Here is a 41724-nt window from a genome sequence, read left to right as displayed (position 1 = left end):
GCCCCCGCCGCGGACCAGCCCGGTGCCCGCACGCGCGGCTGCGCCGTCGCGGCCGGCCGCCAGCGCGCCTGCGGCGACCGTCGCCGCCGACGGCAGCATCACCGTGCAGCGTGGCCAGACCCTCTCGCAGATTGCCGGCAGCCTGGCCCGCGAGCAGGGCATCAGCCGCGACCAGGCGATGATCGCCCTGTTGCGTGCCAATCCCGACGCCTTCATCCGTGGCAACGTGAACCTGCTCAAGCAGGGCGCGGTGCTGCGCAGCGCAGGTGCCGATGCTCCGGTCGATGCCGCCCAGGCCGCCGCCATGGTGCGCGAGCACGCCGCGCAGTGGCGCCAGTCGCGCTCGGCCATTCCGCAGCCGGTCGCCAGTGGCGTTGCCGCCGCGCCGGCCGCCACGGCCGCGCCTGCAGCGGCGGCCCCCGCAGCCGCTGCGGGTGGACGCCTGGAGATCGCCCCGGCGGTCGCCGCTACCGACAACAACGCAGGTACAACCACCGGCACCGCTGCCGGCAGCGAGGGTGACATGCTGGGCAACGAACAACTGCGGCAGGCCAAGGAAGACGTGGCTACCCGCGATGCCGAGATCCAGGAGCTGCGCAACCGCGTGGCCGAACTGGAGAAGCTCAAGCAGCAGCAGGCCTCGCTGATTGCCATGAAAGGCACCGACCTGGCTGCCGCGCAGCAGCGCCTGGGCGAAGCCCCGGCCACGCGCGAAGCGGGCAGTGGCGGCTGGGCCTGGCTCGGCTTGGCGGTGCTGCTGCTGATCGTGGCCGGCTGGGCCGTGGCCCGTCGGCGCAAGCCGTCGCCGCTGCCGCCGCTGCGCCGCGAGGGACTGGATGCCGCCAGCCTGGCCGCTGCGGTTCCCGCCGCCGATTACGTGGACGAACTGGCGGCCCAGCAGGACGTGGACGCTGACGAGCCCGACCTGCGCGACGCGCCGGATTACGTGCTGGCCGAGACCGAAGTACCGGATGAAGGGCGGCGCGAGCCGGTGTTCACCCTGGAGCCGCAGCCGGGCCGCCCGGTGCAGGACGTCGAGGAGGCCGTTGCCACCCCGGTGGTGGTGCCGGTCGCGCCGGTTGCAGCCGAAGATGTCGTGCCGCCGCACGCGCTCGAAGCGGCGGCCCAGCCGTCCTATCGTGGCGTGTTTGAATTCCCCGAGGACACCGCTGCTGCGGCGGCGGAAGCTCCCGTGGCCGTCCACCACGACCCGGCCCCGCTGGGTGCACCGGGTCGCGACCGCCTTGAACTGGCGATCGCCTACCTCGACCTGGGCGATGCCGAAACCGCCCGCATCCTGCTGCTCGAGGTCGCCCAGGCCGGCGACCCGCACAGCCAGCAGCAGGCCCACGAGCTGCTCTCGCGGCTCGGATGATCCGCGTCGGCCGCCCTCCTGCATTTGAAGCGAAGTTCTGAACATGCGTTACGCATTGGGCGTCGAGTACGACGGCAGCGAGTACAAGGGCTGGCAGCAGCTCGGTGAGAGCGGCTGCCCCAGCGTGCAGGCCAGCCTGCAGGACGCCCTGTCATCGGTGGCCGCCGCGCCGATCCAGGTGGTCTGTGCCGGGCGCACCGATGCCGGCGTGCACGGCGAATGCCAGGTGGTGCACTTCGATACCGATGTGGCGCGTGACCCGCGCGGCTGGACCTTGGGCACCACCACCCGGCTGCCGCGTTCGATCGCGGTGCGCTGGTGCGTGCCGGTGGCCGATGACTTCCACGCACGCTTCTCCGCCCGCGCCCGGCGTTACCGCTACCGGCTGCTCAACCGGCAGATCCGCCCGGCGCTGCACCGGCAGACCCTGAGCTGGGAGCGCCGGCCGCTCGATGCCGCGCTGATGCACCAGGCCGGGCAGGCCCTGCTGGGCGAGAACGACTTCAGCGCTTTCCGCAGCGCCCAGTGCGAGGCCCTTCACGCCCGCCGCGAGCTGCAGGCCATCAGCGTGACCCGCCAGGGCGAGATCGTGGAGGTCTGCGTTCAGGCCAATGCATTCCTTCATCACATGGTGCGCAATATCGTCGGCTCATTGATCCTGATTGGCTGTGGGGAAAAGCCGGTGTCGTGGATGGCCGAGCTGCTTGCCGGCCAGGACCGCACCGTGGCCGGCCCGACCGCACCGCCCCAGGGCCTTGTATTCGTTGGCCCGTTGTACCCCGACAACTGGCACCTGCCCGCCGAGGTCACTCTATGAGCCGCTCCTTCTACCGCACCCGCATCAAGTTCTGCGGCATGACCCGCGCCGGCGACGTGCGCCTGGCCGGCGAACTGGGCGTGGATGCGGTCGGCTTCATCTTCGCCCGTGAAAGCAAGCGCCGGGTGGCCCCGGCCGAAGCCCGCGCCATGCGCCAGGCGATCGCGCCGATGGTGGACGTGGTCGCGCTGTTCCGCGACAACAGCAAGGAAGAGGTGCGCGAAGTGCTGCGCACCGTGCGGCCGACCCTGCTGCAGTTCCATGGCGACGAAGATGAATCCTTCTGCCGCAGCTTCAACATGCCGTACCTGAAGGCGGTGGCCATGGGCGGCCGTGAAGAGGTCAACGCCCGCCAGCTGCAGCTGCGCTACCCCAGCGCGGCCGGTTTCCTGTTCGACAGCCACGCCCCGGGCGGCGGTGGCGGCACCGGCGTGGCCTTCGACTGGACTCGCCTGCCGACCGGCCTGCACCGCCCGTTCCTGCTGGCCGGCGGCATCACCCCGGACAACGTGTTCGACGCCATCGTGGCGACCCTGCCGTGGGGTGTGGACGTCTCCAGCGGCATCGAAACCGAGCCGGGCATCAAGGACGGCTACAAGATGCGCAAGTTCGTCGAAGAAGTCCGCCGCGCGGACTGTCACGAAGCGGATTAGCGCCGGTAGCTCCCGACCGTTGGTCGGGAGACGTTCTACGTCGGAAACGCCTATGTGCGTATCCGCCGATTTCACGTAGCATCGACAGGACAGGACGCGGCCGGCTCGGCGCGTAGTCGCGGGAGGCCGGAGTGCCTCCTGCAGGACGCCGCGGGGGCGGCATCGATGCAGGGAAGTACTGGAATGGCGGAATTTCTGACTGTCGCGCTTACGTTCCCCACGCTGCCTTACAGCATCGTGCTGGCATTCGCCATGGTCTATTGGCTGCTGGCGGCCTGTGGCGTGGTCGACGACGGCATCGGCGGCGACGGCTTGGACCTCGAACTGGGCGACGACGGCCTGCATGGGCTCTCCGGCATGTTCGCCCGGCTCGGCTTGGGCGGCGCCCCGGTGATGCTGGTGATCGCGCTGCTTGCCTTCTTCGGCTGGACCGCCACCTATTTCGTCCACCTTTTCCTGCTGCAGCCGCTGCCGGTGCCGATGCGCTGGCTGGCCGGCAGCGCCACTGCCGTGCTGGCGCTGGTGCCGGCGGTGCCGGTCACCGCCTGGCTGCTGCGTCCGATCCGCCGGCTGCTGCTGCGGCTGCGCCCGGTGTCGCAGCGCTCTCTGCTCGGCCGGGTCGGGGTGGTCGCGTCACCGCAGGTGACCGCCGAGGCCGGCCATGCCAACGTCGACGACGGCGGTGCCGGCCTGATCCTGCAGGTGCGCGTGCGTGACGGCGGGCCGCTGGCGCGCGGCGAGCGTATCGTGCTGCTCGACTACCTGCCCGAACACAATCATTACCTGGTGGCCCGTGAACACGGGCACCCCGCGCTTTCGTTCCAAGACAGCCTGATTCCGGGCGATAAGGAGATCCACCGATGAGTTTTGCGACCATGGCCCCCTTCCTGATCGGGGTGGGCGCCCTGCTGGTGCTGATGTTCGGCCTGGCCGGCCTGTTCAAGGCGTTCTACCGCAAGGTGGACCAGGGCGTGGCCCTGATCGTCAACGACATGAGCGCCCAGCCCAAGGTGCATTTCACCGGCGCCCTGATCATTCCGGTGCTGTACCGCGCCGAGCTGATGCGGATCAGCCTGATCACCCTGCAGATCGACCGCCGTGGCAAGGAAGGCCTTATCTGCCGCGACAACATGCGCGCCGACATCGCGGTGGCGTTCTACCTGCGGGTCAATGAAACCCAGGCCGATGTGCTGCGCGTGGCCAAGGCCATCGGCGCCGACCGTGCCTCGGACAAGCACGCGGTCGATGAACTGTTCAACGCCAAGTTCTCCGAAGCGCTGAAGACGGTGGGCAAGAAGTTCGAGTTCACCGAACTGTTCGAGAAGCGCCAGGAATTCCGCGACGAGATCATCGCGGTGATCGGCAACGACCTCAACGGCTATGCGCTGGAAGACGTCGCCATCGACTACCTGGAGCAGACCCCCAAGCTGCTGCTGGACCAGAACAACATCCTCGATGCGCAGGGCATCCGCAAGATCACCGAACTCACCGCCGCGCAGAACGTGGTGACCAACGAGCTGGAACAGAACGAAAAGCTCGCCATCACCAAGAAGAACGTGGAAGCGCGCGAAGCGCTGCTGGCGCTGGAACGCCAGCAGGCCGAGGCCGAAGCCCGCCAGAAGCGCGAGATTGAAACCATCCAGGCCCGCGAACAGGCCGAAACCGCGAAGGTGCAGGAAGAGCAGCGCCAGCTGTCCGAGCAGGCCCGCATCGAAGCGCAGGAAGTCATCGAAATCCGCGAGCAGAACCGCATGCGCGAGGTGGAGGTGGCCGAACAGAACCGCCAGCGCGCCGTGGCCATCGAAGCCGAACGGGTCGAGCGCGCGCGCCAGCTGGAGCAGGTCACCACCCAGCGCGAAGTGCAGCTGCAGGGCGTGGAGCGCGACAAGGTGGTCGAGTCCGGCAAGATGGACGTGGCCAACATCACCCGTGAGCGGATCGCCATCGACAAGACCGTGGCGCAGGAAGAAGAACGCATCAAGGAAGTGCGTGAAGTCTCCGAAGCCGATCGCCAGAAGCAGGTGCTGATCCTGGAAGCCGAAGCCAAGGCGCAGGAACTGATGGTGCGCCAGGTCAAGGAAGCCCAGGCGGCCGAGACCTCGGCCAAGCACCGCGCGGTGGAAATCACCACGCTGGCCCAGGCCGAACACGAAGCGGCCGGCAAGCAGGCCGAAGCCAAGCGCCTGCTCGCCGACGGTACCCGCGCCGAACAGGCTGCGCCCGGCCTGGCCGAAGCGCAGGTGCGCGAAGCGTCCGCGCTGGCCATCGAAAAGGTCGGTATCGCCGAGGCCCGCGTGATCGAGGCCAAGGCCGAAGCCAGCCTCAAGCAGGGCACCAACGACGCCCGCGTGCTGGCCGAGACCCTGCAGGCCCAGGCCCAGGGTGAAGAGCAGATGGGCCGCGCCCGTGCCAGCGCCACCGAATCGGTGGGAGGCGCCGAAGCCGGCGTGGTGCAGAAGAAGCTGCTGGCCGAGGCCGAGGGCCTGGTCCGCAAGTTCGAAGCCATTGCCTCGCTGAGCGATACCGCGCGCGGCCACGAAGAGTTCCGCATGATGCTCGACAACAGCCTCAAGCAGGCCCTCGCCTCGATCGAAGCGGGCAAGGAAGTCTCGCGCGAGAACGCCGGCGTCATCGCCAGCGCGCTGCGCAATGCCGACATCGACCTGGTGGGTGGCGACGGCGGCATGTTCGAGAACCTGATCAAGGCGGTCTCGCTGGGCAAGTCGATCGAAGGCCTGGCCGGCAAGAGCCCGATCGTGCAGGACCTCATGCAGCGCTACCTGGGGGTCGCGCCGCGCGAGGAAGCCCCGCGCAAGATCGAAGACCAGCACCTGGCCGAGGTCGAAACCGTGTCGGCCACCGTGGTCGACGCCCGCTGAGCCCCCTCGATGGCGCGCCGCGTGCGCGCCGTCGTCGCCCCCTCACTGGCCGGCTTGTCCGGCCGGTTGTCCGTGAGCCGGAAGGAAGCCGATGTCTGATACCGCCAACCGTCCCGAGCCGTCGCCGCCGGAAGCCACCACCACCGTCGACCAGGCCGTTGCCCAGGGCGGTGCCTATGAAGTGCTGCGCCGCCGGCTGGGTGACCAGGGGGGGCGCCTGCGCGGGCTGGCCGATACGCTCAACCAGCAGCGCCTGGCCGAATTCGGCGACAGCCGCCTGGAAGTCACCGGCCGCTTCCGCATCCGCAGCGAGAACAACTGCGTGGGTCGCGACATCGTGCAGGTCGGTCCGGACCTGCTGCTGTTCGGTTACAACGTTTTCCTGGGGCTGAAGACCCAGACCCGCGTGGAGGATGTGTTCGGGCTGTACCGGCTGGTGCAGGCCGGCGAGGGCTACGACGTGGTGCCGGTGGAAGCCAAGGGCAGCTTCCTGGCGCAGGCCGCGTTCGTGCACGACTTCGGCGAACTGTACGCGTACTACAAGCACGCACGCCTGCTGCAGCTGATCAAGGTCGGCGACAAGCTGCTGGCCTCGTTCCAGATCGGCGAGCGCAGCACCGACGTGCGCGTGTTCCGCTGGGCGGTCGCCCGCGATGGCGCGCTGACCTACCTGGACGCGCGCGGCGAACGCGATATCGCGCTGCCGCCACCGTTCGATTTCGAATGGACACGGGCCACCCGCGACATGGCGGTCAGCGGCCGCCATTCGCACCTGAACATCCTCGATACCCTGTTCGTCGAGACCACCGGGGGCGACCTCACCATCAAGGTGGAGAACAACACCGAAAGCGGGCAGGGCATCTACAGCGAGCCGGTCGACGACAGTACCCAGTCGCTGGATGACGCGCAGTTCGATTTCGCCCGGGTCGGTTCACTGGTGCTGCTGAAGGTACTGCCGTACCGCGAAACCACCTGGCGTGGGCTGATCTACAACACGCTCACCGGCACCATCACCCGCAACGATGCGATCGTGCAGGCCTGCGTGCAGCTGCCCGAAGACCACGGCATCATCTTCCCCGGTGGTTACTACCTGCAGAGCGGCGAACACAAGGCGTTCGACGCGTCCATGCAGGGCATGCAGTTCAAGCGTGCCATCCGTTCGCCGAACGGCGAAGACGTGCTGTACATCTTCTACGAGCGCGAAGGCGGGCGCTCGGCGCTGTTCGTGTACAACACCATCCAGCGCGTGCTGCAGACGCCGGTGTTCGGCCACGGCTACGCCTTCCTGCACGACGGGCGCATGGTGCTGTTCCATGCCGAAGGCACCGAACCCACCCGCATCCACCCCATGCAGGTGTGGCAGACCCCGTTCAGCAGCGACGAGTTCGCCGCCAGCCGGCCGCCGGGCAATACCTTCATGGGCCGGATCGGCAATGCCGAACTGGTGCGCGGCATTTCCAACCTGTTCGACCTGGCCCGCACCATCGAAGGCCAGGATGTGTCGGTGCAGCGCTACCAGCGCCTGGTGCAGGACACCCGGCGGCTGTTCGACGCCCACCACTGGCTGGACGACGCGCAGTGCGACGGCGCCGCGGGCCTGCTCCGCGAGATCAGCGCCACCGGCGAGTCGGTGCTGGACGAGTACGAGAAAGTACAGTCGATCCGGCAGCAGTCGGCGCAGGCCATGGCCCAGGCGCAGGCCAGCCAGAAGGCGTTGCTGGCGCGCCTGCAGCCGGAGAACTGGACGGAGGTGCAGGCCTTCGTGGAGGCGCTGAACGCGATCTCCACCCAGCGTGGCCACCTGCTGACCATCCGCGATTACCGTTACATCGACACCGATGTGATCGATGCGATGACCGCCGCCCTGCAGGAGGCGCACGACCGTATCGGCGCGGCCACCGGCCAGTTCCTGGGCGGCGAGCAGGCACTGGCCCCGCTGGGCGCCCGGCTGCAGGTACTCGACGAGGCGGCCCAGCAGGCCGAAAGCGCCCGGGTGCTGGATGAGCAGCTGGCCGGCATGCGTGCGATGGCGGCCGACCTGGACATGCTGTCGACCCTGATGGCCGGGCTGAAGGTGGATGACGCCACCGCGCGCACCCGCGTGGTGGAATCCATTTCCGCGGTGTACGCCCGGCTCAACCAGAGCCGGGTGCGCGCCGAGCAGCGGCGACGCACCCTGGGCTCGGCCGAGGCGGTGGCGCAGTTCGCCGCGCAGTTCGCGCTGTTCTCCCAGGCCATCACCAGCGCGCTGGCCATGGCCACCGACCCGGAGCGGGCCGATGAGCAGATGTCGCGCCTGCTGGTGCAGCTGGAAGAACTGGAAAGCCAGTTCGGCGAGCACGAGCAGTTCCTGGGCGACATCCTGGCCAAGCGCGAAGAACTGATCGAAGCCTTTGAAACGCACAAGCAGGCGCTGCAGGACGAGCGCCAGCGCAAGGCGCGTTCGGTGCTGGACGCCGCCACCCGCATCCTGGATGGCCTGGCCAAGCGTACCGAGCGCTTTGCCAGCGCCGACGAGCTCAATGCCTTCTTCGCCGGCGATGCGCTGGTGCTCAAGCTGCGTGAGCTGGCCGGGCGCCTGCGCGAGCTGCGCGACAGCGTCAAGGCCGACGACGTCGAAGCGCGCCTGAAGGGCGTGCGCGACCAGGCCGTGCGCGCGCTGCGCGACCGCAGCGAGTTGTTCGAAGACGGGGGCAACGTGGTCCGGCTGGGCCCGCGCCACCGCTTCAGCGTCAACACCCAGGCGCTGGACCTGACCCTGCTGCCGCGCGGGGAGGAGCTGGCCATCCACCTGACCGGTACTGATTTCCTGGAGACGCTGCACGACCCGGAACTGGCCGGGCTGAAGGCGTACTGGCAGGTCGGGCTGGATTCCGAATCGGCGCAGCTGTACCGGGGCGAATACCTGGCCGGCAGCCTGCTGCAGGCGGCGATGGAAGGCCGCGACGGGCTGGACCTGGCCACCCTGCAGCGCAGCGCGGCCGAGCCCGACGCGCTGGAACGGATCGTGCGCGACTTCGCCGCCCCGCGTTACCGCGAAGGATATGAGCGCGGCATCCACGACCACGACGCCAGCCTGATCCTGCACGCGCTGCTGCCGCTGCAGCAGGCGGCGGGCACCCTGCAGCACGCCCCCCGCGCCCGTGCGTTGGCGATGCTGTTCTGGTCCGCGCAGCACCGCCGCGACGATGTCCTGCAGTGGGCTGCGCGACAGGCCGGTGCCGATGCGATCGCGCGCCTGTTCGGCTCACGCGAAGGCCAGCAGGCGCTGCTGGCCGACATCGGTGCCGCGCTGTCCAGCTTCGTGGACGAACACCAGCTCCCGTTCGACCCGGTCCAGGCGCAGGCCGCAGCGGCGTATCTCGCCGCGGAACTGGGCGCTGGCGAGCCGGTGTTCAGCACCAGCCGCTATGCGCAGGCGCTGCTGGATGCACTCGGCCAGCACCTGCAGGCCGCCGGCCAGCGCGAGGCATTCGACCGTGCGCTGCAGCGCGAACAGGACGGCCTGGCGGCGCGCTGGGCGCTGGCCGGACAGTGGCTGCGTGCGTTGTGCCAGCTGCCTGCGTTCACCGATCACAGCGCCTATGTCGATGAAGCAGCGGCGCTGCTGCTGGTGGCGCGCACGTTGCGCACCCGACCCAGCGACGTGGCGCTGCTGGTGCAGGTCGACGGCCTGCTGGGCGAGCACGCGCGCGTGCAGAAGGGGCGCCTGCTGCTGTCGCTGGATGATTTCCTGGCCCGCCTGCGCGAGCACCTGCAGGCGTTCGTGCCGGCGTTCCATGCCTACCAGGGCGTGCGCCAGCGCATCATCGGCCGCGAGCGCGATGCCCTGCGCCTGTCCGAATTCAAGGCACGGCCGCTGTCGTCGTTCGTGCGCAACAAGCTGATCAACGATGTGTACCTGGGCGTCATCGGCGACAACCTCGCCAAGCAGATGGGTACCGTGGGCGAGAACAAGCGCAGCGACCTGATGGGCCTGCTGATGATGATCTCGCCGCCCGGCTACGGCAAAACCACCCTGATGGAATACGTGGCGCACCGGTTGGGCCTGGTCTTCATGAAGATCAACGGCCCCGCGCTCGGCCATGAGGTGCGTTCGCTGGATCCAGCCCAGGCCCCGGATGCGACCTCACGGCAGGAACTGGAGAAACTCAACCTGGCGCTGGAGATGGGCAACAACACCATGCTGTATGTCGATGACATCCAGCACACCCATCCGGAGTTCCTGCAGAAGTTCATTTCGCTGTGCGACGGCACCCGCCGCATCGAAGGCGTGTGGCGCGGGCGTACCCGCACCTACGACATGCGCGGCAAGAAGTTCTGCGTGGTGATGGCCGGCAACCCGTATACCGAGTCCGGCGAAGTGTTCAAGATCCCGGACATGCTGGCCAACCGTGCCGACATCTACAACCTGGGCGACGTGCTGGGCGGCATGGAAGATGCCTTCACCTTGAGCTACATCGAGAACAGCCTGACCTCCAACCCGGTGCTGGCGCCGCTGGCCACCCGTGACTTGGCCGACCTGTACCTGCTGGCCGAGCGGGCCGCCGGCAAGGAGGTCTCGACCAACGCGCTGAGCCATGCCTACAGCGGTGCGGAGATCAACGAAATCGTCGCTACCCTGCAGCGCATGCTGCGCGTGCGCGACGTGGTCTATCGGGTCAACCAGCAGTACATCGCCAGCGCGGCGCAGGACGACCGCTACCGTACCGAACCGCCGTTCCGCCTGCAGGGCAGCTACCGCAACATGAACAAGCTGGCCGAGAAGATCTCGCCGGTGATGAACGATGCCGAGCTGCAGCAGCTGGTCTCCGACCACTACCTGGGCGAGGCGCAGCTGCTCACCACCGGCGCGGAGGAGAACCTGCTCAAGCTGGCCGAGCTGCGCGGGGTGCAGGGCGAGGAGGAACAGCAGCGCTGGGCCCAGATCAAGCGCGATTTCCTGCGCAACAAGGCCATGGGCGCCGGTGACGCCGATGTTGGCGGCCGGGTGGTGGCGCAGCTGGCCGATATCGCCAGCGCGCTGCAGCCCAGCGCGCCACCGGCAGCGGTGGCGGTGGAAGAACCCGCGCCTTGGCCCGCGCTGCTGGCCGCGCTGGAACGGCTGGCCCAGGCCCACGCGGCGAGTGCCGCCCCTGCGGCCGTGGCTGTCGAAGCGCCCCTCGCCGAACCCTTGTCGCAGGGGCTGCAGCAGGGTCTGGCGCCGTTGCTGCAGCTGCTGGGCCAGTCCAATGCGCAGCAGGCCCGCACCGGTGAGACGCTGGCGTTGCTGGCCGGCTGGGTGCGCCAGCAGGCCGAGCGCGAGCCGGCCCCGGCTGCACGGCCGCGCGTGCGCCGCGCCAGCACCCCCGAAGAACGCGCGCTGGATGAGGCGCTGATGCGCCATTTCTACGGCGAATCGGCGCGGCCACCACGGGACGCGGCCGCGGCGGACGACGCGCACGCATGAGTGCGCGCTGGCCCGTGCCGACAGCACCGGCTCCCGATGCGGCCGACCTGGCGCGTTGGGGAGATGCGGTGGTGGCCGTGTTGGGGCAGGTAGATGACGCGGCCGCGACCGCCGACCGGGCAGGGCAACCGTTGCTGGACCTGTTGGCGCAACTGGCATTGGTGCTGCAATCGGCCGCGCCCGGCGGCGTGCGCCGGCAGACCGGCTGGTGGGGGCGCCTGTTGGGCCGTGACGTTGAACGCGAGCTGGATGCACAGGACTGGCAACCGCGCCTTGGCCTGCTGTTGACGCAGGTCGAGCTGGCCGCGCAGGCGCTGCGCGAACAGGGCAGCCGATACCTCGCTGCGCAGGCGGCCGCGCTCGATGCGGCAGGGGCCACCCAGCGGTGGGTGGACGCCGGCGCCGCGCAACTTCCCACCCTGCCCGCACCGCTGCAGCCTGTGCTTGCCCAGCGCCTGGATCACCTGCGCCGGCTGGCCGCCGTGCGGCAGCTCGAAGCCGGGCAGTGGCAGCTGTTGTACGAACAGGACAGCGACCTGCTGGCACGCGGCCAGCGCATCACCGAAACGCTGCTGCCGGCCTGGCGGCAGGCGGTACTGGCGCGCCGTGCCGATGACCAGCAGCAGCGCAATGCGCAGGCCGCGCAGCTGCAGGCGCAGATCGCCGCCGAGCTGGCCTCGGCGCAGGCTAGACTCGACTGACCCCGATACCCGATTGACCCCCTTCAAGGAGATCACGCCATGACCCAGGATCCGCAGGACAACACGGCGCTTGCCGTGGCACCGGCCGCCGTCGACGACGCCACCCTGCAGGCGCTGGGGCTGGTCGCTGACGACCTGCCGCGCATCGCGGAAATCGGCCGCAGCCTGGAGGACATCCGTCCGGGCAACCTGCAGGTATTCGGGCGCGAAGCGGCGGCCAAGACCGCCGCGTTCTCCAGCCAGCTGCTCGACCAGGTACGCAACCGCGACCTGGATGCCAGTGGCGACAAGCTGGGCGAAGTGGTGCGCATCGCGCGCACGCTCAACCTGGATGGGCTCACCCAGCGTTCGAAGGTGCCGGTGATTGGTGGCCTGATCGACAAGCTGCGTGCCTCCAAGGGCGAGCTGGTGCAGAAGTTCAGCGACACCAACCGCCAGATCGAACAGCTGCTCGGCGATGTCGGCAGCCAGCAGGCGCTGATGGGCCAGCGCGTGGGCGAGTTCGACCGCATGCACGAGATCGTGCGCGACGAACGCCATGCGCTGGGCCTGCACATCGCCGCCGGCAAGCAGCGGCTGGCCAGCCTGCGCAGCGAGCAGCTGGCCGGTGCAGGCAGTGAAGACCCGCAGGTGCGGATCCGCCAGGGCGAGCTGGACAATGCGATCCGGCTGCTCGACAAGCGGGTGGGCGACCTGGTGGTGATGCAGCATGCGGCCGACCAGTCGCTGCCGATGATCCGCCTGATCCAGGCCAATGCGATCCAGCTGATCGAGAAATTCAATACCGTCCGCGACATCACCATCCCGTCGTGGAAGCGCCAGTTCGCCATCCAGCTGTCGTTGAGCGAGCAGAAGAGCGCGGCCGAGCTGTCCAACACGATCGACGATGCGACCAACGAACTGATGCGGCGCAATGCCGACCTGATGCGGCAGACCTCGGTGGACACCGCCAAGGCGAACCAGCGCGCGGTGATCGACGTGGCGACCCTGCGCCACACCCACGAACAGCTCATCGCCACCGTGGAAGAAGTCCGCACCATCCACCGCGAAGGCATGCAGCAGCGCCAGCAGGCCGAGGTGGAACTGGCCAAGATGCGTGATGACGTCCAACAACGCCTGGCGGCTCCGACAGCGGCATAAGTCTGGTAGGGCGTTAACGCAGCTTTTCGGTCAGCCATTCCGCAAGGGATTCGACCCGGGCATCCTGCGCGCCCTCCGGGGTGGCCAGCACCCAGAAGCCACCGGTCGCGGCGAAGCCCCACGGCGCCAGCAGGCGTCCGGCCGCCAGCTCATCGGCCACCAGCGGCTCCGGCGCGATCGCCACGCCCAGCCCGGCCACGGCCGCTTCCAGCAGGTAATAGAGGTGATCGAATCCGGTGCCCAGCTGCAGCTGCGCCGGGTCCAGGCGATGCGACAACGCCCAGTCCGGCCACGCCTGCGGGCGCGAGGTGGTGTGCAGCAGCGGTTCGCGCAGCAGCGCCTGCGGTGGCTGCTGGCGCAGCCGCGCCGCAGCCGGATGCTGCGGGCTGACCACCACGCCGACCCGTTCCGGGGCCAGTTCGCGCACCTGCCAGCCGCGCGGCCACGGTGGCTGCGCCAGCAGCAGCACCGCATCCAGCGCCTGCTGCTGTTCGGTGAAGCTGCCGTCCTGCGCCGACCAGTGCAGCGGCAGCTGCGGCAGGTCGGCCTGCAGCGCGGGCAGGCGCGGAATCATCCAGCGCGCCAGGATGCTGCCGCTGCAGCCCAGCACCAGCGCCTCCGGCCGCTGCCGGCGCTGCAGGGTGTCCACCGCCTCACGGATCTGGGTGAACGCCCCGGCGCAGGCCACCTGCAGGGCCTGGCCGGCCGCGGTCAGGCGCAGCCCCCGCCCGGCCCGTTCGAACAACGCCACCCCGAGGTGCTCCTCGAGCAGCCGCAGCTGGCGGCTGATTGCCCCGTGGGTCACGTGCAGCGCCTCGGCCGCGCGTGCCACGCCGCCCAGCCGGGCGGTGGCCTCGAAGCTGCGCAGGGCATTGAGGGGCGGCAGTGGCGTCTGGTTCATGTGAGTTTTCCTGACGTGTTGGTGCAGATAATATCGATATTCCGGTCACGACATGTGCGCTAAATTGTCAGCCTGTCTCCAACGGCTGTCGCGTCATGTCCGTATCGTCCGTCCCCCCCATCACCGATTTCCACGCCTATCCCGACGCCAACGGCCATTTCGGCCGCTATGGCGGCAGTTTCGTTGCCGAAACGCTGATCGGGCCGCTGCAGGAGCTGGCGGCGGCCTATGACGAGGCGCGCCGCGACCCCGCATTCATCGCCGCCTACGACAAGGACCTCACCCATTACGTGGGCCGTCCCAGCCCGATCTACCACGCCGAGCGGCTGAGCCGGCAGGTCGGCGGCGCGCAGATCCTGCTCAAGCGCGAAGACCTGAACCACACCGGCGCGCACAAGATCAACAACACCATCGGCCAGGCCCTGCTGGCCGCGCGGATGGGCAAGAAGCGCATCATCGCCGAGACCGGCGCCGGCCAGCACGGCGTGGCCAGCGCTACCGTGGCCGCGCGGCTGGGCCTGGAATGCGTGGTGTACATGGGCGCCACCGACATCGAGCGGCAGAAGATCAACGTCTACCGCATGAAGCTGCTGGGCGCGACGGTGGTCCCGGTCACGTCGGGATCGGCCACGCTCAAGGATGCGCTCAACGAAGCCATGCGCGACTGGGTCACCAACGTGCGCGACACCTTCTACATCATCGGCACCGTGGCCGGCCCGGACCCGTACCCGCGCATGGTGCGCGACTTCAACGCCATCGTCGGCCGCGAAGCGCGCGCGCAGATGCTTACCGATTACGGCCGGCTGCCCGATGCGATCACTGCCTGCGTGGGCGGCGGCAGCAATGCCATCGGCCTGTTCCATGCGTTCCTCAATGATCGCGACGTGCGCATCGTCGGCGCCGAAGCGGCCGGTGACGGCATCGAGACCGGGCGCCATGCGGCCTCGATCGCGGCAGGCCGCCCCGGCGTGCTGCACGGCAACCGTACCTACGTGATCTGCGACGACGACGGCCAGATCATCGAAACCCACTCGGTCTCGGCCGGGCTGGATTACCCCGGCGTGGGCCCGGAACACGCGTTCCTGGCCGATGCCGGTCGCGCCGAGTACGTGGGCATCACCGACGATGAGGCGCTGGCCGCGTTCCATCAGCTGGCGCACAGCGAAGGCATCCTGGCCGCGCTGGAATCCAGCCATGCCGTGGCCCAGGCGATCAAGATCGCGCGCGAGCTGCCCAGCGACAAGCTGGTGCTGTGCAACCTGTCCGGCCGTGGCGACAAGGACGTGCACACCATTGCCGCGCGCGAGGGCCTGGTCCTGTGAATCCGGTGCTGCGCCAGGGAAGTGCGCTGCTGATCGTGGTCGGCCTGACCGGCTGCAAACCGCCGGAGCCGCCGGTGCTGGCCCCTGCGGCGACGCCGGCGGCGATTGCGCCGGCCCGGCTGCCGGCGAGCAATGACGACGTGGCAGATCGCCCGTTCGAGGATGCACCGCAGGACACACCGCCTGCGGACGAAACCGACGCTCCCGCCGTGGTCTTGGTCGCGCTGGACCACGCAGGTGATGTGGTGATCGGCCAGCGTTTCAGCGACGTCGAAGCGGACGGATCATGGCATTCGGCCGGCCTGAGCGAAGGCGACGGTGCGGGTGCCTGCGAGTACTACGAGCGCGGCAGCCTGCCCGAAGGGGTGTCGATGATGGTCGATGCCGGCCACGTGCAGCGGTTCGACCTCGACACCATCGACGGTTCCTACGAGGCGATTGCCCAGCCGGGGCCGTTCGGCCTGCGCCTGGGCATGTCGCTGGACGAGGCGCTCAAGCGCCTGCCTCCGGGCAGCACCCGCACACCGCATGCCTACGACCCGGACGTGGGCGAGTACCTGACCTGGCAGGACCCCGGTTCGGATCTGGCGATCCGGCTGGAGATCTTCGGCGGGGTGATATCTAAGCTGTACTGGGGCGCCAGTGGCGCCGTTGAATTGAAAGAAGGATGTGCCTGAGATGCCTGTTGCCCGTATCGACGCCTGTTTCGCCCGCCTGCGTGCCAGCCGCCGCAAGGCGCTGATTCCGTTCATCACCGCCGGCGATCCGCTCCTGGATGCGACCGTGCCGGTGATGCATGCGCTGGCCGCGGCCGGTGCCGACGTGATCGAACTCGGGGTGCCGTTCTCCGACCCGATGGCCGATGGCCCGACCATCCAGCGCAGCTCCGAACGCGCGCTGGCGCGCGGCGCCGGCCTGCGTTACGTACTGGAAACGGTGCAGGCCTTCCGCCGCGACGACACCACCACCCCGGTGGTGCTGATGGGCTACCTCAACCCCGTCGAGATTCACGGCACCGCGCGGTTTGCCAAGGCGGCCATCGATGCGGGCGTGGATGGCGTGCTGCTGGTGGACCTGCCGCCCGAAGAGGCGGAAGAAACGCTGGAGATCTTCAACGCGGCCGGGCTGGCGCTGATCCTGCTGGCGTCGCCGACCACGGCGGACGCCAGGTTGGACCTGCTCTCCTCGATGGCCAAGGGCTATCTCTATTACGTGAGCTTCGCCGGTGTCACCGGCGCCTCGGAGCGGCTCGACAGCAGCGCGGCCGGTGTCCGCCTACGTGACCTGCGCAGCCGCTCGACCGTGCCGGTGGTGGCCGGGTTCGGCATCAAGGACGCACAGAGCGCCGCCGCGATGGCGGTGGAAGCCGATGGCGTGGTGGTCGGCAGCGCGCTGGTGGCGGCGTTGGGCGAGGCAGCCGATGCCGCCGGCGCGGCCCAGGTGGCATGTACCTTCCTGCAGCCCCTGCGCGACGCGCTGGACGCCTGAGCGGGCCGCAACGTACGGCCCAGCATGGTTTTCACGCCGGGATCACCCCGCCGGCAGGGGGTCCCGGCCGTGGAACGGGTGAGCTAGACTGTCCGCCTTTGCGGCCCCCGGGCCGCCCTGAACGGAAGTGTCATCCCGCATGAGTTGGCTCAGCAAGTTGATGCCGTCGGGCATCCGCACCGACAACGTCCCCAGCAAGAAGCGCAGCGTCCCCGAGGGCCTGTGGGAAAAGTGCAGCAGCTGCGGCAGCGCGCTTTACGGTCCTGAGCTGGAAGAGAACCTGGAAGTCTGCCCCAAGTGTGGCCACCACATGGCCATCCGTGCGCGGGCGCGCCTGGCGTCGTTGTTCGACGCCGACAGCACCACCGAAATCGCCGCGCGCCTGGGGCCGACCGACCTGCTGAAGTTCAAGGACCAGAAGAAGTACAGCGAGCGCATCAAGGCGTCGCAGAAGAACACCGGCGAGTACGACGCGCTGATCGCCATGCAGGGGCTGCTCAAGGGCAGGCCGCTGGTGGCCTCGGCCTTCGATTTCGCCTTCATGGGCGGCTCGATGGGCTCGGTGGTCGGCGAGCGCTTCTCGCTGGCCGCGGAAAAGGCGCTGGAAATCGGCGCGCCCTACGTGTGTTTCTCCGCCAGCGGCGGCGCGCGCATGCAGGAAGGCCTGTTCTCGCTGATGCAGATGGCCAAGACCTCGGCGGCGCTGGGCCGCCTGCGTGCTGCGGGGCTGCCGTACATTTCGGTGCTGACCCATCCCACCACCGGTGGCGTGTCGGCGTCGTTCGCGATGCTGGGCGACATCAACATCGCCGAGCCGCAGGCGCTGATCGGCTTCGCCGGCCCGCGCGTGATCGAGCAGACCGTGCGCGAGAAGCTGCCGGAAGGCTTCCAGCGTTCGGAGTTCCTGCTCGAGCACGGCGCCATCGACCAGATCTGCGACCGTCGCGAGATGCGCGACCGCCTGTCTGAACTGCTGGCCATGCTGGGCCGCCAGTCCGCGCCGGACGCTGCTGCCTGATGGGCGCGCGCAAGTATTTCGGCACCGACGGCATCCGCGGTCGGGTCGGGCAGGGGGTGATCTCCGCGGACTTCGTGCTGCGCCTGGGCAATGCACTGGGCCGGGTGCTGACCGAACGCAACGGCCACCGCCCGGGTCACCGGCCGGTGGTGGTGATCGGCAAGGACACGCGCATTTCCGGCTACATGTTCGAAGCGGCGCTGGAAGCCGGGCTGGTTGCGGCCGGCGCTGACGTGCAGCTGCTCGGGCCGATGCCGACCCCGGCGGTCGCGTTCTTGACGCGCACGCTGGGCGCCGACGCCGGCATCGTGATCAGTGCGTCGCACAACCCGCACTACGACAATGGCATCAAGTTCTTCTCCGCAGATGGCGAGAAGCTCGACGATGCGACGGAGCTGGCGCTGGAAGCGGCGCTGGATACCGATTTCACCACGGCCGACTCGGATCGCTTGGGCAAGGCGGCGCGCGGCCGCGATGCGGTGGGCCGCTACATCGAGTTCTGCAAGGCCAGCGTGCCGCGCGGGTTCGACCTGCGTGGGTTGAAGATCGTGCTGGATTGCGCGCACGGCGCCACGTACCACATCGCGCCGATGCTGTTCCGCGAGCTGGGTGCGGACGTGGTGGCGATCGGTGCCGAGCCGAACGGGGTCAACATCAACGATGGCGTCGGTTCGATGCACATCGACAACCTGGCCGCCAAGGTGCGTGAAACCGGTGCGGACCTGGGCATCGCGTTCGATGGCGATGGTGACCGCGTGTTGATGGCCGATGACCAGGGCAACCCGGTCGACGGTGATGACCTGCTGTACGTGCTGGCGCCGTCGTGGCAGCGCAACGGCCGCCTGCGCGGTCCGGTGGTGGGCACGCTGATGACCAACTTCGGGCTGGAGCAGGCGCTGGATCGCCTGGGTCTGCCGTTCCAGCGCAGCAACGTGGGCGACCGTTACGTGCACCAGGCGCTGGTGGAAGGTGGCGGGGTGCTCGGCGGTGAGGCATCGGGGCACCTGTTGTGCCTGGATCGCGCGACCACGGGCGATGCGATCATCAGTGCGCTGCAGGTGCTGGAAGTGTTGCGTCGGGAAGGCAAGAGCCTGCGCGAGTCGCTGGTCGGGCTGACCCGGGTGCCGCAGAAGACGGTCAACGTGCGCCTGGGAGATGTTTCGGCGAAAGCGATCGTGCAGTCCGAAGGCGTGCAGGCGGCGCTGGCCGCCGCGCAGCAGGCAGTCAAGGGGCGGGGTCGTGCGTTCCTGCGCCCGTCCGGCACCGAGCCGGTGGTGCGCGTCACGGTCGAGGCCGACACGGCCGAGCTGATGCAGGCCACGCTGGACAGCCTGTCCGGCGCGGTCAAGGCCGCCGCGGCAGCATAATGAAAAGCCCGGCTTCGGCCGGGTTTTTTTGTTGCGTGAATGTTCCGCGTAAAGCAGCGTCTCACTACTACGAGCTGGGGCGGCCGACGGGCAACCCCGCTCCGGGACACGCCGTGAACCCATCCATGGGGGCTTGGCAAAAACATCCATGTTTTTGACAGTCCCTCCGGGGGTTGCCCGCCGTCCGCCCCCGAAAGTTGGCCGTGAGCGGTAGGGTCGGTTCCCAAACGACTGCAGTTATCGGTGATCGGCGCTTTAACGCATGACCCTCGAACGCAGGACCGCTGTGTGCTTCACGGCCCCGGCACCATCTTTTTCTGCCTGGCCTTGAACCGGTTGAACACCGGTGCGATCAACGGGTGGTAACTCCACGCGATGCGCTTGCGCAGCCAGCTGGCGGGGCGGTTGCGGATGGCGAAGCGGTAGATGTGTTCCGGATCGCCGCCGACCACGTTGCGGCCGAACGGGTGGGTGGTGTGCAGGTAACGGAACCCCTGCGCGCGTGCGATGGGCAGGTAATCCTCGTCGAAATCGCCGTAGGGCCAGCACAGGGTGTCGGACGCTTCGCCCAGCTGTTCCTGCAGTACGCTGCGCGCCATTTCCAGGTCACGGGTGATGCCGTCGCGCTTCTGTTCGCGGCTGATGTCCTGCTTCATCCAGCGCGTGTGGGTGTGGGTGTGGCAGTGCACTTCGAAGGTGCCGGCATCAATCATCGCGCGGGCTTCGCTCCAGCGCATCATCACGTCGTCGTGGCGGTTCTCGCGCAGGATCGCCGCTTCGCAGGCGCGGTGGTCGGGCGTGGCCGGGAGTACGGCATCTGGCTGGCCTGCATGCGGGCGCAGCGGGCCTTCGCCCATCCAGCCGGTGACCACGAACACGACGGCATGCATGCCGTACTTCTGCAGGATGGGGTGGGCGTACACCCAGTTGTCCAGGTAGCCGTCGTCGAAGGTGATCACGATCGACTTGCGCGGCACCGGTTTGCCGGCCAGGAAGCCGGCGTACTGCTCGAGCGTGAGCGAGGTCCAGCCGTTGCGGGCGAGCCAGGCGATCTGGCTTTCGAAATTTTCCGGCGACACCGTGATCATGCCCGGCGAGGGCGACACGTGGTGGTGCATGAGCACCGGCACGGTTCTAGCGTTGGCCATGGCCCAGTTCCTTCAACCACTGGTGGTAATAGTATTCGGTGGCTTCGGTGTGCCCGGTCGGGGTGAAGCGGTGCGCGCTGCGCATCCAGTCCCACCCGGCCTGGCCCATCTGCCGGCGGCGTTCGGGCTGCTCCATCAGGGTCTGCAGGGCGCGGGTGAGCGCGGCCTGGTCGCCAAGCGGGGCGAGCAGGGCGTTGCTGCCTTCCACCAGCATCTCCGGCACGCCGCCGACCCGGGTGGCCACGATCGGCACGCCGACGTAGGCGGCCTCGAGGAATACCGTGCCGGCGGCCTCCTTGTGGGTGGCCAGGGCAAAGATGTCGAAGCCGGTCATCAACCGGCACGCACCGTGCCGGTAGCCGAGCAGGTGGACCTGGGCAGTAATGCCGAGTTCGGCGCGAAGCGCTTTCAGCTGATCCAGCACGGGCTGGCCGTCGCCGACGATCACCAGCTGCAGGTTCGGCTGCCGGCGGCACAGCGGGGCCATGGCGCGCAGCAGGTCGGCGTGGCCCTTGGCTTCGCGCAGCACCGCGACGCAGCCGACCACGACCTGGTCGTCTGTGAAGCCGAGTTCGCGGCGGACCTCGGCGCGGGTTTCCTGCAGGCACTGCCACGCATCATCGTCCTGCACCTGCGACCACTGCGGTGGCACGGCGATGGGTGGCACGATGCCGATGTGGCCGTCGGCCACGCCGCGATGGACCAGCAGCTGCTTGACGAAGCTGCTCACGGTCAACACCCGGTGCGGCAGGCCGGTGTAGGTGAGCAGGGAGTTGACCGGGCTCATCAGGTGGCGTGAGCGCACCACCAGCGGCGCGCCGGCCAGGCGCGCGCCGGCGGCGGCAATCAGCGCATCGCGGCGGCTGGTGGTGTTGACCACGTCATAGGTGTGCCGGCGCACCAGCCGTTTCACCGACCAGATGCCGCGCAGCAGGCGCAGCAGCCCGCCCATCTTCAGGGCATGCACGGTGAAGCCCGCTTCGCGCGCCACCTCGCCCAGGCGGGCGCCGGGCTGGCACAGCAGCGATACGTCGTGGCCACGCTCGCGCATGGCCAGCATGTGGCGGTAGATGTAGATCTCCTGGCCGCCGAATCCCTTCGCGGCTTCCGTGTGCAGGATTTTGAGGGGCTTGTTCATCATGAACGTTCCAGGGGTCTAGACAATCAACGTCATTGCTTGCGGAAGTGGGTCAACGCGTTCCAGGCCGTGCGTACTGCGGCCGGGTCCGGCGACTGGTCGGGTACCGGCAGGTAGCGGGCATCCAGGGTGGTGGCGTTGCCGAACTTGTCGAACACATAGGTGCGGTCGCCTTCGCGGATGCCGCGCTGGGACCAGCTTTCGACCAGCAGGGGGCGCGCCGGGCGCGAGATATCGAACAGGTCCTGGCCGGTGCTGAAATCGGCCAGTGCGTTTTCGCAGCCCAGCCCGTGGCGCATCAGGGTGGGCACCCAGTCTTCGTGGCTGCTGGCCGCGTCGTGCCGTGCCGGGCCGCGCCCGGGCCAGTGCAGCACGAATGGCACCCGCATCTGGTAGTCGGAGAAATTGCCGTTGTGGCCCCAGTAATTCAGGCCCAGGTCGTTGAATTCTTCGGCATGGTCGCCGGTGACCAGCACGATGGTGTTGTCGGCCTGGCCGCTCTCGCGCAGGGTCGCCAGCAACTGGCCGATCAACGCATCGGTGTAATGCACGGCGGTGCGATAGCGGTTGCGCTCGGGGGTGGCGTCGTGCTCCTCGTCGAAGGCAAGGAAGTTCACGTCCGTGGCCATCGGCGTGGCCAGTGCGGGATAGCCCTCGGGCAGGTGGTACGGCGCATGCGTGCTGTCCAGGAACACCATCCCGAACCAGTGGCCGCCGCCTGGCTGGCGGATGTCCGCATCGAGCGCATCGACGATGTGCCGGTCACGCGCGGCGACCGGCAGCGACGACGGCGCGGTATGCAGCTGGTTGCGTACCTGGGCGAACACGGTGCGGTCGAACTCGGGGCTGTACAGCGGCGCGCTGCCGTACAGGTGCAGGTCGTAGCCCTGCTGCTGCAGCACATCGAACAGGATCGAGCCGCGCTGTTCGCTGAGCATGCTGGACCAGTAGCCGCCGGGCAGGCCGTAGAGCAGGCCGAACAGGCCATACCGGGTGGCATTGCCGCTGCTGTAATGCCGGTCATACACCTCCGACTGCTGCGCCAGCGCCCAGGTGTTGGGCATGGTGGCGGCATCCAGCGCGTCGTGCCGCAGCGATTCCAGCACCACCACCAGCACGTTGGGTTGGGTGTGGCTCTGGCAGCGCAGCGGGTGCAGCGGGTACTGCAGCTGGCTGTGGCGCGGATCGGGCAGGTTGGCCTGGGGCAGGCTGCGCACGCCCAGCCGGTGCATCTGGCGCTTGGCGGTGATCGGCTGTGCCCACGGCAGGTAGGCCCACTGGCCGGTCACGGCGCGCTCGCCCAGGGCATCGTAATAGGCGGTGGCGATCTGGCCGGTGGCCATCAGCGCCAGGCCGGCGGCCCAGGCCAACAGCACCGGGCGACGCCGCGTGCGGTCGGGCACCAGTTTCCAGCAGGCCCAGGCCAGCAGCACTTCGGCGGCGGCCACCGCTGCCAACACGCCCAGCGACTGCAGCCAGCTCTGCCAGGACAGGGCCACCTGGTCCTGCAGCGCGCCCCCGAACACCATGTTCATCACCATGGCATTGAGGTGGAAGCGGTACAGGGCGAAGACCTTGGCATCCACCAGCAGCAGGCACAGCCACAGGCCCTGCAGCAGCACGGCGCTGACCACCAGCGGACGCGGAGAACGCGGCCAGAGGCCGACCGCCAGTGGCAGCAGCGACACCAGGGCGCCGAAGGCAAGGAAATGCCCGGGCAGGGCAATGGCCAGGTAGCCCAGCCCCAATGCGCCACCGGGGTTGTCATCCAGCGGCGTGTTGCCCAGCGCGATGGCGATGGCCACGCAGGCATTGATGGCGGTGAACAGGCTCAGCCACGCAAGGCGCGTCCAGCGCGGCGGTGCGGGCAAAGGGGCAGGGGAGCGCGGGTCGTCCATGCAGGGTCGGGCAGATAGAGGGTGGATCGGAAGACGTGGCGGCGGCGGCGTCCTTGGCCGCCCGGCCGCAGCGAGGCGGCGGGCGGGCGCATTGTATCGGTTTGTATCAATGCATCGGCGGTGTCTATTGTCCGATCTGGCACAATGTTCAGCCGGGCCACAGTAGTGGCCCTGCATACCCACCTCGAACAAGCCAGGAACCGCTGTGAGCCAGATCCCCACCCTCGACATCACCCGTTTCGACAGTGACCGCGATGCCTTCGTCGCCGAGCTCGGGGCGGCCTACCGTGAATGGGGTTTCGCGGGCATCCGCAACCACGGCATTCCGCAGGCGGAGATCGATGCGGCCTATGACGTGTTCAAGGCGTTCTTCGCGCTGCCGGAGGCCACCAAGCTGCAGTACCACCTGCCGGGCACCGGCGGCGCCCGCGGCTACACGCCGTTCGGGGTGGAAACGGCGAAGGGCTCCAAGCACTTCGACCTGAAGGAGTTCTGGCACATCGGCCGTGAGATTCCGGACGATTCGAAGTACCGCGACGTGATGGCCCCGAACCTGTGGCCGAGCGAAGTGCCGGGCTTCAAGGAAAAGGGCTACGGGCTGTACCAGGAACTGGACAAGCTGGGCTCGCGCGTGTTGTCGGCATTGGCGCTGCACATCGGCCTGCCGATCGATTTCTTCGCGGACAAGACCAACAACGGCAATTCGATCCTGCGCCCGATCCACTACCCGCCGATCACCGCCGACGACATCCCGAACGTGCGCGCGGGTGCGCATGGCGACATCAACTTCATCACGCTGCTGGTGGGCGCCAGCGCGGCCGGCCTTGAAGTGCAGTCGCACGAGGGCAAGTGGGTACCGTTCACGTCGGACGCGGACACCATCGTGGTCAACATCGGCGACATGCTGCAGCGCCTGACCAACCACGTGTACCCGTCCACGATCCACCGCGTGGTCAACCCCCCGGGCGAGCAGGCCCGCCAGCCGCGTTACTCGGTACCGTTCTTCCTGCACCCGAACCCGGACTTCCTGATCGACGTGCTGCCGACCTGCATCACCCCGGAAAACCCGAGCCGCTACCCGGAGCCGATCACCGCGCATGGGTTCCTCGAAGAGCGGTTGCGTGAGATCAAGTTGAAGTAAAAGAAGGCCGCCGAAAGGCGGCCTTCTTTCTGTTTCCATGCCTTTGGTGGATTGATCCCGATCCCAATGGGCCCGTAACGGTTCGTAGCCCCGGCCGTTGGCCGGACACCGCGCGCAGCGCGGCCCAAGTGTCCGGAGGCGGTTGCGCGATGGTCGCGGCCGACCGTCCGGCGTTCAAAGCATCCGAAGCGGTAGCGCCGGCCGTTGGCCGGCTGCTTTTCGTTCCGGGGTCATGAACGCTGACGCGCGGCTTCGGAACGTGTAAACGCCTTGGTGTTGGCCGCGAGCGTGACGTAAACGCCTCCGGACACTTGGGCCGCGCTGCGCGCGGTGTCCGGCCAACGGCCGGGGCTACGAATTGTTACGTAACGTCCGTGGATCGGGATCAACCACCCAGAGTGCCGCAGGACGCACGTCGGTGTGTCACCAACCGCGCCATCGCGCCGGTAGCGCCGGCCGCTGGCCGGCCCTCAAGTCGCCCGGCACCTCGAAATTCCAATATCCATTTGAAATGTAAGCGTTTTCGGGAAACGCGCATTCGTTACATCCGGTATCATTGGCGGCTGATACCCAAAAGGAGCCCCGCCATGCGCCGCAAGATCGTCGCCGGTAACTGGAAGCTGCACGGCAGCCGTCAATTCGCGACCGACCTGGTCAGCGATATCGTCGCCAGCCTGCCGAAGGGTGGGGTAGAGGTCGTCATCCTGCCGCCGCTGCCGTACCTGGGTGAGCTGGTCGAGGCCTTCGAAGGTCGCGCTGTCGCTTTTGGCTCACAAGACGTCAGCTCCAACGAAAAGGGTGCCTACACCGGCGAGGTCTGCGCCGCCATGCTGGCCGACGTCGGTGCCCGCTATGGCCTGGTCGGCCATTCCGAGCGCCGCCAGTACCACAATGAAAGCAGCGAGCTGGTGGCCCGCAAGTTCGCCGCCGCCCTGCATGCCGGCCTGGTGCCGGTGCTGTGCGTGGGCGAAACCCTGGAGCAGCGCGAGGCCGGCCAGACCGAGGACGTCATTGCCAGCCAGCTGGCCCCCGTGCTGGAACTGGTCGGCCCGGCCGGCTTCCAGCATGCCGTGGTCGCCTATGAACCGGTCTGGGCCATCGGCACCGGCCGGACCGCCACCAAGGAGCAGGCCCAGCAGGTCCACGCGTTCATCCGTGGCGAAGTGGCCAAGCTCGATGCTAGAATTGCCGATTCGTTGCCCATCCTGTACGGCGGCAGCGTGAAGCCCGACAACGCAGCGGAACTGTTCGCACAGCCCGATGTCGATGGTGGGCTGGTGGGCGGCGCCTCGCTGGTGGCCGCGGATTTCCTGGCCATCGCCCATGCGGCGGCCGCTATTTGACATGCCCGAGGGCGGATTCGAAATGCTGATGTTGATCCTCAATGTGGTCTACGTGCTGGTCGCGGTGTCCATGATCGCGCTCATCCTGATGCAGCGTGGTTCCGGCGCGGCCGCAGGCTCGGGTTTCGGTGCCGGTGCCTCGGGTACGGTGTTCGGCGCGCGTGGCGCGTCCAACTTCCTGTCCAAGTCGACCAAGTGGCTGGCCGTGGTGTTCTTCGGCATCAGCCTGTTCATGGCCTGGTACGCCAGCCATGGCGCGCGCCCGGCGGTCCAGCAGGACCTCGGCGTGATGTCTGCCCCGGTGGCGCCTGCCGCCCCGGCGGTCCCCGCTGGCGAGATGCCGGCCGTGCCGAAGGCCCCGGAAGCCGCTGCCCAGCAGCCGGTTCCGCAGGCCACTGTGCCGGCTCAGGCGGAAACGCCGAAATCGGGTGAAGAAAAGCCTTCGGAAGGCTCCCAGACTCCCTGAAGACGGTTACAATATGCGGCGCGTTGGGTAACCTCCAGCGCGATACGTAAGCCCAGGTGGCGGAATTGGTAGACGCACTACCTTGAGGTGGTAGCGACTTAGGTCGTAGGGGTTCGAGTCCCCTCTTGGGCACCATTTTGTTTGTAAGCGGATACGTCTGGCGCGCAAAGCGCCAGTAGCGTTTTCCGTCCACTCCCCCATGCCAAGACGCCTGCAGGCGTGGCGGCAGAGGCAAGAGAGAATCGCTGTGCTGGCCGAATATTTGCCGTCTCTGCTGTTTCTGATTGTTGCCACCGGTATCGGCGTTGCGCTGATGCTGGTCGGCCGGTTCCTCGGTCCCCGGCGTCCCGATCTGAAAAAGCTCTCGCCGTACGAATGCGGCTTCGAGGCTTTCGAGGACGCGCGCATGAAGTTCGATGTGCGCTACTACCTGATCGCCATCCAGTTCATCGTATTTGACTTGGAAATCATCTTCATCGTGCCGTGGACCCAGGTCTTCATGGAGCTGGGCGCACGTTCGCTGGTCACGATGGGCCTGTTCGTGGGCATGCTTTTCCTCGGTTTCATTTACGTCTGGAAGAAGGGAGCGCTGGAATGGGAGTGATTCAGACTCTCGATGGCCTGATGAACAACCCGGTCCCGGAAGGGCGGGTCGATGACATCCTGCGCCCCGAAGGCGACAACCCGCTGCTCGAGAAGGGCTATGTGACCACCAGCGTCGACGCGCTGTTGAACTGGGCACGTACCGGCTCGATGTGGCCCATGACCTTCGGTCTGGCCTGCTGCGCGGTTGAAATGATGCATGCCGGTGCCGCGCGCCTGGACCTTGACCGCTACGGCGTGGTGTTCCGCCCGTCGCCGCGCCAGTCCGACGTGATGATCGTGGCCGGTACCCTGGTCAACAAGATGGCCCCGGCCCTGCGCAAGGTCTACGACCAGATGCCGGACCCGAAGTGGGTCATCTCCATGGGCAGCTGCGCCAACGGTGGCGGCTACTACCACTACTCGTATGCAGTGGTGCGTGGTTGCGACCGCGTGGTGCCGGTGGACGTGTACGTCCCCGGTTGTCCGCCTACCGCCGAAGCGCTGGTGTACGGGATCCTGCAGCTGCAGAAGAAGATCTGGCGTACGCAGACCATCGCCCGCTGACATTCCTCCTGACAAGAGCACGCCAAGCCCCCATGGCAGAGCAAGCATCCTTCATCGACCGACTTTCCGCACGTTTCGCAGGTGCGCAGGTCTTCGTGGTCGAACCCCGCGGCGAAGTGACGCTGGAAGTGCCCGCCGCTGACTGGCATGCCACCGCTCTGGCGCTGCGCGACGAATTCGGTTTCGAACAGGCCGTTGACCTGTGCGGCCTGGATTACCTCGGCTACGGCAGCGACGAGTGGGACACCTCCGATGTCTCCTCGCAGGGCTTCAGCCGTGGCGTCGAGGGCAAGTCCGTCGGTCGTTTCGCCTGGGGCGAGTTCCCCACCCGCGAAACCAGCGATGGCGCCCAGCCGCAGCCGGTGCCGCTGCAGCGCTACGCCGTGGTCACCCAGCTGCGTTCCTACCAGCACAACCTCACCATGCGCATCCGCTGCTTTGCGCCGAACGAGGAACTGCCGGTGGTCGCCTCGCTGACCAATGTGTGGCCGGGCCTGAACTGGTTCGAGCGTGAAGCGTTCGACCTGTTCGGCGTGATCTTCGAAGGCCACCCGGACCTGCGCCGCATCCTGACCGACTACGGCTTCGTGGGGCATCCGTTCCGCAAGGACTTCCCGCTGATCGGCAACGTCGAAGTCCGCTACGACGAAGAAAAGAAGCGCGTGGTCTACGAGCCGGTCACCTCGGTCGAGCCGCGTGTCGGCGTGCCGCGCGTGATCCGTGACGATGCCCGTTTCCAGACCGCTGCCGGCGAAAGCGCGCAGACGGAGGCAAGCAAGTGAGCCAGATCCACCAAGCCCACCAGGCGTTTGCGAGCAACCCGGCCGAACTGCGCCAGGAAATCCGCAACTACACCATGAACTTCGGTCCCCAGCATCCGGCCGCGCACGGTGTGCTGCGCCTGATCCTGGAAATGGACGGCGAAACCATCATGCGCGCCGACCCGCACGTCGGCCTGCTGCACCGTGGTACCGAAAAGCTGGCCGAATCCAAGCCGTTCAACCAGTCCATCGGTTACATGGACCGCCTGGATTACGTGTCCATGATGTGCAACGAGCACGCCTACGTGCGCGCCATCGAGACCCTGATGGGGATCGAAGCGCCGGAGCGTGCCCAGTACATCCGCACCATGTTCGATGAAATCACCCGCATCCTGAACCACCTGATGTGGCTGGGTTCCAACGCGCTCGACCTGGGTGCGATGGCGGTGATGCTGTACGCCTTCCGCGAACGCGAAGAGCTGATGGACTGCTACGAAGCGGTCAGCGGCGCGCGCATGCATGCGGCGTACTACCGTCCGGGCGGCGTCTACCGCGACCTGCCGGACCAGATGCCCAAGTACAAGGAATCGCGCTGGCACAAGGGCAAGGCCCTGAAGAATCTCAACGCCTCGCGCGAAGGTTCGCTGCTGGACTTCCTGGAAAACTTCACGGTCGAGTTCCCCGGCCGCGTCGACGAATACGAAACCCTGCTCACCGACAACCGTATCTGGAAGCAGCGTACGGTCGGCATCGGCGTGGTCAGCCCGGAACTGGCGCATGCCTGGGGCATGACCGGCGTGATGCTGCGCGGCTCGGGCATTGCCTGGGACCTGCGCAAGAAGCAGCCGTACGCCAAGTACGATGCCGTTGATTTCGACATCCCGCTGGGCAAGGAAGGCGACTGCTACGACCGCTACCTGGTCCGCGTGGCCGAGATGCGCGAATCCAACCGCATCATCAAGCAGTGCGTGCAGTGGCTGCGTGCCAACCCCGGCCCGGTCATGGTCAAGAACTTCAAGGTCGCGCCGCCCAGCCGCGAGGACATGAAGGACGACATGGAAGCGCTGATCCATCACTTCAAGCTGTTCAGTGAAGGCTACTGCGTCCCGGCCGGCGAAACCTACGCCGCGGTCGAAGCGCCCAAGGGCGAGTTCGGCTGCTACCTGATGTCCGATGGCGCCAACAAGCCGTTCCGCGTGCACCTGCGCGCGCCGGGCTTCGCCCATCTGTCCTCGATCGACTCGGTCGTGCGCGGGCACATGCTCGCCGACGTGGTGGCCATGATCGGCACCTACGACCTGGTGTTCGGCGAGGTGGACCGGTAATGGCCATCGCATGCACGATGCCTGACACCCGCCGGCTGCTGCCGGCGCTGCAGGTTCTGGTTTTTAACGATTTGGTATTCGCTGAGGTCGGCCGATGAAGGCGACGGGTAATTTCGAGGCGGCGCGCGACGTCGACCCGATGGTGGTGTTGAGCGACAAGACGCGCGCGCACATCGATCACTGGCTGTCCAAGTTCCCGCCGGACCGCAAGCGTTCGGCGGTGCTGCAGGGCCTGCACGCCGCCCAGGAACAGAACGCCGGTTGGTTGACCGACGAGCTGATCGCCGGCGTGGCCAAGTACCTGGACCTGCCGCCGGTGTGGGCCTACGAGGTTGCCAGCTTCTACTCGATGTTCGAGCTGGAGAAGGTCGGCCGCCACAACGTTGCCTTCTGCACCAACATCAGCTGCTGGTTGAACGGCGCCGAGGACCTGGTCGCGCATGCCGAGAAGAAGCTCGGCTGCAAGACCGGCCAGTCCACCGCCGATGGCCGCATCTACCTCAAGCGTGAAGAAGAATGCCTGGCTGGTTGCGCCGGTGCGCCGATGATGGTCATCAACGGCCATTACCACGAGCGCCTGACCGTCGAGAAAGTCGACGAGCTGCTGGACGGGTTGGAGTAAGACATGGCACATCATCACGCACCCCAGGGTCCGGTCGGTCCCGCACCGTTGCCGCACCAGGTGGTCTACACCACCTTGCACTACGACACCCCGTGGTCGTACGAAAGCTACCTCAAGACCGGTGGCTATGCCGCCCTGCGCAAGATCCTCGAAGAGAAGATCTCGCCGGAGCAGGTCATCGAGATGGTCAAGCAGTCCAACCTGCGTGGCCGCGGTGGCGCAGGCTTCCCGACCGGCCTGAAGTGGTCCTTCATGCCCAAGGGCAGCATGCAGAAGTACATCCTGTGCAATTCGGATGAATCCGAGCCGGGTACCTGCAAGGACCGCGACATCCTGCGTTACAACCCGCATTCGGTGGTGGAAGGCATGGCGATCGCCTGCTACGCCACCGGCAGCACCGTGGGCTACAACTACCTGCGTGGTGAGTTCCACCACGAGCCGTTCGAGAACTTCGAGCAGGCGCTGGCCGACGCGTACGCGAACGGCTGGCTGGGCAAGGACATCCTCGGCAGCGGCGTGGACATCGACATCTACGGTGCCCTTGGCGCCGGCGCCTACATCTGCGGCGAAGAAACCGCGCTGATGGAATCGCTGGAAGGCAAGAAGGGCCAGCCGCGCTACAAGCCGCCGTTCCCGGCCAACTTCGGCCTGTACGGCAAGCCGTCGACGATCAACAACACCGAGACCTATGCCTCGGTGCCGGCGATCATCCGCAACGGTCCGGAATGGTTCCAGGGCCTGAGCCTGACCAAGAACGGCGGCCCGAAGATCTTCTCGGTCTCCGGTTGCGTGCAGCAGGGCGGCAACTTCGAAGTGCCGCTGGGCACCACCTTCGACGAGCTGCTGGAAATGGCCGGCGGCCTCAAGCCGGGCCGCACCCTCAAGGGCGCGGTGCCGGGCGGCGTGTCGATGCCGGTGCTGAAGGCCGAAGAGCTCAAGGGCCTGCAGATGGACTACGACACCCTGCGTGCCCTGGGCACCGGGCTGGGTTCGGGTGCCATCGTGGTGCTGGACGACAGCGTGTGCTGCGTCAAGTTCGCCTGCCGCATCAGCCAGTTCTTCCACAAGGAATCCTGTGGCCAGTGCACCCCGTGCCGTGAAGGCACCGGCTGGATGCACCGCGTGCTCGAGCGCATCGTCGCCGGCAAGGCCACCATGGAAGACCTGCACCAGTTGAAGGCAGTGGCCGGCCAGATCGAAGGCCACACCATCTGCGCGTTCGGTGAAGCGGCGGCATGGCCCATCCAGGGCTTCCTGCGCCAGTTCTGGGACGAATTCGAGTACTACATCGTCAACGGTCATTCGATGGTCGACGGCAAGAAGGTGGAGGCAGCCGCCGCATGAGCGCGCAACCCAACAATCCTGGTGGCACCCCGGCGATCGTGCCGGAAGGGCATGTGACCGTCGAGATCGACGGCCAGTCCCTGGTTGTGCCCAAGGGCTCGATGATCATCCAGGCCGCCGACAAGGCCGGCATCTCGATCCCGCGCTTCTGCTACCACGAGAAGCTGCCGATCGCGGCCAACTGCCGCATGTGCCTGGTCGACGTTGAAAAGTCGCCGAAGCCGGCGCCGGCCTGCGCTACCCCGGTGATGGACGGCATGAAGGTCGCCACCCGCAGCGAGAAGGCCCTGAAGTTCCAGCGTTCGGTGATGGAGTTCCTGCTCATCAACCACCCGCTGGACTGCCCGATCTGCGACCAGGGCGGCGAGTGCGAGCTGCAGGACGTCTCGCTCGGCTACGGCCGTTCGGTGAGCCGCTTCAACGAGCGCAAGCGCGTGGTGCCCGACGAGGACATCGGTCCGCTGGTCGCCACCGAAATGACCCGCTGCATCCAGTGCACCCGCTGCGTCCGCTTCACCGCCGACGTTGCCGGTACCTATGAGCTGGGTGGCATGTACCGCGGTGAAAACCTGCAGATCGGCACCTACGACGGCAAGCCGCTGACCACCGAGCTGTCGGGCAACGTCGTCGACGTGTGCCCGGTCGGCGCGCTGACCAACAAGGTGTTCCAGTTCCGCGCCCGTCCGTGGGAGCTGACCGCGCGCGAGTCGCTGGGTTACCACGACGCGATGGGCTCGAACCTGTTCCTGCACGTGCGCCGCGGCGAAGTGCTGCGTTCGGTGCCGCGCGACAACGAACTGGTCAACGAATGCTGGCTGTCCGACCGTGACCGTTATTCGCACCAGGGCCTGTACAGCGCCGACCGCGCCGTCAAGCCGCTGCGCAAGGTCAACGGCGAATGGCAGGAAGTGAGCTGGGCCGAAGGCCTGGCCGCGGCCAAGGACATCCTCACCGCCAACCGCGGTGACGACCTCGGCGTGCTGGTGCACCCGTCGGCCTCGAACGAGGAGGGCGCCCTGCTGGCCCGTCTCGCCAGCGGCCTGGGCACCGGCAACATCGACCACCGCATCAACAACCGCGACTTCTCCGACGCCGCCACTGCCGAGATCTTCGGCCTGTCGCTGGCCGAGATCGAAGGCGCCGACAGCATCGTCGTGCTCGGCAGCAACATCCGCCACGAGCTGCCGCTGCTGCACGCCCGCCTGCGCAAGGCGCAGACCACGCGCAACGCGAAGATCCACGCAATCAACCCGGTGGATTTCGACTTCGCCTTCAAGCTGGCCGGCAAGCAGATCGTGGCCCCGTCGAAGTTCGTCGAGGCCCTGGGCAACGCCGAGCTGCGCCAGGCCGTGACCGGCAACGCCGTGCTGATCGTCGGTGGCATCGCCGAGAACCACCCGCAGGCTGCCGCGATCCGCGCCGCCGCGCGTGATTTCGCCGCCGCCTCCGGTGCCAAGCTGTGCCGCATCCCGCAGGGCGCCAATGCCGTGGGCCTGTCCCGCGCCGGCGTGCTGCCGGCCGGCAAGGACGTCAACGCCATGCTGGCCCAGCCGCGCAAGGCCTATGCCCTGTACGGCATCGAGCCGGGCCTGGATTTCGCCGATGCCGCCGCCGCCCGCAAGGCGCTGGCCGGTGCACAGGTGGTGGCTTTCAGCCAGTTCGCCTGCGCCTCGACCCGCGATGTCGCCGACGTGATCCTGCCGATCGGCGCGCTGCCGGAAATCGACGCCACCCTGACCAACCTCGATGGTCGCGAGCAGTCGGCCCGTGCCGGCGGCAAGCTGCCGGGCGAGGCCCGTGAAGGCTGGCGCGTGCTGCGCGCACTCGGTGGCGAACTGGCCCTGGCCGGTTTCGAGTTCACCGACCTGGCCGGCCTGCGTGCCAGCCTGGCCCCGGTCACCGTCACCGTGTCCACCTCGGCGGCAACGCCGGTGGCCGGCGAAGGCCTGGAAGTGGCCTCCACCGCTGCGATCTACCGCACCGATGCGGTGGTCCGTCGCGCCCAGGCGCTGCAGTCGCACCCGCTCAACGCCGCGCCGCGCATCGTGCTCAATGCCGATGACGCCGCCCGCCTGCAGCTGGTCGAAGGGCAGATGGCCAAGGTCGGCACCGATGCCGGTCGCGCCACGCTGCCGGTGGTGGTCGACGCCCGCGTCGCCGCGGGGTCGGTCTGGATTGAATCGGGCCACGGTGCAACCGCACCGCTGGGTGCCGCACGCGTAACGGTGGTGGCTGCATGAACGAATTGCTGTTGAACGCGGTCGACCCGCTCCACCAATGGCTCCTGGGCCTGGGTGAGATCGGCGCGCTGCTGTGGATCGTGCTGAAGATCCTGGTGATCGCCATGCCGGTGATCATCGCGGTGGCGTTCTTCGTGGTCTGGGAACGCAAGCTGATCGGCTGGATGCACGTCCGCCACGGCCCGATGTACGTGGGCATGGGCATCTTCCAGGCCTTCGCCGACGTCTTCAAGCTGCTGTTCAAGGAGATCATCCAGCCTGCGAGCTCTCACAAGGCGATGTTCGTGCTGGCGCCGTTGATCACCCTGGCACCGGCCTTCGCGGCCTGGTCGGTGGTGCCGTTCGACGCGCAGGTGGTGCTGTCCAACGCCAACGCCGGCCTGCTGTACCTGCTGGCGATGACCTCGCTGGGCGTGTACGGCATCATCCTGGCCGGTTGGGCTTCCAACTCCAAGTACGCCTTCCTGGGTGCCATGCGCGCCTCGGCGCAGATGATCAGCTACGAAATCGCCATGGGCTTTGCCCTGGTCGGCGTGATGATCGCCGCCGGCAGCCTGAACCTGAGCGGCATCGTGATGGCGCAGGCCGGCAACTCCGGCTTCTTCGACTGGTTCCTGATTCCGCTTTTCCCGCTGTTCATCGTGTACTGGGTGTCCGGCGTTGCCGAAACCAACCGCGCGCCGTTCGACGTGGTGGAAGGCGAATCGGAAATCGTCGCCGGCCACATGGTCGAGTACTCCGGTGGTGCGTTCGCGCTGTTCTTCCTGGCCGAATACGCCAACATGATCCTGATCAGCTTCCTGATCTCGATCTTCTTCCTCGGCGGTTGGCTGAGCCCGTTCCAGGGCTGGATCACGGCGGACATCTCGCCGTGGATCGACTGGATCTGGAAGGGCGGTGCCCCGTGGCTGCTGTTGAAGGTGTTCTTCTTCGCCAGCGCCTACATCTGGTTCCGTGCCAGCTTCCCGCGTTTCCGTTATGACCAGATCATGCGCCTGGGCTGGAAGGTCTTCATCCCGCTCACCATCGCGTGGATTGCTGTGACGGCTGTGATGGTGTTCTACGGCGTGATCCAGAAGGGCGTCTAAGTGATGAATCGAATTACCCATTACTTCAAAAGCCTGCTCCTGCTCGAGCTGCTCGGCGGTCTGTGGCTGACCCTGAAGTACGCGTTCAAGCCCAAGTACACGCTGATGTACCCGATGGAGAAGTTCCCGCAGTCGCCGCGTTTCCGTGGCCTGCATGCGCTGCGCCGCTACCCCAACGGGGAAGAGCGCTGCATCGCCTGCAAGCTGTGCGAAGCGGTGTGCCCGGCGCTGGCCATCACCATCGATTCGGCCAAGCGCGAAGACGGCACCCGCCGTACCACCCGCTACGACATCGATCTGTTCAAGTGCATCTTCTGCGGCTTCTGTGAAGAAAGCTGCCCGGTGGACTCGATCGTCGAGACCCACATTCTCGAGTACCACTTCGAGAACCGTGGCGAAAACATCGTTACCAAGCCGCAGCTGCTGGCAATCGGTGATCGGCTTGAAGCCGAAATCGCCGAGCGTCGCGCCGCCGATGCCGCTTTCCGCTGAGGTTGAATGATGGATTGGGTAAATATCTTCTTCTGGGTCTTCTCCATCGTGGCGGGCATTTCCGCTGCGGCGGTGATCAGCGTGCGCAATCCGGTCTACGCCGTGCTGTGCCTGATCCTGACCTTCTTCTCCGTGGCCTGCATCTGGATCCTGGTCGGGGCTGAATTCCTCGGCGTGGCGCTGGTGCTGGTCTATGTCGGCGCGGTGATGGTGCTGTTCCTGTTCGTGGTGATGATGCTCGACATCGACGCCTCCAACCTGCGCGAAGGCTGGGTCCGTTACCTGCCGCTCGGGCTGGTGGTCGCGGTCACCATGCTGGTGCAGATGCTGCTCCTGATCGGCGTGAAGGGCAGGGCGGTCAACCCGCTGCCGGCCGACAACGCCGCCGCGCTGGCTGCCGACACCTCCAACATCACCTGGCTTGCCCGCAGCCTGTTCACCGAATACCTGCTGCCGTTCGAGTTCGCCGCTGTCATCCTGACCGTGGCCGTGGTCGCCGCCGTGATGCTGACCCTGCGTCGCCGCACCGGCCTGAAGACCCAGAACCCGACCGAGCAGACCATGGTCAAGGGCCGCGACCGCCTGCGCGTGGTCAAGATGGCGTCGGAAACCCCGGTGGTCCACACCAACACCAAGCCGTCCAGCAACGAGGAGGCTGCCCCGTGATCACCCTCGGTCATATCCTGGCACTCGGCGCGCTGCTGTTCTGCATCAGCCTTGCCGGCATCTTCCTCAACCGCAAGAACATCATCGTGCTGTTGATGTCCATCGAACTGATGCTGCTGTCGGTGAACATCAACTTCGTCGGGTTCTCGCGCGAAATGGGTGACACGGCCGGCCAGCTGTTCGTGTTCTTCATCCTCACCGTGGCCGCGGCCGAGGCCGCGATCGGCCTCGCGATCCTGGTAACCCTGTTCCGTACCCGCCGCACCATCAATGTCGGCGAAGTCGATTCGCTGAAGGGCTGATCCGTAGATGGAAATTACTCTCTCCAAGAGTCTGTTGATCGCCGTGGTGCTTGCACCGCTGGTCGGCAGCATCATCGCTGGCCTGTTCGGTCGTCAGGTAGGGCGCCGTGGCGCGCAGACCGTCACCATCTTGGGCGTTGCGGTCAGCTGCCTGCTGTCCAGCTACGTGTTCTACCAGCTGCTGTGGGGCGGCGCGCAGCCCTTCAACCAGAACGTCTACACCTTCTTTGAAGTCGGCCAGTATTCGGCGCATGTCGGTTTCATGATCGACAAGCTGACCGCCATGATGATGGTCGTGGTGACCTTCGTGTCCTTCCTGGTCCACGTGTACACCATCGGGTACATGCAGGATGACCCGGGCTACCAGCGTTTCTTCAGCTACATCTCGCTGTTCACCTTCTCGATGCTCACCCTGGTGATGAGCAACAACTTCCTGCAGCTGTTCTTCGGCTGGGAAGCGGTGGGCCTGGTGTCGTACCTGCTGATCGGCTTCTGGTTCAAGCGCCCGACCGCGATCTTCGCCAACATGAAGGCGTTCCTGGTCAACCGCGTGGGTGACTTCGGCTTCATCCTGGGTATCGCCGGCGTGCTGTGGGTGTTCGGTTCGCTGGACTACGCCACCGTGTTCGCCAATGCGTCCGACATGCTGGTCAACGGCCCGAACTCGCACGTCCAGGTGTGGTCCGGCGCGATCACCCTGTTCGGTCATTCCATGCAGGTCGTCAATGCACCGGTGATCTGGGCAACCGCCACCATCATCTGCATCTGCCTGTTCATCGGCGCCATGGGCAAGTCGGCCCAGGTTCCGCTGCATGTGTGGCTGCCGGACTCGATGGAAGGCCCGACCCCGATCTCGGCGCTGATCCATGCCGCGACCATGGTCACCGCGGGCATCTTCATGGTCACCCGCATGTCGCCGCTGTTCGAGCTTTCGCCGACCGCGCTGAACTTCGTGCTGTTCATCGGTGCCACCACCGCGTTCTTCACAGGCCTGATCGGCATCGTGCAGAACGACATCAAGCGCGTCGTCGCGTATTCCACGCTGTCCCAGCTGGGTTACATGACCGTGGCGCTGGGCGTGTCGGCCTACTCGGCCGCCGTGTTCCACCTGATGACCCACGCCTTCTTCAAGGCGCTGCTGTTCCTGGGTGCGGGCTCGGTGATCATCGCCATGCACCACGAGCAGGACATGCGCAAGATGGGCGGCCTGCGCAAGTACATGCCGATCACCTTCATCACCATGTGGATCGGTACGCTGGCCCTGGTGGGTACGCCGTTCTTCTCCGGCTTCTACTCCAAGGACACCATCATCGAGGCCGCGCAGCATCACGCGCATGTCTCCTCGAGCTGGGTGGCAACGTATGGCTACTGGGCCGTGCTGGGTGGCGTGATCGTCACCAGCTTCTACAGCTTCCGCCTGCTGTTCCTGACCTTCCACGGCAAGGAACGCTTCCGCGACGCGCACGATGACCACGGCCATGACGACCACCACGCCGCCGATGCGCATGCTGATGCCCATCATGCCGACGCCCACCACGGTGACGCGCACCATGACGACCACGGCCATGGCCACGGTCCGCATGAGCCGCACGAAACTCCGTGGGTGGTGACGCTGCCGCTGATCCTGCTGGCGATCCCGTCGATCCTGATCGGTTTCTTCAGCATCGGTCCGATGCTGTATGGCACCGACTGGGCCGGCCACCATGCCGAGCACGGCATCCCCGGCCAGGTGCATTCGTTCTTTACCGGCGTGGTCGATTTCTACGACCCGGCACGCAACACCATTGGTGCGCTGGCTGAAGAGTTCCATGGTCCGGTGGCGTTCGCCCTGCACGGCATGATGGCCCCGGCCTTCTTCCTGACCGTGGCAGGCTTCCTGCTGGCGGTCCTGTTCTACCTGTGGAAGCCGGAACTGGCGACCAAGTCGCGCAAGACCTTTGCGCCGCTGGTGTCGGTGCTGGAGAACAAGTACGGGTTCGACAAGCTCTGGATCGGCGGTTTCGCCGGTGGCGGCATCAAGCTGGGCAAGGTTTCGCGCGCGATCGACACGAACATCGTCGATGGTGTGGTGGTCAACGGTTCGGCACGCCTGATCGATCTGGCGGCCAACCTGCTGCGTCGCACCCAATCCGGTTTCCTCTATCACTACGCCTTCGCGATGATCATCGGCCTGATTGCCCTCCTGGGCGTCCTGATGCATTACCTGCGTTGATGACCTGTACGGAATAAGAAGACGTGTCGAACTGGCCTCTACTCAGTGTTCTCATCTGGCTGCCGATCCTCGGCGGTGCCTTGATCCTTGCCATCCGTGATGCGCAGACCGCCCGCTGGGCGTCGCTGGGCGTGGCGGTACTGACCTTCGTGATCAGCCTGTCGCTGCTCAGCGGCTACGACGTGGCCAACGACGCACTGCAGTTCGTCGAGACCCGCGCCTGGATCCCGGCCTACGACATCGGCTACAACCTGGGCGTGGATGGCATCGCGATCGCGCTGATCCTGCTGACCACCCTGGTCTCGGTGCTGGCGCTGATCGGCGCCTGGAGCGCGATCGACAAGCGGGTCAACCAGTACGTGGCCGCCTTCCTGATCCTGGAAGGCGTCACCGTGGGCATCTTCGCTGCGACCGACGCGATGCTGTTCTACGTGTTCTTCGAAGCGATGCTGATCCCGATGTTCCTCATCATCGGTGTCTGGGGCGGCCCGCGCCGCATCTACGCCGCGCTGAAGTTCTTCCTGTACACCTTCCTCGGCTCGGTGCTGATGCTGGTGGCGCTGATCTACCTGTACCTGAAGGGCGGCAGCTTCCAGCTGGCCGACCTGTACCAGCTGCAGCTGTCGGCCCAGGAGCAGACCTGGATCTTCTTCGCCTTCCTGATCGCCTTCGCGGTCAAAGTGCCGATGTTCCCGGTCCACACCTGGCTGCCGGACGCGCACGTGGAAGCGCCCACGGCCGGTTCGGTGATCCTGGCCGCCATCGCCCTGAAGATCGGTGGCTACGGCTTCCTGCGCTTCAACCTGCCGATCGTCCCGGACGCCTCGCAGGAATGGGCATGGCTGGTGATCGCGCTGTCGCTGATCGCCGTGATCTACGTCGGCCTGGTCGCCCTGGTGCAGGACGACATGAAGAAGCTGATCGCCTATTCGTCGATCGCGCACATGGGCTTTGTCACCCTGGGCACCTTCATCGCCCTGTGGCTGGTGCGTGATGCCGGCAATGCCGATGCGGCCCGCCTGGGCCTGCAGGGTGCGATGGTGCAGATGGTCTCGCACGGCTTCGTGTCCGGCGCGATGTTCTCCTGCGTGGGCGTGCTGTACGACCGCATGCACAGCCGCCGCATCGCCGATTACGGCGGCGTGGTCAACGTGATGCCGTGGTTTGCCACCTTCGCCATGCTGTTCTTCATGGCCAATGCCGGCCTGCCGGGCACCAGCGGTTTCGTGGGCGAGTTCATGATCATCATGGCCAGCTTCCAGCGTAATCCGTGGCTGGCCCTGGCCGCCGCGAGCACCCTGGTGATCACCGCTGCCTACACGCTGTGGCTGTACAAGCGCGTGTTCTTCGGCGAAGTGGCCAACGCACACGTGGCGGAACTGAAGGACATCAACGGCCGTGAATGGCTGGTGTTGGGTGTGTTCGCCGTGGGTACGCTGGCGCTGGGTCTGTATCCCAAGCCGCTGACCGACCTGATGGAACCCTCGATCGCGAAGCTGGCGATGCAGATCGCATCCAGCAAGTTGCTGTAATACCAGGATTTGATGATGACCACCTCGTCGCTGTTGCCACTGACCGCCGCTGACCTGCCGCCGCTCGCACCCGAGCTGGTGCTGATTGGCAGTGCGTTCACCCTGTTGATCCTCGATCTGTTCATCAGCAAGCAGAACAAGATCTGGACCCACCTGTTCTCGGTCGCCGCGCTGGCGGTCGTGCTGTTCATGCTCGCCACCGGCGTGGGCGGGCAGGGCGAGGTCTTCCACGGCATGTTCGTCCGCGATACCGCGGCCGACGTGATGAAGGCCGTGATCGTGCTCTGCAGCGGCCTGACCCTGGTGTACGGCTGGAGCTACCTGCGCGAACGCGATCTGTTCCAGGGCGAAATCCCGGTGCTGATCCTGTTTGCCACCTCCGGCATGATGATCCTGGTCTCGGCCGGCAGCCTGCTGATGGTGTACCTGGGCCTGGAACTGCTGGCGCTGTGCTCCTACGCACTGGTCGCCAGCAACCGTGACAACGGCCTGGCCACCGAAGCGGCGATGAAGTACATCGTGCTGGGTTCGCTGGCCTCGGGCCTGCTGCTGTACGGCATGTCGCTGGTCTACGGCGCCACCGGTTCGCTGCACTTGGATGCCATCAACGCGGCCATCCCGAACTCCGACGAGAAGATGCTGCTGCTCACCGGCGCGGTGTTCATGATCGCCGGCGTGGCCTTCAAGCTCGGCGCGGCCCCGTTCCACATGTGGCTGCCCGACGTATACCAGGGTGCCCCGGCACCGGTCGCGCTGTTCATCAGCTCCGCACCGAAGCTGGCCGCGTTCGGCATGGCCTACCGCCTGCTGGAAGTGGGCGTGGGCCCGCTGTCTGACGAGTGGAAGTACCTGATTGGTGGCCTGGCCGCGCTGTCGCTGGTGGTCGGTAACCTGATGGCGATCGCGCAGAGCAATCTCAAGCGCATGCTGGCGTATTCGACTGTGTCGCACATCGGCTTCCTGCTGCTCGGCATCGCCGGTGGCGGCGAGCGTGGCTATGCCGCCGCGCTGTTCTATGCCCTGAGCTACGCGATCATGTCCACCGCCGGCTTCGGCGCGATCATCGCGCTGTCGCGCAACGGTTTTGAAGCCGAGAAGATCGACGACTTGAAGGGCCTGAACGCCCGCAACCCGTGGATGGCCGGCCTGGTCCTGTGCATCATGGCGTCGATGGCCGGCATCCCGCCGTTCCTGGGCTTCTGGACCAAGCTGGCGGTGCTGGGCGCGGCCATCAACGGCGGCATGCTCTGGCTGGCCATCCTGGGCGTGATCTGCGCGGTGATCGGCTGCTTCTACTACCTGCGCGTGATCAAGGTCATGTACTTCGATGAGCCGGTGGGCGAGCCGCTGCCGGCCAACAACGACCGCGTGCTGGGCGTGGTGCTGGGCGTGAATGCCCTGGCACTGTTGGCGCTGGGCCTGGCCTGGAACCCGATCATGGTGTGGTGCCAGCAGGCATTTGCGCATCTCGCCTGAAAAACGATACAAAACTGCGCAATTAGTGTAATATTCGTTTCCTGAGTTGTTGATGCAGCGGTTTCGCCAGAACATCGTTGCGGTAACAGATCAACTCAACCACTTCTGCTGCGGGGTGGAGCAGTCTGGCAGCTCGTCGGGCTCATAACCCGAAGGTCGCAGGTTCAAATCCTGCCCCCGCTACCAAATAGCCGTCGGCGAAAGCCGACGGCAGGAACGAGAAGGCGCGCCCCCCCCACCCCGGGCCCCGGTCCGTCGCGTAGACGCCTCG

Annotated in this window: 34 protein-coding genes and 2 tRNA genes; 32 read left to right on the top strand and 4 right to left on the bottom strand. The window is 66.8% G+C overall.

Annotated features, from left to right (window positions below):
• From QMX79_RS06905 to QMX79_RS06870, 8 genes are all read left to right on the top strand, one after another.
• Positions 1–1375: FimV/HubP family polar landmark protein (locus QMX79_RS06905; RefSeq protein ID WP_282245685.1), on the top strand; the 1375-nt coding region annotated here is incomplete at its 5' end.
• 43 nt (positions 1376–1418) lie between these two features.
• Complete coding sequence (gene truA / locus QMX79_RS06900; RefSeq protein ID WP_282245683.1) at positions 1419–2192, top strand: tRNA pseudouridine(38-40) synthase TruA; 774 nt, start codon at positions 1419–1421, stop codon at positions 2190–2192.
• Positions 2189–2845: a phosphoribosylanthranilate isomerase gene (locus tag QMX79_RS06895; RefSeq protein ID WP_282245681.1), complete on the top strand. Its 657-nt coding sequence runs from the start codon at positions 2189–2191 to the stop codon at positions 2843–2845. Before truA ends, QMX79_RS06895 begins: the two co-directional genes overlap by 4 nt.
• Positions 2846–3028: 183 nt before the next feature.
• Positions 3029–3709, top strand: a complete 681-nt coding sequence (locus QMX79_RS06890) for a hypothetical protein (RefSeq protein WP_282245679.1) — start codon at positions 3029–3031, stop codon at positions 3707–3709.
• Positions 3706–5724 (top strand): hypothetical protein, encoded by a 2019-nt coding sequence (locus tag QMX79_RS06885; protein WP_282245677.1) that lies wholly within the window; start codon positions 3706–3708, stop codon positions 5722–5724. Before QMX79_RS06890 ends, QMX79_RS06885 begins: the two co-directional genes overlap by 4 nt.
• Before the next feature lie 91 nt (positions 5725–5815).
• Positions 5816–11173 carry a DNA repair ATPase gene (locus tag QMX79_RS06880; RefSeq protein ID WP_282245676.1) on the top strand — a complete coding sequence of 1786 codons (5358 nt, stop codon included), beginning with the start codon at positions 5816–5818 and terminating at the stop codon, positions 11171–11173.
• Positions 11170–11874, top strand: a complete 705-nt coding sequence (locus QMX79_RS06875) for a hypothetical protein (protein WP_282245674.1) — start codon at positions 11170–11172, stop codon at positions 11872–11874. Before QMX79_RS06880 ends, QMX79_RS06875 begins: the two co-directional genes overlap by 4 nt.
• Before the next feature lie 39 nt (positions 11875–11913).
• Positions 11914–13014 carry a toxic anion resistance protein gene (locus QMX79_RS06870; protein ID WP_282245672.1) on the top strand — a complete coding sequence of 367 codons (1101 nt, stop codon included), beginning with the start codon at positions 11914–11916 and terminating at the stop codon, positions 13012–13014.
• A gap of 13 nt (positions 13015–13027) precedes the next feature.
• On the opposite strand, the gene QMX79_RS06865 is transcribed toward QMX79_RS06870, so the two are convergent.
• Complete coding sequence (locus QMX79_RS06865; RefSeq protein ID WP_282245670.1) at positions 13028–13915, bottom strand: LysR family transcriptional regulator; 888 nt, start codon at positions 13913–13915, stop codon at positions 13028–13030.
• 95 nt (positions 13916–14010) lie between these two features.
• Between QMX79_RS06865 and trpB the strand changes: the two genes are divergently transcribed.
• The 5 genes from trpB to glmM all read left to right on the top strand — a co-directional run bounded on the left by trpB (position 14011) and on the right by glmM (position 19110).
• Entirely contained in the window at positions 14011–15237 is a 1227-nt protein-coding gene (gene trpB, locus QMX79_RS06860; RefSeq protein ID WP_282245668.1) for a tryptophan synthase subunit beta, read from the top strand.
• Positions 15234–15914, top strand: coding sequence for a hypothetical protein (locus tag QMX79_RS06855; RefSeq protein WP_282245666.1), 681 nt, complete (start codon positions 15234–15236; stop codon positions 15912–15914). The genes trpB and QMX79_RS06855 overlap by 4 nt, the downstream gene beginning before the upstream one ends.
• 1 nt (position 15915) lies before the next feature.
• Positions 15916–16725 carry a tryptophan synthase subunit alpha gene (gene trpA, locus QMX79_RS06850; protein WP_282245664.1) on the top strand — a complete coding sequence of 270 codons (810 nt, stop codon included), beginning with the start codon at positions 15916–15918 and terminating at the stop codon, positions 16723–16725.
• Positions 16726–16864: 139 nt separating this feature from the next.
• The gene (gene accD / locus QMX79_RS06845) at positions 16865–17743 is read left to right on the top strand and encodes an acetyl-CoA carboxylase, carboxyltransferase subunit beta (protein WP_282245662.1); all 879 of its coding nucleotides are present in this window, start codon (positions 16865–16867) and stop codon (positions 17741–17743) included.
• Complete coding sequence (gene glmM / locus QMX79_RS06840; protein ID WP_282245660.1) at positions 17743–19110, top strand: phosphoglucosamine mutase; 1368 nt, start codon at positions 17743–17745, stop codon at positions 19108–19110. Before accD ends, glmM begins: the two co-directional genes overlap by 1 nt.
• Positions 19111–19403: 293 nt before the next feature.
• Here the strand turns inward: glmM and QMX79_RS06835 are convergent, their stop codons facing one another.
• The 3 genes from QMX79_RS06835 to QMX79_RS06825 are packed head-to-tail and all read right to left on the bottom strand — an operon-like array spanning position 19404 to position 23294.
• The gene (locus QMX79_RS06835; RefSeq protein ID WP_282245658.1) at positions 19404–20258 is read right to left on the bottom strand and encodes a polysaccharide deacetylase family protein; all 855 of its coding nucleotides are present in this window, start codon (positions 20256–20258) and stop codon (positions 19404–19406) included.
• Positions 20245–21396 (bottom strand): glycosyltransferase family 4 protein, encoded by a 1152-nt coding sequence (locus QMX79_RS06830; RefSeq protein WP_282245656.1) that lies wholly within the window; start codon positions 21394–21396, stop codon positions 20245–20247. Before QMX79_RS06830 ends, QMX79_RS06835 begins: the two co-directional genes overlap by 14 nt.
• Before the next feature lie 32 nt (positions 21397–21428).
• Positions 21429–23294, bottom strand: a complete 1866-nt coding sequence (locus QMX79_RS06825; protein WP_282245655.1) for a sulfatase-like hydrolase/transferase — start codon at positions 23292–23294, stop codon at positions 21429–21431.
• A gap of 205 nt (positions 23295–23499) precedes the next feature.
• On the opposite strand from QMX79_RS06825, the gene QMX79_RS06820 reads away from it, so the two are divergent.
• From QMX79_RS06820 to QMX79_RS06730, 19 genes are all read left to right on the top strand, one after another.
• Entirely contained in the window at positions 23500–24435 is a 936-nt protein-coding gene (locus QMX79_RS06820; protein ID WP_282245653.1) for a 2-oxoglutarate and iron-dependent oxygenase domain-containing protein, read from the top strand.
• Between the two features lie 587 nt (positions 24436–25022).
• Positions 25023–25778 carry a triose-phosphate isomerase gene (gene tpiA / locus QMX79_RS06815; protein ID WP_282245651.1) on the top strand — a complete coding sequence of 252 codons (756 nt, stop codon included), beginning with the start codon at positions 25023–25025 and terminating at the stop codon, positions 25776–25778.
• A gap of 22 nt (positions 25779–25800) precedes the next feature.
• Positions 25801–26244, top strand: coding sequence for a preprotein translocase subunit SecG (gene secG / locus QMX79_RS06810; RefSeq protein ID WP_093532795.1), 444 nt, complete (start codon positions 25801–25803; stop codon positions 26242–26244).
• Between the two features lie 50 nt (positions 26245–26294).
• Positions 26295–26379 (top strand) — tRNA-Leu (locus QMX79_RS06805).
• Positions 26380–26491: 112 nt separating this feature from the next.
• Positions 26492–26848, top strand: a complete 357-nt coding sequence (locus QMX79_RS06800) for an NADH-quinone oxidoreductase subunit A (RefSeq protein WP_026069699.1) — start codon at positions 26492–26494, stop codon at positions 26846–26848.
• Complete coding sequence (locus QMX79_RS06795; RefSeq protein ID WP_017354657.1) at positions 26839–27393, top strand: NADH-quinone oxidoreductase subunit B; 555 nt, start codon at positions 26839–26841, stop codon at positions 27391–27393. The genes QMX79_RS06800 and QMX79_RS06795 overlap by 10 nt, the downstream gene beginning before the upstream one ends.
• Before the next feature lie 32 nt (positions 27394–27425).
• Positions 27426–28175: an NADH-quinone oxidoreductase subunit C gene (locus QMX79_RS06790; protein ID WP_282245635.1), complete on the top strand. Its 750-nt coding sequence runs from the start codon at positions 27426–27428 to the stop codon at positions 28173–28175.
• Positions 28172–29479 carry an NADH-quinone oxidoreductase subunit D gene (locus QMX79_RS06785; RefSeq protein WP_282245633.1) on the top strand — a complete coding sequence of 436 codons (1308 nt, stop codon included), beginning with the start codon at positions 28172–28174 and terminating at the stop codon, positions 29477–29479. Before QMX79_RS06790 ends, QMX79_RS06785 begins: the two co-directional genes overlap by 4 nt.
• Positions 29480–29573: 94 nt before the next feature.
• Entirely contained in the window at positions 29574–30101 is a 528-nt protein-coding gene (gene nuoE, locus QMX79_RS06780) for an NADH-quinone oxidoreductase subunit NuoE (protein ID WP_070207226.1), read from the top strand.
• A 3-nt stretch (positions 30102–30104) separates the two neighbouring features.
• Entirely contained in the window at positions 30105–31445 is a 1341-nt protein-coding gene (gene nuoF, locus QMX79_RS06775; protein ID WP_282245629.1) for an NADH-quinone oxidoreductase subunit NuoF, read from the top strand.
• A complete protein-coding gene (gene nuoG / locus QMX79_RS06770; protein WP_282245627.1) occupies positions 31442–33685 on the top strand; it encodes an NADH-quinone oxidoreductase subunit NuoG in 2244 nt (747 codons plus the stop codon). Before nuoF ends, nuoG begins: the two co-directional genes overlap by 4 nt.
• Positions 33682–34773 carry an NADH-quinone oxidoreductase subunit NuoH gene (gene nuoH / locus QMX79_RS06765; RefSeq protein WP_068853406.1) on the top strand — a complete coding sequence of 364 codons (1092 nt, stop codon included), beginning with the start codon at positions 33682–33684 and terminating at the stop codon, positions 34771–34773. Before nuoG ends, nuoH begins: the two co-directional genes overlap by 4 nt.
• A 3-nt stretch (positions 34774–34776) precedes the next feature.
• Positions 34777–35265, top strand: a complete 489-nt coding sequence (gene nuoI / locus QMX79_RS06760; RefSeq protein WP_017355930.1) for an NADH-quinone oxidoreductase subunit NuoI — start codon at positions 34777–34779, stop codon at positions 35263–35265.
• A gap of 6 nt (positions 35266–35271) precedes the next feature.
• Complete coding sequence (locus tag QMX79_RS06755) at positions 35272–35931, top strand: NADH-quinone oxidoreductase subunit J (protein WP_282245619.1); 660 nt, start codon at positions 35272–35274, stop codon at positions 35929–35931.
• Positions 35928–36233, top strand: coding sequence for an NADH-quinone oxidoreductase subunit NuoK (gene nuoK, locus QMX79_RS06750; protein ID WP_068853402.1), 306 nt, complete (start codon positions 35928–35930; stop codon positions 36231–36233). Before QMX79_RS06755 ends, nuoK begins: the two co-directional genes overlap by 4 nt.
• A gap of 7 nt (positions 36234–36240) precedes the next feature.
• On the top strand, positions 36241–38445 hold the full coding sequence (gene nuoL, locus QMX79_RS06745) for an NADH-quinone oxidoreductase subunit L (protein WP_282245614.1): 2205 nt from the start codon (positions 36241–36243) through the stop codon (positions 38443–38445).
• Between the two features lie 23 nt (positions 38446–38468).
• Positions 38469–39977, top strand: a complete 1509-nt coding sequence (locus QMX79_RS06740) for an NADH-quinone oxidoreductase subunit M (protein WP_282245610.1) — start codon at positions 38469–38471, stop codon at positions 39975–39977.
• Positions 39978–39992: 15 nt separating this feature from the next.
• On the top strand, positions 39993–41453 hold the full coding sequence (nuoN, locus tag QMX79_RS06735; protein ID WP_282245608.1) for an NADH-quinone oxidoreductase subunit NuoN: 1461 nt from the start codon (positions 39993–39995) through the stop codon (positions 41451–41453).
• 109 nt (positions 41454–41562) lie between these two features.
• Positions 41563–41639: transfer RNA gene (locus QMX79_RS06730), tRNA-Met, on the top strand.
• The last annotated feature ends 85 nt before the right edge of the window (positions 41640–41724 follow it).

The sequence above is a fragment of the Stenotrophomonas sp. PS02300 genome, assembly GCF_029959395.1.
In the GTDB taxonomy this organism is placed as follows: domain Bacteria; phylum Pseudomonadota; class Gammaproteobacteria; order Xanthomonadales; family Xanthomonadaceae; genus Stenotrophomonas; species Stenotrophomonas maltophilia_AD.
This window is presented reverse-complemented; position numbering and strand designations above follow the sequence as displayed.

Excerpts from the sequence above, each read along its gene's own strand:
- truA (WP_282245683.1), top strand. The coding sequence starts at position 1,419 with ATGCGTTACGCATTGGGCGTCGAGTACGACGGCAGCGAGTACAAGGGC.
- QMX79_RS06895 (WP_282245681.1), top strand. The coding sequence starts at position 2,189 with ATGAGCCGCTCCTTCTACCGCACCCGCATCAAGTTCTGCGGCATGACC.
- QMX79_RS06890 (WP_282245679.1), top strand. The coding sequence starts at position 3,029 with ATGGCGGAATTTCTGACTGTCGCGCTTACGTTCCCCACGCTGCCTTAC.
- QMX79_RS06885 (WP_282245677.1), top strand. The coding sequence starts at position 3,706 with ATGAGTTTTGCGACCATGGCCCCCTTCCTGATCGGGGTGGGCGCCCTG.
- QMX79_RS06880 (WP_282245676.1), top strand. The coding sequence starts at position 5,816 with ATGTCTGATACCGCCAACCGTCCCGAGCCGTCGCCGCCGGAAGCCACC.
- QMX79_RS06875 (WP_282245674.1), top strand. The coding sequence starts at position 11,170 with ATGAGTGCGCGCTGGCCCGTGCCGACAGCACCGGCTCCCGATGCGGCC.
- QMX79_RS06870 (WP_282245672.1), top strand. The coding sequence starts at position 11,914 with ATGACCCAGGATCCGCAGGACAACACGGCGCTTGCCGTGGCACCGGCC.
- QMX79_RS06865 (WP_282245670.1), bottom strand. The coding sequence starts at position 13,915 with ATGAACCAGACGCCACTGCCGCCCCTCAATGCCCTGCGCAGCTTCGAG.
- trpB (WP_282245668.1), top strand. The coding sequence starts at position 14,011 with ATGTCCGTATCGTCCGTCCCCCCCATCACCGATTTCCACGCCTATCCC.
- trpA (WP_282245664.1), top strand. The coding sequence starts at position 15,916 with ATGCCTGTTGCCCGTATCGACGCCTGTTTCGCCCGCCTGCGTGCCAGC.
- accD (WP_282245662.1), top strand. The coding sequence starts at position 16,865 with ATGAGTTGGCTCAGCAAGTTGATGCCGTCGGGCATCCGCACCGACAAC.
- glmM (WP_282245660.1), top strand. The coding sequence starts at position 17,743 with ATGGGCGCGCGCAAGTATTTCGGCACCGACGGCATCCGCGGTCGGGTC.
- QMX79_RS06835 (WP_282245658.1), bottom strand. The coding sequence starts at position 20,258 with ATGGCCAACGCTAGAACCGTGCCGGTGCTCATGCACCACCACGTGTCG.
- QMX79_RS06830 (WP_282245656.1), bottom strand. The coding sequence starts at position 21,396 with ATGAACAAGCCCCTCAAAATCCTGCACACGGAAGCCGCGAAGGGATTC.
- QMX79_RS06825 (WP_282245655.1), bottom strand. The coding sequence starts at position 23,294 with ATGGACGACCCGCGCTCCCCTGCCCCTTTGCCCGCACCGCCGCGCTGG.
- tpiA (WP_282245651.1), top strand. The coding sequence starts at position 25,023 with ATGCGCCGCAAGATCGTCGCCGGTAACTGGAAGCTGCACGGCAGCCGT.
- secG (WP_093532795.1), top strand. The coding sequence starts at position 25,801 with ATGCTGATGTTGATCCTCAATGTGGTCTACGTGCTGGTCGCGGTGTCC.
- QMX79_RS06795 (WP_017354657.1), top strand. The coding sequence starts at position 26,839 with ATGGGAGTGATTCAGACTCTCGATGGCCTGATGAACAACCCGGTCCCG.
- QMX79_RS06790 (WP_282245635.1), top strand. The coding sequence starts at position 27,426 with ATGGCAGAGCAAGCATCCTTCATCGACCGACTTTCCGCACGTTTCGCA.
- nuoE (WP_070207226.1), top strand. The coding sequence starts at position 29,574 with ATGAAGGCGACGGGTAATTTCGAGGCGGCGCGCGACGTCGACCCGATG.
- nuoF (WP_282245629.1), top strand. The coding sequence starts at position 30,105 with ATGGCACATCATCACGCACCCCAGGGTCCGGTCGGTCCCGCACCGTTG.
- nuoG (WP_282245627.1), top strand. The coding sequence starts at position 31,442 with ATGAGCGCGCAACCCAACAATCCTGGTGGCACCCCGGCGATCGTGCCG.
- nuoH (WP_068853406.1), top strand. The coding sequence starts at position 33,682 with ATGAACGAATTGCTGTTGAACGCGGTCGACCCGCTCCACCAATGGCTC.
- nuoI (WP_017355930.1), top strand. The coding sequence starts at position 34,777 with ATGAATCGAATTACCCATTACTTCAAAAGCCTGCTCCTGCTCGAGCTG.
- QMX79_RS06755 (WP_282245619.1), top strand. The coding sequence starts at position 35,272 with ATGATGGATTGGGTAAATATCTTCTTCTGGGTCTTCTCCATCGTGGCG.
- nuoL (WP_282245614.1), top strand. The coding sequence starts at position 36,241 with ATGGAAATTACTCTCTCCAAGAGTCTGTTGATCGCCGTGGTGCTTGCA.
- nuoN (WP_282245608.1), top strand. The coding sequence starts at position 39,993 with ATGACCACCTCGTCGCTGTTGCCACTGACCGCCGCTGACCTGCCGCCG.